The organism is Polyangium mundeleinium (assembly GCF_028369105.1).
Classification (GTDB): domain Bacteria; phylum Myxococcota_A; class Polyangia; order Polyangiales; family Polyangiaceae; genus Polyangium; species Polyangium mundeleinium.
Genome location: NZ_JAQNDO010000001.1, coordinates 11,647,014 through 11,704,684, shown reverse-complemented (window position 1 = coordinate 11,704,684; position 57,671 = coordinate 11,647,014). Strand labels below are relative to the sequence as shown.

Annotated in this window: 38 protein-coding genes and 2 tRNA genes (2 of these 40 cut by a window edge); 16 read left to right on the top strand and 24 right to left on the bottom strand. The window is 68.8% G+C overall.

All coding sequences use genetic code 11. The features are described from left to right. Positions 1-887: the 5' portion of a peptidyl-prolyl cis-trans isomerase gene (locus tag POL67_RS46115; protein ID WP_271927918.1), read on the bottom strand. It extends 145 nt beyond the left edge of the window; 887 of the gene's 1,032 nt are visible here — the first part of the coding sequence; it begins with the start codon at positions 885-887; its stop codon lies beyond the left edge, outside the window. A 53-nt stretch (positions 888-940) separates the two neighbouring features. After that, positions 941-2,215, bottom strand: coding sequence for a metallopeptidase family protein (locus tag POL67_RS46110; protein ID WP_271927916.1), 1,275 nt, complete (start codon positions 2,213-2,215; stop codon positions 941-943). Positions 2,216-2,362: 147 nt separating this feature from the next. On the opposite strand from POL67_RS46110, the gene POL67_RS46105 reads away from it, so the two are divergent. Beyond that, complete coding sequence (locus POL67_RS46105; RefSeq protein WP_271927914.1) at positions 2,363-4,288, top strand: hypothetical protein; 1,926 nt, start codon at positions 2,363-2,365, stop codon at positions 4,286-4,288. Between the two features lie 57 nt (positions 4,289-4,345). Here the strand turns inward: POL67_RS46105 and POL67_RS46100 are convergent, their stop codons facing one another. Then, on the bottom strand, positions 4,346-5,866 hold the full coding sequence (locus POL67_RS46100; RefSeq protein WP_271927911.1) for a tetratricopeptide repeat protein: 1,521 nt from the start codon (positions 5,864-5,866) through the stop codon (positions 4,346-4,348). Positions 5,867-6,163: 297 nt separating this feature from the next. On the opposite strand from POL67_RS46100, the gene POL67_RS46095 reads away from it, so the two are divergent. Both POL67_RS46095 and POL67_RS46090 read left to right on the top strand, forming a co-directional pair. Continuing rightward, positions 6,164-7,549 carry a sigma-54-dependent transcriptional regulator gene (locus POL67_RS46095; RefSeq protein ID WP_271927910.1) on the top strand — a complete coding sequence of 462 codons (1,386 nt, stop codon included), beginning with the start codon at positions 6,164-6,166 and terminating at the stop codon, positions 7,547-7,549. Positions 7,550-7,705: 156 nt separating this feature from the next. Beyond that, entirely contained in the window at positions 7,706-8,908 is a 1,203-nt protein-coding gene (locus POL67_RS46090; protein WP_271927907.1) for a hypothetical protein, read from the top strand. A 4-nt stretch (positions 8,909-8,912) separates the two neighbouring features. On the opposite strand, the gene POL67_RS46085 is transcribed toward POL67_RS46090, so the two are convergent. Beyond that, positions 8,913-10,142 (bottom strand): hypothetical protein, encoded by a 1,230-nt coding sequence (locus POL67_RS46085; RefSeq protein ID WP_271927904.1) that lies wholly within the window; start codon positions 10,140-10,142, stop codon positions 8,913-8,915. A 156-nt stretch (positions 10,143-10,298) separates the two neighbouring features. On the opposite strand from POL67_RS46085, the gene POL67_RS46080 reads away from it, so the two are divergent. Continuing rightward, positions 10,299-10,373 (top strand) — tRNA-Cys (locus POL67_RS46080). Positions 10,374-10,409: 36 nt separating this feature from the next. Here POL67_RS46080 and POL67_RS46075 read toward each other — a convergent pair. Next, a complete protein-coding gene (locus POL67_RS46075) occupies positions 10,410-11,183 on the bottom strand; it encodes a GAF domain-containing protein (RefSeq protein WP_271927902.1) in 774 nt (257 codons plus the stop codon). A gap of 109 nt (positions 11,184-11,292) precedes the next feature. Here POL67_RS46075 and cobA point away from each other — a divergent pair, with 109 nt between their 5' ends. After that, the gene (gene cobA, locus POL67_RS46070; protein WP_271927899.1) at positions 11,293-12,903 is read left to right on the top strand and encodes a uroporphyrinogen-III C-methyltransferase; all 1,611 of its coding nucleotides are present in this window, start codon (positions 11,293-11,295) and stop codon (positions 12,901-12,903) included. A 9-nt stretch (positions 12,904-12,912) separates the two neighbouring features. On the opposite strand, the gene nhaR is transcribed toward cobA, so the two are convergent. The 9 genes from nhaR to POL67_RS46025 form a co-directional block, all read right to left on the bottom strand. Beyond that, the gene (nhaR, locus tag POL67_RS46065; protein WP_271927896.1) at positions 12,913-13,812 is read right to left on the bottom strand and encodes a transcriptional activator NhaR; all 900 of its coding nucleotides are present in this window, start codon (positions 13,810-13,812) and stop codon (positions 12,913-12,915) included. An 82-nt stretch (positions 13,813-13,894) separates the two neighbouring features. Continuing rightward, the gene (locus tag POL67_RS46060; RefSeq protein WP_271927894.1) at positions 13,895-15,292 is read right to left on the bottom strand and encodes a CehA/McbA family metallohydrolase domain-containing protein; all 1,398 of its coding nucleotides are present in this window, start codon (positions 15,290-15,292) and stop codon (positions 13,895-13,897) included. Positions 15,293-15,328: 36 nt separating this feature from the next. Then, a complete protein-coding gene (gene folB, locus POL67_RS46055) occupies positions 15,329-15,706 on the bottom strand; it encodes a dihydroneopterin aldolase (protein ID WP_271927892.1) in 378 nt (125 codons plus the stop codon). Between the two features lie 120 nt (positions 15,707-15,826). Beyond that, positions 15,827-16,552: a Crp/Fnr family transcriptional regulator gene (locus POL67_RS46050; RefSeq protein ID WP_271927891.1), complete on the bottom strand. Its 726-nt coding sequence runs from the start codon at positions 16,550-16,552 to the stop codon at positions 15,827-15,829. 44 nt (positions 16,553-16,596) lie between these two features. Further along, complete coding sequence (locus POL67_RS46045; RefSeq protein WP_271927888.1) at positions 16,597-20,466, bottom strand: hypothetical protein; 3,870 nt, start codon at positions 20,464-20,466, stop codon at positions 16,597-16,599. 89 nt (positions 20,467-20,555) lie between these two features. Further along, complete coding sequence (locus POL67_RS46040) at positions 20,556-22,622, bottom strand: hypothetical protein (RefSeq protein ID WP_271927887.1); 2,067 nt, start codon at positions 22,620-22,622, stop codon at positions 20,556-20,558. Beyond that, positions 22,619-25,657, bottom strand: coding sequence for a preprotein translocase subunit SecA (gene secA, locus POL67_RS46035; RefSeq protein ID WP_271927886.1), 3,039 nt, complete (start codon positions 25,655-25,657; stop codon positions 22,619-22,621). Before secA ends, POL67_RS46040 begins: the two co-directional genes overlap by 4 nt. Before the next feature lie 312 nt (positions 25,658-25,969). Then, a tRNA-Leu gene (locus POL67_RS46030) sits at positions 25,970-26,054 on the bottom strand. A gap of 102 nt (positions 26,055-26,156) precedes the next feature. Further along, positions 26,157-27,554, bottom strand: coding sequence for a hypothetical protein (locus POL67_RS46025; RefSeq protein WP_271927884.1), 1,398 nt, complete (start codon positions 27,552-27,554; stop codon positions 26,157-26,159). A gap of 456 nt (positions 27,555-28,010) precedes the next feature. Here POL67_RS46025 and POL67_RS46020 point away from each other — a divergent pair, with 456 nt between their 5' ends. Next, positions 28,011-28,460 (top strand): response regulator, encoded by a 450-nt coding sequence (locus POL67_RS46020; RefSeq protein ID WP_136928944.1) that lies wholly within the window; start codon positions 28,011-28,013, stop codon positions 28,458-28,460. On the opposite strand, the gene POL67_RS46015 is transcribed toward POL67_RS46020, so the two are convergent. After that, positions 28,414-29,139 (bottom strand): Crp/Fnr family transcriptional regulator, encoded by a 726-nt coding sequence (locus tag POL67_RS46015; protein ID WP_271927880.1) that lies wholly within the window; start codon positions 29,137-29,139, stop codon positions 28,414-28,416. The two genes, POL67_RS46020 and POL67_RS46015, sit on opposite strands and share 47 nt — an antisense overlap. A 350-nt stretch (positions 29,140-29,489) precedes the next feature. Between POL67_RS46015 and rpoN the strand changes: the two genes are divergently transcribed. Beyond that, positions 29,490-31,022: an RNA polymerase factor sigma-54 gene (gene rpoN / locus POL67_RS46010; protein ID WP_271927877.1), complete on the top strand. Its 1,533-nt coding sequence runs from the start codon at positions 29,490-29,492 to the stop codon at positions 31,020-31,022. 14 nt (positions 31,023-31,036) lie between these two features. Next, positions 31,037-31,981 carry a hypothetical protein gene (locus POL67_RS46005; protein ID WP_271927875.1) on the top strand — a complete coding sequence of 315 codons (945 nt, stop codon included), beginning with the start codon at positions 31,037-31,039 and terminating at the stop codon, positions 31,979-31,981. A 43-nt stretch (positions 31,982-32,024) separates the two neighbouring features. Here POL67_RS46005 and POL67_RS46000 read toward each other — a convergent pair whose 3' ends face one another. Both POL67_RS46000 and POL67_RS45995 read right to left on the bottom strand, forming a co-directional pair. Next, complete coding sequence (locus tag POL67_RS46000; RefSeq protein WP_271927873.1) at positions 32,025-34,826, bottom strand: valine--tRNA ligase; 2,802 nt, start codon at positions 34,824-34,826, stop codon at positions 32,025-32,027. Positions 34,827-35,007: 181 nt separating this feature from the next. Continuing rightward, a complete protein-coding gene (locus POL67_RS45995; RefSeq protein WP_271927870.1) occupies positions 35,008-35,796 on the bottom strand; it encodes a response regulator in 789 nt (262 codons plus the stop codon). A 271-nt stretch (positions 35,797-36,067) separates the two neighbouring features. Here POL67_RS45995 and POL67_RS45990 point away from each other — a divergent pair, with 271 nt between their 5' ends. Beyond that, positions 36,068-37,111, top strand: coding sequence for an RluA family pseudouridine synthase (locus tag POL67_RS45990; protein ID WP_271927868.1), 1,044 nt, complete (start codon positions 36,068-36,070; stop codon positions 37,109-37,111). Here POL67_RS45990 and hrcA read toward each other — a convergent pair. Further along, a complete protein-coding gene (gene hrcA / locus POL67_RS45985; protein WP_271927866.1) occupies positions 37,103-38,152 on the bottom strand; it encodes a heat-inducible transcriptional repressor HrcA in 1,050 nt (349 codons plus the stop codon). The genes POL67_RS45990 and hrcA overlap by 9 nt on opposite strands. Positions 38,153-38,455: 303 nt before the next feature. Here hrcA and POL67_RS45980 point away from each other — a divergent pair, with 303 nt between their 5' ends. Further along, the gene (locus POL67_RS45980; protein ID WP_271927864.1) at positions 38,456-39,520 is read left to right on the top strand and encodes a hypothetical protein; all 1,065 of its coding nucleotides are present in this window, start codon (positions 38,456-38,458) and stop codon (positions 39,518-39,520) included. 57 nt (positions 39,521-39,577) lie between these two features. Here the strand turns inward: POL67_RS45980 and POL67_RS45975 are convergent, their stop codons facing one another. From POL67_RS45975 to POL67_RS45960, 4 genes are read right to left on the bottom strand one after another with little or no spacing between them, the layout of a single operon-like run. After that, positions 39,578-40,039, bottom strand: a complete 462-nt coding sequence (locus POL67_RS45975; RefSeq protein WP_308789582.1) for a transcriptional repressor — start codon at positions 40,037-40,039, stop codon at positions 39,578-39,580. A 59-nt stretch (positions 40,040-40,098) separates the two neighbouring features. Beyond that, positions 40,099-42,447, bottom strand: coding sequence for an HAD-IC family P-type ATPase (locus POL67_RS45970; protein ID WP_271927862.1), 2,349 nt, complete (start codon positions 42,445-42,447; stop codon positions 40,099-40,101). 9 nt (positions 42,448-42,456) lie between these two features. Further along, positions 42,457-43,419: an ornithine carbamoyltransferase gene (gene argF / locus POL67_RS45965; protein ID WP_271927860.1), complete on the bottom strand. Its 963-nt coding sequence runs from the start codon at positions 43,417-43,419 to the stop codon at positions 42,457-42,459. Beyond that, entirely contained in the window at positions 43,416-44,669 is a 1,254-nt protein-coding gene (locus POL67_RS45960) for an aspartate aminotransferase family protein (RefSeq protein ID WP_271927859.1), read from the bottom strand. Before POL67_RS45960 ends, argF begins: the two co-directional genes overlap by 4 nt. Before the next feature lie 130 nt (positions 44,670-44,799). Between POL67_RS45960 and grpE the strand changes: the two genes are divergently transcribed. From grpE to POL67_RS45945, 3 genes are all read left to right on the top strand, one after another. Beyond that, the gene (gene grpE / locus POL67_RS45955) at positions 44,800-45,405 is read left to right on the top strand and encodes a nucleotide exchange factor GrpE (protein WP_271927856.1); all 606 of its coding nucleotides are present in this window, start codon (positions 44,800-44,802) and stop codon (positions 45,403-45,405) included. A gap of 85 nt (positions 45,406-45,490) precedes the next feature. Then, complete coding sequence (gene dnaK / locus POL67_RS45950) at positions 45,491-47,338, top strand: molecular chaperone DnaK (RefSeq protein WP_271927853.1); 1,848 nt, start codon at positions 45,491-45,493, stop codon at positions 47,336-47,338. An 87-nt stretch (positions 47,339-47,425) separates the two neighbouring features. Continuing rightward, on the top strand, positions 47,426-51,343 hold the full coding sequence (locus POL67_RS45945) for a serine/threonine-protein kinase (RefSeq protein ID WP_271927850.1): 3,918 nt from the start codon (positions 47,426-47,428) through the stop codon (positions 51,341-51,343). An 18-nt stretch (positions 51,344-51,361) separates the two neighbouring features. On the opposite strand, the gene POL67_RS45940 is transcribed toward POL67_RS45945, so the two are convergent. Then, a complete protein-coding gene (locus POL67_RS45940) occupies positions 51,362-52,975 on the bottom strand; it encodes a thioredoxin-like domain-containing protein (RefSeq protein ID WP_271927847.1) in 1,614 nt (537 codons plus the stop codon). Positions 52,976-53,028: 53 nt separating this feature from the next. Next, complete coding sequence (gene dnaA / locus POL67_RS45935; protein ID WP_271927845.1) at positions 53,029-54,483, bottom strand: chromosomal replication initiator protein DnaA; 1,455 nt, start codon at positions 54,481-54,483, stop codon at positions 53,029-53,031. Positions 54,484-55,288: 805 nt separating this feature from the next. On the opposite strand from dnaA, the gene POL67_RS45930 reads away from it, so the two are divergent. The 3 genes from POL67_RS45930 to POL67_RS45920 all read left to right on the top strand — a co-directional run. After that, positions 55,289-56,344, top strand: a complete 1,056-nt coding sequence (locus POL67_RS45930) for a PorV/PorQ family protein (RefSeq protein WP_271927843.1) — start codon at positions 55,289-55,291, stop codon at positions 56,342-56,344. 91 nt (positions 56,345-56,435) lie between these two features. Beyond that, positions 56,436-57,038 (top strand): tRNA isopentenyl-2-thiomethyl-A-37 hydroxylase MiaE, encoded by a 603-nt coding sequence (gene miaE / locus POL67_RS45925; RefSeq protein ID WP_271927840.1) that lies wholly within the window; start codon positions 56,436-56,438, stop codon positions 57,036-57,038. Positions 57,039-57,042: 4 nt separating this feature from the next. Then, positions 57,043-57,671: the 5' end (the start) of a hypothetical protein gene (locus POL67_RS45920; RefSeq protein WP_271927837.1), read on the top strand. Its footprint extends 709 nt past the window's final position; only the first 629 of its 1,338 coding nucleotides appear in the window; the start codon lies at positions 57,043-57,045; its stop codon lies beyond the right edge, outside the window.

Sequence of the window (57,671 nt, the reverse complement as noted above, 5' to 3'; positions counted from 1 at the left end):
TCGCCGAGGTGCTTTTTGCGCAGCGCGGCCACGAGATCCTGGATCTTCTTCTGCGTGCGCTCGTGCATCAGGATCTGCTTGATCGAAGGCGCTTCGAGCTCGAGCGGGCGGTCGACCGCTTTGATGCTCTGGCGCCGCCAGATGACGGCCCATGAGGAACCTTCGGCGACGGGCTCTTGCACGAGCTCGCTGTCCTTCACGGCTTCGGCGGCTTTCACGAGCGCGACGTCGACCTTCACGTTCGGGTCTGTCGTCGTTCCATCGGGCGCCACGAGCCCGAGGTTGCCGCCGCGCATGCTCGTCGTCTTGTCGAGCGACAGATCCCGCGCGAGCTCGTTCCAGCGCTTCGGCGAGAGGTCGGCCTTCGCCTTCTGGATCACGTCGAGCGCCTGCTCGCGCGTCGCCACGAGGATGCGCCAGATCGCGACGCGCGACGGCGCATGGTACTTGTCGCGGTTCGCGTCGTAGTAGGCGCGTACCTCCTCGTCGGTCACAGCGCCCTGCGCGGCGACCTCGGCGCGGATCTGCGAGACGATTGCGTTGCGCAGCACGCTGCGGATGCGCTCGCCGACCTCGGGCAGATCGCGCATCTTCGCGGCCTCGGCGCCCTCGGCGTAGAGCGTCTCCTTGAGCACGGTCTCTTCGACGAACTTGCGGCGGATCTCGTCGTGCGTCTTGCCGAAGTAGCGGAGCTGGAACGGCGGGATCGCGGCGAGCTTTCGCTCGACCTCGCGCACCGTGATCGTTCGGACTCCCACCTTCGCGACGATCGCGTCGCCGTCGCTCGGCGCGGCCGCCTGGGCGAGCACGTACGAGCTCGTGGCCGTGGCGGCGACGAGCGCGATCGAGGAGGCGAGGATCGCGCGCAGGATCGAGGCAGAGCGCATGACGAGGGCCATTCTTGCCGGGCGGGGGCCGAGGTCAAGCCGGCTCGCTTCTTTCAGCGGCAAAACGTGAAATACGTGGCGACGAACGCGATCACGAAGAGCGGCCACGTCGTCCGCATGAACCCCGCGAGCTCCGACGCGAGGCCACGGCCCGCGCGGCGCGCGGCTTCACGCTTGCCGATCCTGCGGATCGCTTCCTTCTCAATCACCGCGTGTTCTTCCTCGTCGAGTGGGTCATCGCCGGCGAGGTGGTGCAGGTGGTGGGTGATCTCGTGGTCGATCGTCTCGTCGATCTCGGCGGCCACGTCGAAGGAACGATCGTGGCGGTGCTCGGCCTGGAATGTCCGGTAAAACAAGCGGATCTCGGGTGCCCGTAGGATGCCGAGCGTCGCGTCCGTGCCGCCGGGCGTGTAGCAGCCGAGCAGCGGCTCGCCGCCGTCGTCGCAGGCGGGCACGCCGTCATCGACGACGAGGTCGATGTTGCGCACGCCGCGCGCGCGGTAGATGCGATCGGCGGCGCTCGTCACCATCGCCTCGAACGCGTCGAGGTCCGGGAAGGCGCGGCGTGCCTTGCGGGGTTCGCCGACCTCGTAGGGGATTTCGCGCTGCCAGGGGACGTCGAGATCGTTTCGCGCGCCGCACACGGCGCAGCGGTGCACGGCGACGAGGCGCGCCGAATAATGTGCTTCGTAGAGGCAATCGGCGACGGCCTGGTAGGCCTCGTCCGGGGCCGCGGCGAGCGCCTTGGCGATCGCGGAGGCGCGGCGCTCGCGGCCGAGCGCGGTGATGCCCATGGCGACGACGAGCGCGGGCGTGATCCGGGTCGGCGCGGATTCGGCGCGGAAGAGCGGCAGGGCCTCCTCGACCGTACGCGCGGCGATCCGGATCGATCGGGCGAGCTCGGTGCCCACGCGGATCGCCGGGATCCCGTGGACCGCTTCGTGATCGAAGGGCGCGTCGAGCTCGGGGTCGTCGAGCTCTGCGTCGACGAACGGCGCGATCTCGAGCAGGTTCGAAGGCGCAACACGGAAAGCTTCGCCGCAGTTCTCGCAGGGCAGCTCCGCGGGCGCCTCGGCTTGCACGCCGGCGTGGACCAGGAGCGCGCGGAGCACGTGGAAGTCGCGCAAGGACAAACCGCGCACGTCGATCGGCGCGCCTGCGTCGGTCCGCGCGACGTCCTCGGCTTCGAGGATCTCGAGCGCCTCCATGCACCCGCCGGGGCGCACATCGGGCGTGCGTGCGCGTGCGGCAGCACGCCGGGCGGCCTCGTCGGAGAGGCGCGCCACGCGGCCAGAGGGCAGGTGCACGCGGGCGGAGAGGCGGGGCACGTCGAGGCGATGATGCCGGAGCGCGCCAGCGTCAACCCGTCGGATCGTGGGTGCGGGCCGATTGATTCGGCCGCCGTGCTCCCGTAAAGTCGATTCCTCCCCCAGCGCGTCTTCGGCGCGTATTGCTTTTCGCACAGGAGAATGGTCATGCCTCACGCGGATCGTCGGATTCGTCGCTCTCTAGGTTTGCTCGCCGTACTCGGCCTCTCCGCGGCGCCGCTCGCGTGCGGGTTCGACACGAATGGATCGCTCCCCGTGGAGACGGGCGGCGCAGCCGGCTCGGGGGGGACGGCGGGCGCAGGCGGGATGGGCGGCGCGGGGGCTTCGGGGGGAACGGGCGGCACGGGCGGCACGGGCGGCGAGCCGTGTACGCCGGGCGAGACGAGGACGTGTTATTCGGGGCCCGCCGGCACGGAGGGCATCGGCAACTGCAAAGCAGGCACGCAGTTCTGCGATGACGATGGTTCGGAGTTTGGCCCGTGCGAGGCTCAGGTCGTTCCTGCGGCAGCCGAAGATTGCAACGTGGCCGGGGACGAGGACTGCAATGGCGAAGCCGACGCGATGGATAAGGTATGTATTTGTGCGCCCGGAGCGGACGTCGAGTGCGACTTGCCGGATCTCGACGGTGCCTGCGCCGTTGGGCAGGGCACGTGCAGCGGCGATGGGAAGACCATCGAGGGCTGCATGCAGGTGACCTTTCCTGCGTTCGATGATTGCGCGACGGCGGCGGACGACGATTGCGACGGGATAGCCATTGCTATGTGCACGGGCGCGCTGGAGACGGGCGTCACGCCGGCCGGCAAGAACGCCGATCCGATGGACGACGCGATTTACGACGTGGCGCTCACGCCCGACGGTGGGTATGTGATTGCGGGCACGGTCGACGCGACGCTCAGCGGGGACCTGTTTGCCTTCGATGGGAACCAGGGTAGCGTCTACGTCGCGAAGATCGGTGCTGACGGAAACATCTCGTGGACGAAGACGTTTCCCGCGACGGAGGTCGGCCTCGCCCGTGGCGTCGCCGTGGACAGCGCGGGTCGTATCACCGTGGTCGGAGAATTCACCGGCACGATCAATTTCGGCGGGTCTGATCTGCAAAGCAATGGCATCGATCTCTTCATGTTCCAGCTCGACGGTGCGGGCGCGCATGTCTGGAGCAAGAAGTACGGCGCGGCGAATACACAATCCGCGCAGGACGTGGACGTCGACGCCGCGGGGAATCTTTTCGTCACGGGGTGGGTCACGGATGAATGGGTGAACCTCGGGGGCAACAATCTTGACCCCGACGCCGAAGACATTTTCTTGGCGAGCTATGATTCCACAGGCAATCACCGTTGGAGCAAGATCTTCGCCAGCAATAATAACGAGCGAGGACGGCGCCTCACGGTCACAAAGGACGGCAACGTCGCGATTTCGGGTGAAACGTATGGCACCGGCGTGAATCTCGGCGGCGGGCAGCTAAACGGCGGCGGCGATCGTGACTTCGTGGTCGCGATGTACAACGGGTCGAACGGCAATCACATCTGGAGCAAGCTGTTCGGTTCGTCTGGGGATCAATTCCACGGGAACATTGGCTCCGCGCCGAGCGGAAATATTCTCGTCACGGGACGTTTTACCGGCGCGCTCGAATTCGGTGGTGGCGCGTTGAACGCCGTGGGCGCGACCGACGTCTACGTGGCCGAGCTCGCCGCCGCGAACGGCAATCACGTGCGCAGCAAGCGATTCGGGATCACCGGAAACTCGCGTGGCGCTGGGATCGCCGCGGACGCTGCGGGGAACGTCCTCGTGACCGGGCATTTCGACAATGCGATCGATTTCGGCGCCGGGACGATCAATACCAGCAACGCAAGCGATGTCTTCGTCGTGAAACTCGCCGCATCGAATTGGGCGCCGCTCTGGACGAAGACGTTTGGCGGGAACAGCACGCAGACGGCCTGGGCCGTCGCCGTCGATGGCAAAGGCGACGTGATCGTGGGCGGCAGCTTCGAGCAACAGATCGTGTTCGGCGCCCCGCTCGGAACCATCCCGAGCAGCGGCGGCGCGGACCTCTTCGGCGTCCGGCTCTCGCCCTGACGAACCCCGCGGCGGTCGTTGGCTCCCTTGGAGCACCAACGATCGCCGCGCCCTCCGCTACGACCGGTACAAGCCGCTCGGCCGCTTCGCCGGCTTGCCCATCGCGATCCGGTGGAGCTCCCGCGCGGCGTCCTGGTGGCTCGGATCCAGGTCGAGCACGCGACGGAGGTCCTGCACCGCGCCCGGCTCGTCGCCGATCCGACGGCGCAGATAACCCCGGTAGAACAAGGCCTGCGCGTGGTCGTCGCGCGCTTCGAGCAGCGCGTCGAGCTCGGCCACGCGGGCACGGAGATCCGCGCCGCCGAGGAGCGAGCGGATCCACACAGCGAGCGCGGCATAGTCGGGCTGCGTAGGATCGACCTCACGCGCGAGCTGGCAAGCCGCGAGCGCGCCCGTGAGATCACGCTCCGCGATGCGCGATGTAGCGAGGCAGTAGAGCGCGTGCGCCGGGCGCGCGGCGTCCGGCTGGCCCTCGGGCGGCATGGGCACACTGGGCGCCTTGTCGCTTTCCGAGGAGGGCGTGTCGTTGATCTGCGGCTCTGCCGCCGCGGGTTTGGGGACAGCCGGTGGCGTGGGGTCCGTCTCGACGACCGCGGACGGCGGCGGCTCGCTCACGGCCTCCCTCGGCGGAGGCGTCTCGACGCGGCGCGCGGCGAGCGTGAACGCGCTCGGACGACCTCGCTTGCGTGGACGCGGCTGCACGCGCGTGCGTTCGCCGTCGCCCGCGAGATCCGGCGCCGCGGAGCCCATGCGGTGCGACGCTGCGCGCAGGCGGATCCGCGCGAGCGTCACGGGGCGCGTCGCGGCCGGCGGCGGCGCGGGCTGGATCTCCGCGCAGAGCGGCGTCGTGTCGAGGCCGAGGTCGAGCGAACGTGTGATGACGAGTGCGTAGACCATCCAGGCGAGCGTCTCTTCCGGCGCGAAGCCAGCGGCGAAGAGCTGCGCGAGCGGGAGCGGGTTTTCCCGGATCCGATCGAGGATCTCGCGCTCGTCGGGCGAAAGCGCGAACCGCTCGATCGCGGCCGCGGGATGGATGCGGATCGTGACGTCGTGCAGGCGCTCGATCGTCTCGGCCATCATCGACGAGGCCGCCGCATGCGCGCGCACGCCGGCCCAGAGGATCGCGAGCGGGTGCATCGTCGAGGCCGGGGCCGCGTCGTCGACGAGGTCGGTGCAGCCGTCGAAGTAGCTGTACGTCGTGTCCGCGCCGAGGCTGAAAAGGCGTGTCATCCGCGTCGTGAACTGACGCGCCGCCGTCTGCTCGAGCAGCTCGCGCTCGACGCAGCCGGCGAGCAAGAGCGCGTCCCCAAGCAGCCCGTGCATCGAGAGCGCGCCTTTCAGCGTGGCCTCGTCGAGCGCGCCTGCCTCGACGAGCATCTGCCCGAGGAGCGCATGCCCATCACCGGGGCGGACCTTCACGGGCGCGCCCGCTTCGAGGCGGATCGCATGCTCGACGCCCGAGGCCTCGCGCAGGAGAAGCGCGCCCGTGAGCTGCTTGTCCAGCACGTAGACGAGCAGGTGCGCAAAGGGCGTTCGCCCGAGATCGCCTTCTGCTGTCGGAAGGATCTCGGAAGGCATGGGGGCTCGAAGGTACCACGAAGCGACGAGCGTTCGTACACCGTTTGCCCGGGTGTGGGTGCCACGGAACTTTCCGCTGGGAAGCCGCCGGCGGGGGACAGGCGCGCAAGCGCGGCTTGGCCGACGTACAGGCCCACCGAACGGCGGCGGGCAGGGCGACGCGGGGGCCGCGCGCGGACGTGGTGCTTGGACTCACTTCGTTGCATTTCGTTACGGTTTCCGCTCGAACGGGTGCCGTGACGGGGGCCTCGGGTCGGGGGTTGTCCCCCCCGGCCGGACGGGTGCTAGGGTCTGCGAATGCCGCGCGGCCATGTGCTCGTCGTCGACGACGAGCCCTCCATCCTCACCACGCTCCAGAAGGCCCTCTCCCTCGAAGGCTATACGGTGGACGTCGCCGGCGGCGTGCGCATCGCCGAGGAGAAGCTCGCCAAGAAGAGCTACGACATCGCGCTCTTCGACGTCGCGCTCCCCGACGGCGACGGCGTCTCGCTCCTCGAGAAGGTCCGCGTCTCCGGCTCGGACCTGCCCATCGTGATGATGAGCGGCCACGCCTCGATCGACGCCGCCGTCCGCGCCACGCGGCTCGGCGCGCTCGACTTCCTGGAGAAGCCGCTCTCGACCGATCGGCTGCTGCTCGTGCTCGACAACACGCTCCGCCTCGTGCGGGCCGAGGCCGAAGCGCGCACGCTGCGCGCCCAGGTCGGGCAGCTCGGGGAGCTCATCGGCGAGAGCCGATCGATGATCGCGCTGCGTGAGCAGATCGCGCGGGCCGCGAAGGCGAGCGCGACGGTGCTCGTGACGGGCGAGCGCGGGACGGGCAAGGAGCTCGTGGCCCGCGCGATCCACATCGCCGGGAAACGCGCGAAGGGGCCGCTCGAAAAGATGAACTGCGCCGCCGTCCCGAGCGAGCTCATCGAGAGCGAGATGTTCGGGCACGAGGCCGGCGCGTTCACCGGCGCGACGAAACAACGGCGCGGGAAGTTCGAGCGCGCGAGCGGCGGCACGCTTTTCCTCGACGAGGTCGGCGACATGCCGATGCCGATGCAGGCGAAGCTGCTCCGCGTGCTGCAAGAGCGCGAAATCGAGCGCGTCGGCGGGCACGAGACGATCAAGGTCGACGTGCGCGTGGTGGCCGCGACGAACCGTGATCTCGAAGCCGCTTGCCAGAAGGGCGAGTTCCGCGCCGACCTCTACGATCGGCTCAACGTGGTGCCGCTCGCGCTCCCGCCGCTTCGCGCGCGCCGCGAGGACGTGCCCCTGCTCGCGCGGCATTTCCTGGGCCTCGCGATGGCCGCGAACGATCGGCCGGGCATGGTCCTGACCGAAGGCGCGGTCGAGCTGCTCACGGGCTACGGCTTCCCCGGCAACGTGCGCGAGCTTCGGAACCTGATCGAGCGGCTCGTGATCCTGACGCCCGACGCGAAGATCGACGCGGAGGACGTGCGGGTTTGTCTGGGCGGCGCCTCGGCCGGGACGCCGACGGGCCTGTTTCGCCCCGGCACGCCGTTCCGGGTGCTCGCCGAGGAGGCGGAGCGGCGGATCCTGGAGGAGGCGCTCGCGCACCACGGCGGGGCGATGGCGTCGACGGCGCGCGGCCTCGGCCTCGAGCGGAGCCACCTTTACAAGAAATGCAAGGCGCTCGGGCTGCGCGGCGACAAGGCGGAGGCCGAGGACGAAGGGTAGAGCATCGAAGGATTCGATGCTCGGAAGATCGCGAAGCGCGATCTTCCCTCGGGGGGTGAATCGACCGGGCTTTGCCCGGGCGAGAGGGGGACGCGAGGCGTCCACCTCGGGACAAACTTGGTCGTGGCGCACGAGGCCGCGGCGAGGAGCATAATCATGAAGTCGAAGACGTACGTTGCTTTGGTTCTTTCGGGTGCTTTGGGCCTCGGGCTCGGGGCGTGTCGCGCGACGGGCAACAATACGACCGGAATTGGCGGCGAAGGTGGTGAGGGCGGCGCGGGCGCGTCGGGCGGCGGCGGCGCGGGCGCATCGGGCGGCATGGGCACGGGCGGAATGACCACGACGAGCACGGGCGCGGCGGGCGGTTCGTCGTCGAGCGGCACGATGTGCATGCCGACGGGCGACGAGAACACCACGGCGGCGTGCAGCGACGGCGTCGACAACGATTGCGACGGCTTCAAGGATTGCAACGACTTCAACTGCGACAGCGTCGCGCCGTGCACGAAGATCCAGGAAGCGTCGAACCCGCTCTGCTCCGACGGGATCGACAATGACATGGACGGCAAAACCGACTGCCAGGAGACGGCGTGTCAGGCGCTCGCGTTCTGCAAGCGTGAATGGTCGAACGGCCGCTGTTCCGACGGGATCGACAACGACGGCGACGGCAAGAGCGACTGCATGGACACCGATTGCCAGGCCGAGGGCATCGTCGTCTGCACGGGCGACCAGCCGGCGAGCCCGATGCCGGCGCAGGCCGAGTGGCAGACGCTCGCGAACGACGAGTGCACGAACGGGCAAAACGAGGACGGCAACAACTTCATCGATTGCGCCGACAATGCCTGCCTCGTGAACCCGGACGTGACGGCGTGCAAGAACCTCGTCCGGGAGGATTCGAACATCTTCTGTTCGAACGGGCTCGACGACGACAAGGACGGGTTCTCCGATTGCGAGGACCCCGGCTGTCAGCGCGAGGGCATCATCGTGTGCAACGCGAACGTGCCCGCGAGCCCGATGCCGCCGGCGAACCAGTGGACGGCGCTGGCGAACGCGGAGTGCTCGAACGGCGCGACCGACGACGACAACAACTTCATCGATTGCGCGGATTTCGGTTGCTCGCTGAACCCCGACGTCACGATTTGCCCCGAGGCGAACGACGCCGAGTGCTCGGACAACGTCGACAACAACAACAACACGTTCGTCGATTGCGCTGACAACTCCTGCAGCCGCAAGTCGAGCATCACGGTCTGCCAGCACGAGCTCACGTTCGCCGAGTGCAGCGACGGCATCAGCAACGACGGCAACCCGTTCGTCGATTGTGACGATTTCGCGTGCGCCAACAGCGGCGCGTGCGTGAAGTGATTCGCTAAAAGTATCCGTGAATCGTGGTCGCGACGCTCTGGTCGAGGAACTTTCCGTAGCCCAGGGCGTCGTGCTGCGTCCAGTGCGCGTATTCCACGAGGAACTGCAGGTAGTCGTTCATGTTGTAGCCGAGGCCCGGCTGGTGCATGTACTCGGTGACGCCGACGTCGTGGAACCGCGCGGCGCTCAGGTTGTAGCGGGCCACGAATTTCCAGATGCGCGCCTCGCCGCCGACGAGGAGGTAGTCGTTTTTTGCCGAGGCGCGGCCAGGGACGGCGGGCGTCGTGGCGGTCGCCGGGACGGGCGGGATCGGCCATTCCGTGACGCTCTGGCCGAGTTGGCGTGAGGCCTCGCCCCACGCGCTCACCGGGCCCAGGTTGACCGTGTAATCGAGAGCGAACCGGAGCACATCCCGGTTTGTCCCGGCGAGCGCCGGGATGTCAGCCTGGAAGTATTGCCCCGACACACCCAGGAGGATCGACGTGTCCTTGTTCCAATGGTACGCCGGTTCGAGGCGGAGGACGGCGATGTTCCGGCGCCTGGCGCCGGGGATGCTGATCGTGTCGCGCCCGACGTACGATCCGTTCGTCCGGCCGTCGACGAGGAAGTATTGCGCGAAATAGCCGAGGCGCGGGCCCTTCTCCTTGCCCGCGGTGCCCTCGATCGAGATGCCGTAGTTCGGGTCGAGCTTGATGCCGTCGTAGAAATGGATGGGTCCGAAAAACGAGTTGTCCCAGAAGAGGCCGAAGCGGCTGTACGATTTGCCGACCTTCACCATGACCTTCGGGTGCTTGTAATAAAAATAGCCCTCTTCCAGCCAGGCCGGGCCTTCGTAAAACTCACGCATGCGGGTGTCGCGTGCGCTGGCGTTGAAGAAGAGGCCAAAATCGCCGATCGAGCCGTCGAAATTCAGGTGCGCGACGTGCATCCGGAGGAACGGCTTCTCCTCGGGAGGCTGGAAGGGCTGGTAGTAGAAGAGCCAGGCGCCGCCGTGGAGCTCGATCTTGAACAAGGGTTTTGAAGGCGGCGGCTCCTTCGGCGGTTTCGAGGCGTCCTTCGCCGGGTCCTTGGCCGGGGCGGCGTCCGAGGGCTTGGACCCGGACTCCGGCTTCTGCGCTGCGTCCGCTTCCCTCTGGACACGGCGTGGAGGCGTGGACGTGATGCCCTGCCCCAGGGCAAACGATGGCGCCGCGAGGAGGCAAGCGGCCCAAACCCATCCGACGATCGCACGCATGCCCGTTCTCCGCTCGCCCTCCACGGCCATCGTACCGGATCGCAGCGCGGCGCCGAAAATGTTTAGGGGGATGTGCTGAGGGTCACGTGAAAGGCGCCGTGCACGGACGCTTGACAGAGGGCGCGGGATGGGGCAAAAACGCGCCTCGCTGACCGCGGTGAGGTAGCCAAGCGGTTAGGCAACGGTTTGCAAAACCGTCATACGCGGGTTCGAATCCCGTCCTCACCTCCAGAAATCGCTTTGTTCGGCCGGGATTCTTCGGCCTGATCACCAGGCGTCGTGATCGGCGCGGTACGACAGGGCGTCGACGAGAGCCTCGACGACCGCGAGCTCACTCGCCCGGAGGCGCGGCGCCTTGCGGCCGAGCTCGATGGCCGCGGCGAGCCGGCCGCTCGCGAGCACCGGGACCATCCACGCCGCGTCACACGCGACGCCGAGGCTCAGGAGCCGATCCCGGACCGCCTGTCCCGCAGGGCCCGGCGCAGGCTCGGCCACGACCGTGTTGCCCTCCGCTGCCGCCGCGAGCGCCGGATCCACGAGGCTCGTCCGCTCGCCCACCATGTCCCGCGAAAAGGGTCCGTGGGCGTACAGGACGACCGCACCGTCGGGACGCACCACGTGCACGAGGCCGGCATCGGCCCCCGTGCGCACGACGGCCGCGTTGAACAGGAGGAGCAGCGCGTCGTCGAGGTCCGAAGCGCCCGCGAGGACGTCCTGCGGCATCACCTCGTCCGGAAAAACCGGCCGACCCGGCTGCGTGATGTCGTCACACCCGCCGCCCGGGATGGTCTCCGCGGGGCGAGGATGGTAGGGCGGCGTGGGCGCCGCGGAGTCGACCGAGATCACCGCGAGCTCCGACAGAGGTCGCCACACCTTCCACGCCTCGTGACGAACGTAGCTCCCCAGCGGCACCTTGCCCGCCTCGAGGCCACGCGCGATGAGCTCGATGCCGACAGGACCAACCGCCGTCGCCCCATCGGACACGTACCATCGATCGACGACGCCCGCGCTGGGTTCGGTGAGCAGCTTGATGGATCGCATACGTCAAAATCCCCTACGAGGAAGGGATGTGATGGGCGGAATCTAGGCCAATTGCGCATTGTGTCAAGGATATGGCAATCGGGTGAAGACGAAAGTACGCGCGGGGATCATGAAAAATCGGGCAGAAGGCGAAGAAGGCGGGGATTTGACGCGCTCCGCGGCACAGGCTGCCGCGCCGGGGACGGTGTACCTGGTGGGCGGGGGGCCCGGAGATCCGGGACTTTTGACCGAACGTGGGGCCGAGCTTCTTTCGAGCGCCGAGGTGGTGCTGCACGATGAGCTGATTCATCCGGCCCTGCTTTCGCGTGTGCGGCCCGACGCCGTCGTGATGGCCGTGGGGAAGCGTGGTGCGGATCGCGCCTCGAAGCAGGCGAAGCAGGACGCGATCGAGGCGGAGCTCGTGCGGCTCGGGCGCGCAGGGAAGAGCGTGGTGCGGCTGAAAGGCGGTGATCCGTACCTGTTCGGGCGAGGCTCGGAGGAGGCGGAGGCGCTGGCGCGGGCGGGCGTGCCGTTCGAGGTGGTGCCCGGCGTGTGCTCGCCGCTCGCCGCGACGGCGTATGCAGGGTTTTCCCTGACGCACCGGGACCTCGCGTCGAGCGTGACGCTCGTGAGCGGGACGATGCGATCGGGCGCGGGATACGACTGGTCCGAGCTCGCGAGCGTGAAAGGCACGATTTGTGTGCTGATGGGGATGCACAACCTGGAGGAGGTCGTCGCGGGGCTCCTGGGGCCTTCGCGGCGGGATCCCGGGACGTCGGCGGCGGTGATCCAGTGGGGGACGCGGGCCGAGCAGCGGGTCGTGACGGGGACGCTCGCGGAGATCGCGGAAAAGGCGCGCGCCGCAGGGCTCGGGAGCCCGGGGATCGTGCTCGTGGGGGCGGTGGCCGCGCGGCGGGAGGCGCTGCGCTGGTTCGATACACGTCCGCTGTTCGGGAAACGCGTGGCTTTGCTCCGGCCGCGAGGTCAAGCGCAATCTGCGGCGAAGCGGCTGCGGCAGCGAGGAGCCGAGCCCTACGTGTGGCCGGCGATCGAGATTGGGCCGCCGCCGGATCCGCCTTCGGTTTCGGGGCTCGTGCACGAGCTCGGCGCGTGGGACGTGGTGGCGTTCACCAGCGAGAATGGCGTGGAGCGGCTGTTTGCGGCGATCGCGGAGGCGGGCCTCGACGCGCGGGCCTTCGGGCGCGCGAAGGTGGCGGCGATCGGGACGGGGACGGCGGCGGCGCTGCTCGCCCGGGGGATTCGCGCCGACATCGTGCCCGCGGATTTTCGCGGCGAGGGATTGGCGGCCGCGATTCTGGCGGATGAGGAAATACGGAAACGTTTGTCGGAACAGAATATTGTACGCGTGGTGATCCCGCGCGCGCTCGTGGCGCGGGAGGCGTTGCCCGAGATGCTGCGGGCGGCGGGCTGCGAGGTGCGGGTCGTGCCGGTCTACGAGACGCGAAAGGCAGGACCCGAGCGGGCGGCGGAGCTCGTGCAGCAGTTTTCGACGAAATCGATCGACGTGGTGCTGCTTTCGGCGACGAGCACGGTGGAGGGGCTCGTATCGGCGCTCGGGGCGCAGGCAGGCGCGTTGCTTTCGGGCGTGACGGTCGCGAGCATTGGAGAGATCACGACGGAGAGCGCGCGGGCCCGGGGAATCGAGGTCGCCGTGACGGCGGAGACGAGCACGATGGAGGGGCTCGTGGAGGCGGTGGAGAGGTATTTTACGCGAAAATGACGGGCGGGTTCAGCCGAAGATGTGCTTGCGCGCGGCATTGGCGACCGCGCTCGTGGCGGGATTTTTGATTTTTCGCTCGCCGGTGATCGCGTAAAAGCGCTCCTTCACGGCGTCGGTGTGGCCGACGACGCGCAGGTCGTACTGATTCTGGATTTCCGCTTCGATCACCGAAGGCGCGACGAGCACGCCCGCGCCGGCCTGGCCAAAGACCTTGAGGAGCGCGCTGTCGTCGAACTCGCCCACGACACGAGGCCGGACCCTTTCGGACTCGAACCATTGTTCGAGCGAGCGGCGGAGCGTGGTGCCCTCGGCCGGCAAGAGGAATGGCGCGCCGTCGAGCAGGCCCGGGAAAGGCCGCCGCGTGTCGAGCACGACCGAGGGCGCGGCGAAGAAGCTGATCCCGCATTCGCCGAGCAAATGGCTGTAGGCCTTGATCTTCATGCCCGAGCCGAGCGGCGCGTCGGTGATCACCATGTCGAGGTTGTGGAGCGCGAGCTCGGCGAGCAGCCGCTCCGCCTTGTCCTCGCGACAAACCATCCGCACGGGCTCTTCGAGGCCGAGCGCCGGTTCGAGCAGGCGGTGTGCGATGAGTTTGGGCAGGACGTCGGCGATTCCCACCACGAACCGGAGCGGCCTGCCCGTCGGGCGGCCTTTGACGGTGTCGAGTAGCTCGCGGCCGAGGGAGAAGATGTCATCGGCATAACGAAAAACGACGCGCCCGACCTCGGTGAGGACGAGGTGGCGGCCGCTGCGGACGAAAAGCTTCTCCCCGAGGGCCTCTTCGAGGGCACGAATCTGCCCGCTGATCGTGGGCTGCGCGAGCCGTAGCTCGTGGCTCGCCCGCGCGATGCTCCCTTCTCGCGCGACGACCCAGAAATAAAGAAGGTGATGATAGTTGAGCCACTCCACAGTAGCGCAAGCATACCATCGTCTTTCCCGATGTCTCTCGCTCGATCCATCGGTTTTTCGGGCAACTGACCTCGCTTCGGCTTCAGGAAATTCGAATCGGATTGGCAAGGAGCCACAAGCGCTCGCGGATGTACCCCTCGCCGGTGTCGCCCACGTGCGGGCGGAGGTGCGTCGGCAGGATGCGGACCTCGACGCGGTACGCGCCGGCCGGCGCATTTTCGAGGCGAATCGTGTCGCCCTCGGCCGCGATCGTGGTCCCGGACGCGTCGATGTGGAGCAATCGCATGGAGATCGTCGGCGCGGTGACGCCAGGATCGATGTTATGGACCTTGGGAGCACGGGCTACGATTGTCGATCCGGCGGGAGCCTGCCCACCCATTTCAACGACGGCGCCGTTTGTCTCGGCATGGAAGTCGAAGCCGGCTGGCGCGCCGAGGATCTCGAACGCGACGTAGCTCCGGCCAGCGGCGAGGGCAGCCTTGACGGAGGTCGGGGTGATCGGGCCGTCGACGAGCGCAATGTTCGAGAACCACCGCATGAGGCGGCGGTAGCTGTCGCCACGCTCGCCGTCGCGCAGGACTCCGGGGAAGCTGTTCTCGTGGACGTCCGTGCCCGCGATGCCCGTGACGTTGCGCGTGGCGAGCAAGGCGTCCCAGCGCTGGCCGTAGATGGGTAGCTCCTCGAAGAAGCCGAGGAACGCGAGGTCGGGCTGCGGGCCTTCGTCGTCCTGGCGGGTGAACGGGAGGATGGAGGCGCCGCCGCCGTAGGCTTCGAGGCCGAGGTAGTCCTTGCGGATGTCCGGGTCGATGGCGGCGTGGACGTTGTAGACCTCGACGCCGTCGAAGGGCATCGAAGCGAGCCACTCGGGCGTGCGGGATTCGGTGTGTGCGACGAAGACGAGGGCGCCTGCGTCGTGCATCGCGTCGACGGTGGAGGCGTCTTCGCCTTCGTAGGTCGCGCGGCGCGTGGCCGGGTCGCCGGGCAGGTGGCGTTCGAGGCCAACGGACATGAAGGTGTTTTCGTTGCCCGCGGTGACGAGAACGCGGCGGCCGTCGCCGCATGCGACGTAGTTGCCGATGGGCGCGCCGTCCGCGCCGAGGACGGGTTCGTCGCCGGGCTGGATGAAGAGCAGCGAGGGGAACTCGGCGTCCGCCATGTGGGCGGCGTGGTCGGTGAGGAAGACGAAGTCCTCGGCAGCGTCGCACATGCCGCGGCGGAGGTTCGCAACGCAGTCGGTCCGCGGCACGCCGCTGTCGTCGAGGCCTTTGCCGTCGCAAGCGTCGTGCGAGTAGGGCGAGTGGCTGTGGATGATGCCGCGGGCCTGCGTGAAGCCACGCACGGGGCCAAGCGCGACGTCACTCGGCGTGGCGAGTTTGTCCCAGGCGCGGGGCGTGGGTTTGACGGCGGGGGTTACGTCCTCACCGGAGCAAGCGAGGGCGAGGAGGACGAACGGTGCCGCGAGGAGCGAGAGGCGAGGCATGGCCCATGATAGGCCGCTCGCTCGCCGGAGGGATGGCTACGCAGGCCGGTTCGCCGAGAGCTCGACGGAGACCGCGTCGACCGAGACCGACGTGGGGGGGCCGAACTTCTTGACCTGTACGGTCACGGCGATCGCGGGCGTGTCCGCGAGGATGCGCGTGATGAGCCGCTCGGCGAGAATTTCGAGCAGCTTGTACGAGGCGCGCGTGCCCTCGTCGACGACGAGGGTCGCGAGCTTGTCGTAGTTGAAGACCTTCGCGAGAGTGTCCGTCCGAGGCAGACTCGTGACGGGCAACGTGACCTCGACATGGACGACGAAGTCCTGCGGCAAGCCGCGTTCGGCCCGCGAGACACCATGGCGCGCGCGGAACCGGATCCCTTCGAGTCGAATCCGGTAGCTCTGAGCGATCGACATCGCGGTCGGGCGATAGCACGCCCGCGCGCAGCCGAGCACGCGAAAAGGACGCACGAGCGTGGTCGACGCGCGGGGCTTCGCTCGGACAAGCCGAGCGACGCCCCCGAACCACCGGACGGGTCAGCGGCGCTTCGCGAGCGCGTCGCGGTCGACCACGATGAGCCGTCGACCCGCCACGGCGAGCAAGCCGTCCTTGCGGAGCGCGCCGAGGGTGATGGTGACGGTCTCACGCGTGGAGCCGATCGACTGCGCGATCTCCAGGTGGGTGATCGGCGCAGAGATCAACGTGCCGCGTGTGTCGGGTACACCCCAGCGATCGACAGCGGCGAGGAGGAACTCGACGAGGCGGCCTTCCACGTTGCGGAAGAGCAACGACTCGATGCGATCCTCCGCGGCACGCTGGCGGTCGACGAGGAGGCCGAGGAGCGCCAAACCGAGCGCGGGATCGTCCCGTAGCCACGCGTGAATCGCGGCGACCGGGAAGCGGACGACCTCGCTCTCGTCGATGGCGATCGCGCTCTCGGTGTACGTCTGCGCGCCGGCGAGCGCGGCCTCGCCGAGGAGATCACCGCTGCCGCGGTAACCGAGGGGGACCGTCTGTCCGGACGGAAGTTTGCGCTCGAGCCGCGCTCGCCCGTGACCGAGGAGCGCGAGGGAGGTGACGTTGTCGTCCTGTTTCTGGATGGACATGCCGGCACGGACGACGTCGAGCTCGGCGACTTCGAGCGCGTTGTCGAACGTCGCACGAGCCACCTTCTCGAAGAGAGGGCAGAGCTTCAACGCACGGTTGATGCGTACCTTCGGCGCGTCCACCGAGGGGCGTCGGTTATCCTGGATCGTGACCATGATTCATGGTCCATATTACCAGGATTGGGCGTAACGCGAGATCGCTAACGTGGTCCGACTGAAATTACGATGTCGCGGTGCAACGCGGCCTCGGCTTCGCGGACGAAGCTCTGGAAGGTGCCATACGCATCGGGCTGCACGCGGCCAGCGGGGATGGTGATCGCGCGTTCGAAGACGAGGGTGTCGCGATCCACGCGGTCACTGACGGTCGCCGTGCGGCCTCCGTCCTGGGTGGAAGCTGCCGCGAGCTGGGTCGTGACACGGGCGCCCTCGGGCAGTTTCACGCGGAGTCGAACATTCGAAAAAACCGATGATTGTTCGGAGATGTAGAGCGGCGTCTCACGCGCGGGGAGGGCGGCGAAGGGCGAGAGGCGGAGCGCGAAGGGCGGCGAGATGACCATGTCGCCGGTGCGGACACGCGCGAAGTCGTTCATCTCGAGGTCCATGACGAGGACGAGGGGCGCGTCGAGATCCGTCGCGTTCTTGATGTCGAGCGAGCGCAGACGCGCGCCGGGCAAGGCCTGGCCGATGAGCTTGGTCTCGATGGCCTCGTCGCGTTGCGCGTCGGGCAGGCTCTCGAGGGCGCTGCGCAGCATGATGGCGAACTTGCCCTCGAAGCGTTGTTCGAGCTTGATCCCCGCCGATCCGTCGGCGCGGAGCTCGACGGTGCCCTCGTAGGTGACGCCGTCGCGCGAGCCCGTGAGCGGCGTATTTTCGCGCGGCGCGCCCTCCTTGAGCACGACGGCAGGCTGGCCACGCAAGGAGCTCGGGAGGTAGCCGAACGGCGCGAACTTGTCGCGCACGACCATCCAGCGCGCGCCACGCTCGGTGCCGAGGCGGACCGCGAGCGCGTTGAAGGACTCGGCCTCGCTGAGCGGGCCGTTCGAAGGTGGAGTGAGGCGATCACGCACCATGCCGAGCGAGGCGTCGATGCCGACGAGGCGGCAGAGGTAGAGGAAGGCCTCGGTGCGGTTGCCGCTCTTGCCGATGACGATGCGGCGTCCGTCATCCTCGCGGGACTGCTCGCGGCCCTGCTCGACGTTCGCGAGGACCCAGCGATAGATGCGCCGGGCCTGCTCGTCGACGGACGCCGGCTTGGCAGGTTTGTCCTCGGCGTCGGGCGCGGCGCCGGTGACGATGCTCTCGGCGATCCGCTTGAGGCGCGGGTCGCGCGGGACCTCGTCGCTCGTGGCGTCGACGAGGCGGTCGATGCGGTCTTCGAGGTTGATGCCCCAGCCGATGCGCACGTTCGGCAAGAACTCCTGCGTCGGCGCGCTGCCAGGCTCCTCGGGGAGCGCAGGGCTGCGATCGACGCGGAAGCGACGCTCGACGAACGCGCCGTTCTCCTTGAGGGTCGGCTTCGGGACGCTGCCGCCGATCTCGACGTCGAGCGGGCGGTTCTTGGGCGTGACGACGACATACTCGCTGATGAAGTAGGGGATCTTCTCCTCGCGGAAGAACCAGCGCGGGCCCTCGAAGCTGCGCCCGCCGCGGCCATCGCCGCGCAGCGTGTAGAGCGTCTCGGTCTCGATGTAGTCGCCCACTTCGAGGTGCGGCATGGTGACGGTGGGCTTGCCGTCGACGAACTCGGGTTCGAGGACACGGCCGTCTTTCTTGACGGTGCGAAGCTTGAGTACGAGGCCACGCGGCACGCGCTGCTCGGCGAGCTCCTCGATGGCCTCGCGCGACTGGATGCCGATGATCTCGTGCTCCAGCATGCGCGCCGATCCATCGGCGTGGACCCACAACGTGGCGTAGTCGAGGACGCGCGCCGCGGTGCCGGGCATGGTGACGCCCGACGCCTCGAACTGCGCGATGACCTTTTTGCCCTCGATGCGATACGGCGTGAGCTCGGTCGTGCCCTCGACGAGCTCGATGGCCTCGCGCAGCGCAGAGGGATCCGCGCCGGTCTGGATGGCCTCGACGAGCGCGCTGCGGAGGGCCGTCTTGTCGCCGCGGGCGAGGCGCGCGTCGGCGAGCGCGAGGCGCGCGGAGGCGTTCTCGGGGTCGCTCTTGACGGCGCGTTCGAGGGCGTCGATCGACTCGCGTTGCGCGCCGGCGCGGGTGAGGAGATCGGCGATCTTGATGGCGATGTCCGTCCGATCGCGGCGGGTTTTTCCGATGCGATCGAGCTCGCGGATCGCGCCGCCCCAGTCGCGTCGTTCGAGCGCGCGCTGGAGGGCGACCTCGGCGTCGGGGTCGAGGGCCTCGATGCGCTTGGCGATCTTGTCGGCCTCGGCGACGTCGCCGCGCTCGTCGTGGAGGCGAAGGAGCGCGAAGAGGGCCTCGGTGTCCTCGGAGAAGCGCGCGGCCGTGTCCTTGACGGTGCGCGCATGCTCGACGCTCCAGCCGATCTGCGCGTACATGCGGCCGAGCCCCTTCAAGATGTCCGGGACCTCGCGGAAACGATCGGCGAGCCTGGCGACCTTGGCCGCGGCCTCGGGCGCGCCGACCTTGTCGGCCTCGTCGAGCGCGAGCCAGAAGAGCGAGAGCCAGAGGTCCGGGTCCTTGGCGACGGCGCGCGCGCGGACGTCCTTCACGAGATCACGCGCGTCGTTCTGCGGGAAGATCGGGTCCTTCTCGATGAAGAGCGCCTGCGTGGAGAGCGCAGGTCCGGTGGCGCGCGAGGGATCTTTCACGAGCGGTTCGAGCAGCACGGAGGCGAGGTCGTCCTGCCCCTCGATGTGCGAGAGCCACGCGGCGAGGTAGCGCGCGATGGGATCGTTCGTGTCGCGGGGCGCCGGGCGCTGGGTGCGCGGCGCCGCGGGGACGCCGAGCGCGAGGAGGAACGGTTCGAGGACGTTGGGATCGGGCAGGACGAGCGGCGGTTCGAGGACGTACGGCGCCGTAGGATCGTCGGAGGTCTCGGCGCCGAGGGGCAAGCCGTTCGGCGCGAGGATGCGGATGCCGGTCTCGGCGCTGCCGATCCGCGCGAGGATGCGGTGGCGGCCCGCCGAGAGGCGGACACGCGCGCCGAAGCGAGGCCAGATGCCCCAGTCGCGCGGGTCGCGCGTGAGGACCTCGACGTCGTCGACGCGGATCGAGAACGCGCCCTGCACGGCGACGATGAGCTCACGCTCGGCCGGCAGTTCGAGGTAGGTCTCGGCGTAGAAGACGCCGCCGGCGACGGGCTCGGCACTGCGGATCTGGCAGCCGCGCCGCTCGGTGGCGAGGACACGCGGGCGATCCTGGCGGCGCGGATCGGCCGGGAAGAGGCGAGGCCAGGGGCCGGCGCGCTCGGCCTCGTAATGCATGCGGTGATCACTCGGGGCGAGGTGGCCGAAGGGACCGGCGATGCGCGCTTTCTTGGCGCAGCCGAAGCGATCGGCCGCGATCTCCGTCGGGCTCTTGTCCTTGCCCTCCGCGTCCTTGCGCAGGCCCTCGACGCTCCACCACTCAGCGAGGTCGCTGCGCGCGCGCCAGCCGATGTGGCCCGGCTGATCGATCGTGCGCAGGACCGTGTCCTTCGCGAGGTCCCAGATGCCGGGGACGCTGGAGCGCAGGCGGAGCAGGTGGCTCGCCGCGTACCAGCCGACGAGCGGCGCGTCGGGGTGATCGGTGGTGCGGGCGGCGCTCACAGCGTCGAGGTGGGCCAGGGCGGCCGCGCGGAAGCGTCCGTGGGTCTCGTCGTCGACCGCGCGCGCAAGCGAGGCGTAGAGGCCCTTATTCGAGGCCTTGTCGAGCTTGCCGCGCGCCTCGCGGGCACGCGCCGCGTCGCCGCCGGGGACGAGCAGCTCGCCGAGGAGCCACCGGCCGAGGACCTCTCCGTCCTGCGAGGCGCTCGCATCGGCGCGCATGGCCTCGATCGGATCAGCGGCCGTCTTGGGGACGGCCGATCCGCAGGCGCCGAGGGCCGCGACGAGCGTGGCGGCGGTTGCGATGCGAGCGATCGCGGCGATCAGGCGAGGACGCATGGCCGACGTGTTAGCGCGGCCAGGCAGGGGGGGCGAGCCGTCAGGGGACGGCGCCGTCGAGTTGGCGGGGGTTTGGGGCGCAGCTCCGTTTACGGAGCGGAATCCCCAATCGACAAATTCGAGATCTGGTGGAGCAGGACCGCCTGCTCGACCACGCCCGGCGCGACGTGCTCGCCCTCGGGCCCGACCGCTCGGCGCAGCGTCGCGAGCTCCTGGTGGGCCGCGAGCAGGGCTTGCTCCAGCTCGACCGCGACGGCCGCCGGTTCTCCCTCTCCGCGCTCGGCGGACGCGAGGGCGAGCTCGAGCTGCGCGATCCGCCACTCCGCAGCCTTGAGATCGGCCTCGGAGCGGGCCGCGCGGGCGGCGAGCGTGTCGAGCTGCGTCTTCATCGTCTCGGCGTCGTCGACGGGCGTTGCGTCGGCGGTCTCCACAGGAGCCGCTTCGACTGCTGATGCATGACCGACGAGCGGCGACGGGGGCACGGGCGCACCGTTCTGCGGTGTGGCCGCCGGAGGAGCGGCCTCGCCCGCAGGGGCCACGGCGGCGCCGCGGAGCGTTTCGAGCTCCTCGACGAGCTCCTTGCCCACCCGCAGGCCTTCGCGCAGCTCTGCTTCGAGCACCGTGATGCGAAGGCCGCGCGCCCGGAGCTGCGCTTCGAGCGCGTCGATCTCCGGCGCGAGCGACTCGCTCGCGGCGCGCTCGGCGAGGAGCGAGGCCGTTTGCTTTTCGAGCGTCTGCGTCTTCTCGGCCAGGTGAAGCCGCTCGGCCGTCGTGGCCGCGAGCGTCTCGGCGAGCTCGTCGGCGCGGCGCACGGAAGCTTGCCGCGTGGCCTCCGACCGTTCGAGCGCGGCTTCGAGCTGGGTGACGCGCGAGAGCAGGCCGGGATCCGGCTCCCGCGCGGCGGCTTCCTGAGCGGCGAGCCGGAGCTCGAGTTCGGCGACGCGAGCGCGCAGCCCGGCCCGATCGTTCGAGAGTTCCTCGAGGCCCACGCCTGCCGCGCTGAGCTCGCCTTCGAGCTCCAGGGCCCGCGAGCGTGTCGCGGAGAGCTCGGCCGTGAGCTGATCGATGCGCTCCTTCGCGCCCGGGATCTCCGGCCGGCCGCGGGCGAGCCCGAGCTCCACCTCGGCCTTCGTGCGGGACTTCTTCTCGTCGTCGAGCTGCTTCGCGAGCTTGGTCGCGCGGTCGCGCTGGCGGCGCAGCTCCTCGTCGAGGTCGCGGATCTGGTGCGTCAGCCGCTCGGCGCGCACGTGCGTGTCGCCCGCGCGTGTGTCCACGTCGCGCAGCCGTTCGAGCTTTGCTTCGAGCTCGACCACGCGCGCCGCGGTCGCCAAGGCGGCAGCCGCGCGCTCCTCGGCGGACTTTTCGTCCGTGCGCCTTCGCTCGTCGTGCGCGGCGAGCGCGGCTTCAAGCTCCTTCACGCGGCCGGTATCTGCGGCCTTCCCGCCCGCCGTCCCGATCGCGTCGCGCACCTCGGACAGCGAGAGCTCCACGACCACGAACGCGTCGACGGAGACCTTGCGTTCGCTGGCGATCGCGATGAAGTGCTCGGGCTCCTCGGTCGCCTTGAGCAACGACGTGTCGACGCTGACCTCGAGATCCGGACCGGCGGCGAAGTCCGCCACCGTGTACCCGACGAACGGCGCTTGCCCGAGCATGCGCACGACGGGGAACTGGAGCGAGACGAGGTCGTAGAGCGCGTAATACCCGGGCGGCGACGTGTCCTTGCCGCGGGGCGCGGGGAGCGCGAGCAGCCGTCGTGACGCGTCTGGGTTGGGCGAGGCGATCACGGCGATGCCGGCCGTGCCGACGAGCTTTCGTGCTCTGCGGAGCACGTCGGACGGGTCGGCGAAGATCGACAGGTCCGGCAGAACGACCACGTCGAAGGCCCCGTCGCGCACGCCGAGGTCCCCTGCGAGCACTGCGTGCATCACGTGCCGGTCGCGATCCTGCGCGGTGCGCGCGAAGGCCTCGGCCGCGCGCGCTGCATCGGGATCGTAGGCGTGGACGAGCCTCGCGCCGCGCTCGACGAGCTTCTCGGCGAGCTCCAGGGTCGCGTCACCGAGCACGGCGACGCGACGCGCGCGGACGAGGCGCTCGAGGTAGGCCCCGAGCACCATCGACGGGTGGACCGGCCTTTGTGACGCAGCGGTGCTCATACCGACGCTTCGTCCTCCAGCTCGGAGCCGTGGCACTGCATGAAGGGCTTCCCGCTACCGCAGGGGCACTCCTGCTCGGCCGCGACGATCGGCTCTTGCGGGGGCGGCTCTTCGGAGGCGCCGGGCGGCAGCTCCTCCTCGTGGTGGGCCACGGCGTGGTCGAGCTGCTCCTGGTGGCGTGCGAGGTCTCGCTCCTCGATCGCCTGCTCCTCCTCCTCGCGACGCACCTTCATCGCGAAGACCTTGGTCATCACGTTCGACTGCACGCGCGCGACCATGGTCACGAAGAGGTTGTAGCCTTCCTTCTTGTACTCCTGCTTCGGGTCCTTCTGGCCGTAGCCGCGCAGGCCGATGCCGTCGCGCAGATGGTCCATGTCGGTCAGGTGATCGACCCAGGACTTGTCGAGCTCTTCCAGGTACACGTGCCGGAAGATCCGCAGGAGCAGCTCCGTCCCGATCTCCTTCTCGCGGGCCTCGAAGGCCTTCTCGCCGCGGTTGAAGAGGTCCTCGGCGAGGGCCTGCTGCTCGGCGTGCTCGGCGATGTCGTCGGGCAGCTCGATCCCGAAGTGCTCGCGGAAGCCCTGGAAGATCCCGCCCCAGTCCCAGTCCTCCGGCGGCTTGCGGGGCGGGCAGTTCTCCTCGACCATCGCGCCGATGATGCGGTCCATCAGGTCGAGGAAGCGCTCGCGTTGCTCGGTGAGCGCGCGCGGGACGATGTCGACGCACTCGTCGTAGATCTCGACGCCCGCGTCCTCGCGACCCTCGAAGTCGATCTTCACGCCGTAGCGCGTGTAGAGCTCCTTCTGCAGATTGTCGGCCTCGACGAACTTCTCGACCTTCTCGAAGTCCTTGCGCGTCAGCGTGCGCGGGTTGCCGTCCTTGTCGCGCGGCGAGATCGGGTCGGCCGCGAACATGCCGAGCAGGTAGCCGACGTCGGGCACCACGTCCTCGACGAGCCGCTTGAGCGGCTTGATCGCGCGCTTCTCGCCCGTCGCCTTGCCCTCCTCGTCGACGATGTCGGGCGAGTAGCGCCCGACGAGCAGCTGCTGACGGATGTCGTAGATCGTCTTGCGCTGCGCATTCATCACGTCGTCGTACTCGAGCAGGTTCTTGCGGATGTCGAAGTTGCGCTCTTCGACCTTCTTCTGCGCGTTCTCGACGCTCTTCGTGACCCAGGGGTGCTCGATGGGCTCGTCGTCGGGCATGCCCATCTTCTCCATGAGGTTCTTCACGCGGTCGCCCGCGAAGATCCGCATGAGGTCGTCCTCGAGCGACAGGTAGAAGCGCGACAAACCGGGGTCGCCCTGGCGGCCGGCGCGGCCGCGGAGCTGGTTGTCGATGCGCCGCGACTCATGTCGCTCCGTGCCGATGATGAAGAGCCCGCCGGCCTCGCGCACCTCGGCGCCTTCGGCCTCGCACTCCTTGCGGATCTGATCGGTGAGCTCCTCGAAGGCCTCGGGCTCGGCCTCGGGCAGGCGGTTCTGCTCCTTGAAGCGCAGCTTCGCGAGCATCTCGGGGTTGCCGCCGAGGAGGATGTCGGTGCCGCGGCCGGCCATGTTCGTGCTGACCGTGATCGCGCCTTTGCGACCCGCCTGCGCGACGACGTACGCCTCGTTCTCGTGCTGCTTCGCGTTCAGCACGCTGTGCTTGATCCCCTTCTTCGAGAGGATCTTCGCGATCGCGGCGCTCTTCTCGACGCTCGTCGTGCCGACCAGGATCGGCTGGCCCTTCTCGTTCTTCTCGATGATCTCTTTGACGACGGCGGTGAACTTCTCGCGCTCGGTCTTGTAGACGACGTCCTCTTCGTCCTTGCGGATGATGTTCTTGTTCGTCGGGATGATGATGACGTCGAGCTTGTACGTGCTGTGGAACTCCGAGGCCTCGGTGTCCGCCGTACCCGTCATGCCGGAGAGCTTCTTGTAGATGCGGAAGAGGTTCTGGAACGTGATCGTCGCCATCGTGCGGCTCTCCTCCTGGATCCGCACGTTCTCCTTGGCTTCGACGGCCTGGTGCAGGCCGTCCGACCACCTGCGGCCTGCGAGCACGCGGCCGGTGAACTCGTCGACGATGAGGACCTTGCCGTCCTTGACCAGGTAGTTGACGTCGCGCTTGTAGAGCGAGTGCGCGCGCAGGCACTGGTTCAGGATGTGCAGCGTCTCCAGGTTGACCGGGTCGTAGAGGTTCTTGCTCTTCAGGACCCCGATCGCTTCGAGCAGCTTCTCGGCGAGCTCCACGCCATCGTCAGTGAGGGTGACGGAGTGGCCCTTCTCGTCGACGTTGTAGTGCTCCTCGTTGCGGAGGCGCGGGATGATGTCGTTGATGACGCGGTACTTGTCGCTCGACCGTTCGCCCTGGCCGCTGATGATGAGCGGCGTGCGGGCCTCGTCGATGAGGATCGAGTCGACCTCGTCGACGATCGCGTAGTTCAGCGGGCGCTGGTGGTAGTCGAGCGCCGAGAACTTCATGTTGTCGCGGAGGTAGTCGAAGCCGAACTCGTTGTTCTGGCCGTAGGTGATGTCGCAGCGGTAGGCGTTCCGCTTGTCGGCGTCGTTCTGCTGGTTGACGACGACGCCCGTGCTCAGGCCGAGGGCGCTGTAGAGCTTACCCATCCACTCGGCGTCGCGCTTGGCGAGGTAGTCGTTCACGGTGATGACGTGGACGCCTTTGCCTTCGAGCGCGTTGAGGTAGCAGGGCAGGGTGGCGACGAGCGTCTTGCCTTCGCCGGTGCGCATCTCGGCAATCGAGCCCTGGTGGAGCACCATGCCGCCGATGAGCTGCACGTCGTAGTGCCGCATGCGCAGCACGCGCCGGGAGGCTTCGCGGCAGACGGCGAAGGCTGGGATGAGGATGTCGTCGAGCTTCGCGCCGTTGTCGAGCTTGGTCTTGAACTCGGCCGTCTTGGCCTGGAGCTCGGCGTCCGAGAGCTTTTTCAGGTCCTTCTCGAGGGCCCCGATGGCCTCGACCTTCGGTCGCATGCGGCGGACGGCACGGTCGTGCGAGGTGCCGAAGATCTTCTTCATCGCCCAGGTGAGCATCGTCTTTCGCTTTCGCCTTGGCTCCGGGGCTCGTCGTCCCGGTCGGATCGTGCGGTGCGTGGGGGTGGCGCGGAGCCTGCCGAACGTAGTCCCTACGGCAAGCGGGCGCAAATCCCTCGCGGGAGGGGGTCCCGCGGGGTAGGGCCTGAACACGCCCCCCCAAGATGGGGCCTGAACACGTACCGGTTCGAGGCGCTTCCCGCAACGGAGCGAAGCGGAGGGGAGCGTGCGAAGGGGTGGGGGGCCGCGGAAGGCCCGGCGATTTTCCGTATCGCGAAAAATCGCTTCAGGGTCGACCGGAGCCCCCCTGGGTGGTGCACGAGGAGGGAGTCGAACCCTCAATCCTTGCGGCGCCGGAACCTAAACCCGGTGCGTATGCCAGTTCCGCCACTCGTGCGCGGGGACCGGCACTCTAGCAGCATGTGGCCGAACTGCGCATTCTTCCGGCGAACGGCGGGATTTTCAGGTTCAGGGCGCCACGCAGAGGCGTGGAAAGGCGTCAGCGGGCGATGAACACGCCGCGCAGGTCTTCGGTCTGGGCGATCGGCGTGTCGTCTTTGATCGACGTCGCGCGGAACTGGTAGATCATGCCCGGGATCAGCGCTTCGCCGCCGTACGCGACGCTGACCGTCTTCGAGCCGCTCACGCTCGGCACCGCCAGGTCTTCCCATACCTTCACGCCGAACGCGTCGAACACGCGCACCTCGTACCTGTCCTCGCTCGAGTCGTCGGCCCAGACGAACGTCGGCGTGCCCGTCACCTCTTCGAGCCCGTCCTTGCCGGGCGACTCGGTGGCGAGCGAGCCCGTCACCTTGAAGCTTTCCGCGAGCGTGATGTTCTGGCCGGCGACCTCGATGTGGACGATCTGCGTCCCGCCGATGGACGTGTCCGGGTCCCGGACGAGCCCGTCGTTCTCGAAGGCCGCGAGCACGACGTACTTCCCGTCGGGCACGCCCTTGAACAGGAAGTCACCCGTCACGCCACCCGCGCGCAGCCCCTTCGGCACCTCGCCGCGGGCCACATCCTCGACGAACGTGTCCTCCAGCGCGAGCACCACGCTCGTCGTGCTGAAGCCGTTGCTGTTCACGATCGAGAGCTTCCCCGAGATTTCCGCCGTCGCCGCGCTCGTGATGTGCAGCTCGACGTTGCCCGTCTCCTTGCCCGCCTCGACGGCCACCGTCTTCGGGCTGATTTGCAGGCCTGCGGCATAGGCCCTCACGTCCACGCTCGTGCTCACCGGCACGTTGAACACGACGAAGTTCCCGTCGAAATCGACGATGCCCGTCGACCCGCCGGCGACCACCAGCGCCCCCGCGGGCACCAGGTCGACGCCTTCGTCCGCCACCACGTGGCCTGCGATCGACCCGAGCCCGGACGCGTTTTGCAGCGGCACGAGCGCGATGTCTGTCGATGCGTTTTGCACCACGGGCGGGCTGCCCGTGGCCGTGTCCACGTCGATCGGCAGCGCGATGCGCGGGGCCACCGGGAACGTCTGGTAGCTCGACGCGTCCGCGCGCAGGGTCAGCTTCGCGGGCAGGGGCTTGCCTTCCCCATTGCGTTTCGCCGGAACGTGCAGCGTGTACGTCCCGTCTGCGGCTGAAATGGCGACCGGCGAGACGGCCGCGTCGTTCGCGTCGCGGGCCACGATCCTCGCCCCCTGGACAGGTTTGTCGTCGAGGGCGTTCACGACCTTTCCTTTGAACGCCACGGGCGAAAAGCAGGCCGGCTCTCCTCCTTCGACCTCCTCGCATACGAGCCCGGTCCCGCAGCCGCTCTGCGCCTGGACAGAGCAGCTTTTGTTCTCGTTGTTCGACCGCTCATCGTCACCGCAGCCCACGAGCGCGGCCGTTGCAAGGGAAAGCGTGGCAATCGTCATTACGCGAAGCGAATGCATCATCGGGCCTCCAAGGAAACCTGGGCCGGAAGGACCGACCCGGCGGACCCGCGTACTGCACGATTCGATCCATGACGTCGAGGACGTGCAAGTGCTTGAAATCAGGTTGGATCTTGGAGTTTTGGAAGAACGTGCCGGGCGCCCTTGGTTGCTCCATCTGGTCGAACGCGTTTCCACGTCCAGACCGCTCGTTGATGGGAAGAAACCGCGCACGACTTCTGCGCTGCAATGTCCTCGGGCGACGATTCCCCGTGTTTGGTCACCGATTTGCGCGCAAGGAGCCTCACGCAAGCCCCCTTCAGGCACAGAGCGTAATCGTACGGAAAGGAACCAGGCAGCCGCAGGGGCGCTGTTTGAACCTGGGATCTTCGGGCGCGTCGACGAACGCTGGTAAGCTCAGAAACCAATTCGCCGACGCCGAACCGTGACGGCACGCGCGCTGCAAGGTGCCGCGGCGCCATGCTCAACGTACCGACGATCCTGCTCTTGGATGAAGAACAACTGATGCGTGAGGCCACCGCGCTCTTGCTCACGAATCGCGGCGCGAAGGTGACGAAGACGGCGACGCTCGACGAGGCGCTCGCGGAGCTCGGGCACCGGACGTACGACGTCGCGGTCATCGATCTCTCGAACTCTTCGCCGAAGTGTGTGGAGATCCTGCAGCGGATGCGCTCGCACGGAAACGTGCCGCACCGGGTGATCGTCACGACGAGCCAGCCCTTGCCCCGGCACGAGTCCGCCGACCTCACGGACGTGATCGTCAAGCCCTATCCGTTCGAGCGGCTCCTCGACGCGGTCTTCGGCGCGCGTTCGTCGCGGCGGGCCGCTCCGCGCTCGGGCATCTTCCCGCTCGTGCGTCGCATCACTGCGTCTCGCCGTACCGCACAAGCGCGTCGCGGTCGAGTATGACGATCCGGCGCCTGTCGAGCTCGATGAGCTTGGCACGGCGCAACTTGCCGAGCTCGAGCGTGACCGTCTCACGCGTCGAGCCGATGAGGCTCGCGAGATCGGCGTGGGTGAAAGGCGCAGAGAGGGCGATGCCGCGGAGGTGGGGTTCGCCCCAGCGGTCGAGCCCGTCGAGGAGGAGCTCGACGAGCCGCGCGCGGACGCTCCGCAAGAGGAGAGACGCGAGCCGGTCTTCCGCGGCGCGTTGCCCTTCGAGCAGCGCCCGCGCCACGGCGGCTTGCAAGACGGTGTCCGTGGTCGTGAGCCGGCGCACGAGAGTTGCCGGGATCACGAAGGCCTCGGCCTCGTCGGCGACGATGGCGTGCTCCGGAGCGACGTTGCCCGTGAGCGCGGCCTCTCCGACGAGGTCGCCTGGGCCCCGATGACCGACCGGGAAGACGTGCCCGCTGCCGGCGCGCTCGAGCTTCACGCGGCCCTTGCCGAGGAGGAACAGGGCTTGGGCGGGCTCGCCTTGCTGGGCGAGGCGTTGGCGGCGGGCGAGGCGCTCGACCTTCCCCACGTCGAGCAAGGCACGGCGTGTGGGCTCGGGGAGGCCGCGGAGGCCGGAGCGCTCGAGGATTTCGAGGGCGCGGGCGTTCGGTCTGGTTGTCGTGGTTTGTGTCTCGCCTTCCTGCAAACCCATGGCACCCCCCTGTCCGACAGCTCGTCGCGTGAGCTGGGCTGCTCGTACAACATCATGGGCCGGGCCTCACGTCCATCCCTGACTGAGGGACTCATCAGGATTTTCCCGAGTCGTGAGGGAGCTTCTCCAGTGATTGTGTTTTAAAACACCGTGTGGCAAGGCTTGTCGCGGTCCTGAGGATGCGCAATTTTTGAACCAGGAGTTGTCGACGAGTTAAAGCAAGACTCGGGCCGAGACCGGTTTCGGTGCTAGGGTGGGATGCGGTACCGGGCACGTTGTCGGCCCGAACCTCGCCCGACGCCGGCGGCGGCGCGGGGACCCCAGGGTGTTCGACCAGGTAGGAGCTCTCGATGGGCATGGAGATGAAGCTCCAGTTCAAGCTGTCCCAGCAGCTGGTGATGACACCGCAGCTGGTGCAGGCGATCCGGCTGCTACAGCTGTCGCGCCTTGAACTGGTAGAGGAAATCCGCAAGGAGCTCGACGGCAACCCGTTGCTCGCCGACGACTCGGGCGAATCGGTGTCCGCGAAGTCGCGGGACACCTCGGGTGCGACGAACCGGGAGGGGCAGGACGTCGACGGTCGGTCGAACCTGAGCCTCGAGCGGTCGGGTTCGGAGCACTCCGACACCGATCTCGCGATGCGAGACACCGAAAAACGGGTGAAGGAGGTCGACTGGGAGCAGTTCCTCGAGAACCGCCAGCTCCAGCAGGCGATGCCCTCGCAGCGCGGGGGGTTCGAGGAGCTGCCGCCGATCGAGCAGAACCTGACCCGGAACCTGAGCCTGCAAGAGCACCTGCTCTGGCAGCTCCAGATGAGCGACTTCGTCGAGAATGAGTGTCGTTTCGCCGAGCTCATCATCGGCAACCTCGACGAGCGCGGCTACCTCGACATGTCGGGCGGGGAGAACCCGGACGGGACGAAGCGGCCCGACCTGACGCTCGACGACCTCGCCAACGAGGCGGACCTCAACCCGGAAGACGCGCCGGAGGTGCTCGCCATGCTCCAGCGCTTCGACCCGGTGGGCGTCGCGGCGCGGGACCTCTCGGAGTGTCTACGCATCCAGGCGGAGGTGCTCGGCTACGACGCGGTCGAGATGGCCATCATCAAGGACCACCTCCACAACGTCGAGCGGCGCAACTTCCCAGCGATCGCCAAGGCGCTGAAAATTCCGCTCGAAGAGGTCTACGAGGCGGTCCAGGAGATCCAGAAGCTCGAGAGCGTCCCGGCGCGGAACTTCGCCGAGGTGGACGACAAGTCGATCGCCATCACGCCCGACGTCTACGTCATCAAGGACGGCGACCTGTGGGTCGTGACGGACAACGACAAGGGTCTGCAGCGGCTCTTCATCAACGAGGGCCTCGCGCAGCGGATGCTGAAGGACCCGAAGGCGAAGGAGTTCATCAGCGAGAAGCTCCGCTCCGCGCAGTGGCTGATCCGGGCCATCGAGCAGCGGCGGCGGACGATCATCCGGGTGACCGAGTGCATCGTCGAGAAGCAAAAAGACTTCCTCGAACGAGGCGTGGCCTACCTGAAGCCGATGATCCTGCGCGACGTGGCCGAGAGCGTGGGCATGCACGAATCGACGATTTCGCGCGTGACCTCGAACAAGTACGTGCACACGCCGCAGGGGCTCTTCGAGCTGAAGTACTTCTTCAACTCGTCGATCCACCGCGTCGCGGACGAGGACATCGCCTCGGAGAGCGTGAAGCAGGCGATCAAGAAGATCATCGCGGCGGAGGACAAGTCGAACCCGCTGAGTGATCAGGCGATCGTGAAGATCCTCGAGGATCAGGACGGCATCCGCATCGCGCGGAGAACCGTCGCGAAGTACCGGGAGATGCTCGGAATTCTGTCGTCCTCGAAGCGCAAGAAGATGTTCTGAGCACGCCCTCCTCCATGAGCGTCGAAAAACGCACCGCCGAACTCCTCTTCGCGAGGTTTTTCCAGTCGTACTACCCGAAGGACGTCCGGTTCGACCTGGTGAAGGCCCGAACCGAGGACGCAAACCCTGCCGGGAACCCGACGATCCTCGGGCAAATCGAGGCGATCGCCGAGACGTTCGCGCACCTCGCGCCGAAGGTCCTCGGCGCGCCGGACCTCGTGCTCGACTATTCGGACGCGTCGGTGCATCGGCTCGGCGCGAAGCTTTCGCGCGAGAAGCGGGATGCCTGGCTCGAACCCCAGGGGAAAGGAGAGCCTCCGTTTGTCGTGCAGTTCGTGACGCACGGCGCGCTCTACGTGGGCGCGTGCGTCGTGAAGAACCACGGAGGCGTGTGGCAGGTGCGGCGGCCGCTGTGGGAGTCGCTCGTGCGGCTCACGTCACGCGCGGGGACGGGGGATCTGTCGATCTTCGGGTGGTGGCTGAAGGCGCTCTCCGACGACGAGATCGATCACCCGCGGCTCGCCGATCGGTACCGAACACACGTGGAGGTGCCGACGTTCGACGCGGATGCGCTGCCCGTGATCGCTCCTCCGGACCGGCGAATGCCAAGGCTCGCGAAGGTGCGGTACGACCTGCTTTACAAGCACCTGCGCGCGCACCTGCCGGAGCTTCGTGATGTGGGCGAGGACTTCCCGTCAGCGGAGCGCTTCACGGAGCTCGGCTTCAAGTGGCTGGATTTCGTGTGGCTCGGCGGCGGGCGGATGCTGCTCCTGCACGGGCCGACCCCCGAGGGCGTGCACCTGTTCTGGCTCGACGCAAAGGGGTTCGTGAAGAGCGCGTTCTACCCGGCAGACGCGTTCCCGGCGCACGTGGTGGAGACGGACGGGGACAAACTACGGGTGATCGTGAGCATCCAGGGGCAGATGCAGGTGCACGAGATGCTTTGGTGGGGGGCGTGAACGCGAGGGCCCTCTTCCGTGTGGAAGCGGGCCCTTCGTCGTTTCAACCGAGCTCGGCTGCGAGGCTCTTCGCCTCCTCCAGCGCCACGCGCTTCTTCTTCAGCTCGTCGAGCTGACTCCGCGACTCGGCCACGACCTCGGGCGGCGCCTTCTCCGCGAAGCTCGGAAGCGAGAGCTTCTTCTCCAGCGCGGCGATGTCCTTCTCCGTCTTCTTGATCTCGCGCTCGATCCGCGCCGCTTCCTTCGCGCCCTCGACGAGGCCGCGCAGGTCGACGAGCACGTCGACACCCGCCGCCACGCTCATCACCGCGCCCTTCGGACGCGCCGCGCCGCGTGCCTCGATCCCCGGCTCCGCTGCGGTCTTCACGAGCGTCTTGATCGCGCGCGCCTCGGCCCGCAGCAGCGACAACGTGGCTTCACCTTCCGTGCGGAGCAAGAGCGGCACCTCGGCGCCCGGGTGCACCTCGTGCTCGCTGCGGATCGTTCGCGCGGCGGAGATCACGGACATCACAATGCCCATCTCGCGCTCGGCGTCCTCATCCCGCGGGGCGGTGCCCGACTCCGGATACGCGGCGAGCGCGATCGACTTCGGCGCGCCCCCCGGCCGCGGGAGACGCTGCCACAGCTCCTCCGTGATGTACGGGATGAACGGGTGCAGCGCGCGGATCGACGCCTCGATCACGTACGCGAGGACGTCCTTCGTCTCGTTCTGCTCCGGCCCCGGCACAGCGCCCGCGCTCGGGTTCAGCACGGGCTTCGTGAGCTCCAGGTACCAGTCGCAGAGCTCGCCCCAGAAGAAGTGGTAGAGCGCGAGCGCAGCGTCATCCAAGCGGAACTCGTCGAGCCCGCGCTTCGTGGTCTCGAGCGCGGCGCCGAGCCGCGAGAGGATCCAGCGGTTCGTCAGCGTCGTGGCCTTCGGCGGCTCGCGTCCGACGCGCGCGCCTTCGAGGTACGGCAGCGAGTACCGAACCGCGTTCCAGATCTTGTTGCAGAAGTGCCGGTTGCCCTCGATCTTCTTCGGCGAGAGCGGGATGCGCCGCGCTTGCGGAGAGTACGTGCTCAGCGTGAAGCGCAGCGCGTCGGCGCCGTACGCGGAGAAGCCCGCGCCCATCTGCGAGGCCGAGGGGTAGGCCTTCTTGAACTTCTTCAGCGACTCCTCGCGCGGCGCGCCGGGCAGCGTCTTCTCCACGACCGCGTCGAACGCCGCGCCGTGCACGAGGTCGAGCGGATCGATCACGTTGCCCTTCACTTTGCTCATCTTGTCGCCGGTCTCGTCGACGACCATCCCGTGCAAGAGGATGCGCTTGAACGGCGGCACGCCCATGAAGTGGATGCCCATCATCATCATGCGCGCGACCCAGAAGAACAGGATGTCGTAGCCAGTCTCGAGGTCACTCGCCGGGTAGAACTTGCGGAGCATGTCCGTGTCGTTCGGCCAGCCGAGCGTGGAGAACGGCCAGAGCCCGCTCGAGAACCACGTGTCGAGCACGTCCTCGTCCTGGCGCAGTTTGTCGCCGCCGCACTTCTCACACGCAGCGGGATCCTCGCGCGTGACCATCATGTGGCCACAAGCGTCGCAGTAGAACGCCGGGATCCGATGGCCCCACCAGAGCTGGCGCGAGATGCACCAGTCGAGGATGTTCGTCATCCAGTGCTCGTAGGTCTTCGTCCAGTCCTCGGGGATGATCTTCGTGTGGCCGTGACGAACCGCGGCGAGCGCCGGGCCCGCGAGCGGCTTCATCTTCACGAACCACTGCGTCGAGATCATCGGCTCGACGATCGAGCCGTTGCGCTCGCTGCGCGGCAGGACGAGCGTGTGGTTCTTCGAGCCACGCACGAGGCCCTTCTCGTCGAGCGCCTTCTTGACGGCCTTGCGCGCGGCGAAGCGCTCCATGCCCGCGAACGGCCCCGCCTCGGCGTTGAGCGTGCCGTCCTTGTTCATGATGGAGATCATCTCCAGCTTGTGGCGCTTGCCCGTCTCGTGATCGTTGAAGTCGTGCGCGGGCGTGACCTTCACGGCGCCCGTGCCGAACTTGGGATCGACGAGGATCGCGTCCGTGATGATCGGGACCTTCCGGTCGAGGAACGGGTGCTGCAAGAACTTGCCGTGCAGGTGCTTGTACCGAGGATCGTCGGGGTGCACCGCGACCGCGGTGTCGCCGAGCATCGTCTCGGGGCGCGTCGTCGCGACGACGAGCTCGCCTTCACCGCCGGCGATCGGATACGCGAACTCGAAGAGCTCGCCGTTCGACTCCTCGTTCTCGACCTCGAGGTTCGAGAGCACGGTCTGCGCTTCGCAGTCCCAGTGCACGAGGCGTGTGTCGCGGTAGATGAGCTCCTGCTCGAAGAGACGGACGAACGCCTCGCGCACGGCGCGCGACATGTCGGCATCCATCGTGAACTTGCTGCGCGGCCAGTCGGCGCTCGCGCCGAGCTCGCGCTGCTGGAGCGCGATGCGGCCGCCGCTTTCGGCCTTCCACTGCCAGACGCGTTCGATGAACGCCTCGCGGCCGAGGTCGTGGCGGCTCTTGCTCTCGCGGCGGAGCTGACGCTCGACGACGGTCTGCGTGGCGATGCCCGCGTGATCGATGCCGGGCTGCCAGAGCGTGTTGAACCCGCGCATGCGATGCCAGCGGGTGAGGACGTCCTCGAGCGTGACGAAGAGCGCGTGCCCCATGTGCAGCGACCCCGTGACGTTCGGGGGCGGCATGGGCAGGACGTACACGGGTCGCGTATCCGCCGGATCGGGGTTGGCGGCGAAGACGTTGTGCTCGACCCAGTAGGCGTACCAGCGGGGTTCGACGTCCTTCGGCTCGTAAGCTTTTGCGAGTTCGGCAGTGCTCATCGGGGGCAGGCACATTGCCACACCGCGGCAACATGCACGAGGCCCCGACGATCAGACGCGTCGCAGGACAACGTCAGAGACAGCGGCTGAGGATGCCGCCTAGCCGCCTAGAAGAACCCGGGGGGTTTGGGGGGTTCTCGGACCCCCCATCGTGACAAAACGAGGACCCCCCACCTCCCCATCACTTCGTCAAGCGCGCGATCTCTTCCTTGATGAGCGTCTCGGCGAGGACGGGGACGACCTCCCACACGACACGCTCGATGACCTCGCGCGAGAGCGCGAGCACGCCTTCGATCTGCGTGGGCGTCAGGCCCATCTCTTCGAGGCGCGCGCTCAGCTGACCACCGTTCACGGCGGCGGCGACGGCGGGTTTGGCCGAGACGTCCGTCTTCGCAAGCGCGGGCTCGGGCTTCGCGGCGGCGGCGGGCGCGCCCGGGAGGCCGGCGTTCACGCCGCCCGGGTTGTAGAGCATCGTCTTCGCGCGCTGGGGCGGCGCGGCCGCAGCGGCGGTGGGCACGGTCGCAGCGGGTTTGGCGGCGGCCGCGGGGACCGGGGTCGGCGCGGCGACCGGCGCGGCGGCGGCCTTCGGGGCTTCGGCCGGCTTCGCGGGCGAAGCCAGCATCTTCTTGACCTTGTCGATCATCGCCGTGCTGTCGTACGGCTTGTCGATGTGGTCGTCGGCCTGGGCCGCGGAGCCCTTGGCCTGATCGTAGGGGTTTTGCTTGGACGACAGGATGAGAACCTGGGTCGCGGGCGAAGCCTGCTTGATCGCCTTGCAGAGGTCGTAACCGCTCTTGCCCTCGAGCGTGACGTCCGCGATCACGAGGGAAGGTTTCTCGGTTTTGAGCTTCTCCAGGGCCGCGTCGTGCCCATTGACCGCGACGCAGCGAAACTCGGGACCCGCAAACGTGATCTCGAGGACCTTGCGCATGGTCACGCTGTCGTCGACGGCGAGGATGGTGCTGGCCACGGAACGGTCTCCTCTGGGGTAAAGCGCCGCTAGGGCTGTCTTTCGCGCTATCTTCGGTCTCGCGCGCGCAGCGTGTCAACAAGCCGGATGATTTTCCCGCCGCGGGCGCTCATGCGGCGTTCGATGTCGAGCGCCCACGATCGAGCGTTGCTCTGAAGAGCGGGCCGAGCATAGCGCAGTCGAGGCCCGCGAGGAAAAATCGAGCGGCATATTCATGCGCGGTACGTCATCGTGCGCGCACGGTTGGTCCGCCTCCCCGCTGATTTCCTGCATGTCCCCGCGTCTTCCGCCTCGTACACGCCCCCGCGCCGCCCCGCGTGGTTCCCCTCGCACGCCGCCCCCCGCCGGTCAGCCCGCGAGCGCGCTCGGTTCGCCCGACGCGACCTGGGTCGTCCCGCCCGACCTCGGCGGTCGCCCGCTCGACGGGGTCGTCCGGACGCTCGCCGGAGTCTCCTGGTCCGACGCCCGAAGGCTCATCGAGACCGGCAAGATCGCGATCGACGGGACACAGATCCTCGATTCGACCCGGAAAACGCGAGCCGGCGCGGAGATCACGCGGCACCCGCGCGCGCCTTCGCCGAAGGTCGCGCGCCTCGCGGAGATCGGCGAGGAGCTCGTGGTGCACATGGATCCGGCCGTCGTCGTGGTGCGAAAGCCCGCGGGGATCTCGACGATCCCGTTCGGCGATGAGTCACCCGCCGAGCGCGAGAAAACGCTCGACGCGCTCGTGCGCGATCTGCTCGCGCGCCGCGACAAGATCCGCGGACGCGCGCCGCTCGGCGTGGTGCACAGGCTCGACAAGGCGACGAGCGGGCTGCTCGTCTTCACGCGGACACTCGCGGCGAAGAAGCACCTCTCGCAGCAGTTCCGCGAGCACTCGGTGCGTCGTGTCTACTTGGCGATCGTGCACGGCGAGATCGGGAAGCGGACGTTCCGATCAAGGCTCATCGCGGATCGCGGTGACGGGCTGCGAGGCTCGCTCGAAGAAGGCGAGCGTCGCGGGGAAGGGCAGCTCGCCGTGACGCACGTCGAGCCGCTCGAACGGCTGCGGGGCGCGACGCTGATCGCGTGCCGGCTCGAAACGGGACGAACGCATCAGATCCGCATCCACCTCTCCGAGGCGGGACATCCGATCGTCGGGGAGAACGTGTACGTGCGTGGCTACGCGGGCACGCGCATCGACGCGCCGCGGCTCATGCTGCACGCGACGGAGCTCGGCTTCATCCACCCGCAGACGGGCGACGAGGTCTTTTTTGAAGAACCCGCGCCCGAAGATTTTCAGCGCGTGCTCGAGCGACTGCGCGCGTTAGGATGATCCGCGCCTTCCGCCGAGCGCCTCGCTCATCGCGGTGGCCGTCGCGTCCACGAGGGGCATGACCTTCGCGTAGTCCATGCGCGTCGGGCCGAGCACGCCGACCGTGCCGGCGACGCGGCCATGCTCGGTGTACGGCGCGACGACGAGGCTGAGGTCTCCTTCGCCGAGCTCGCCGGCCTCGCTGCCGACGAACACCGTCACCGCGCCCGCGGCGATCACCTTGTCGAGGAGCGTCAGCAGATCCTCCCGCTCGGTGAGTGTGCGCAGCAGCTTCTTGAGACGCGACGCGTCGGTGTACTCGGGCAGGTCGATGAGCTTGCCCTGGCCCTCGATGACGACATCGCCGCTGCGGCGGTTCACGTCGGCGGTGGCGCGGCTGCCGAGCTCGAAGGCGCGACGACGCAGGGCGTCGAGCGCGATGCGTTCGTCGGCGAGGCGGCGCGCGAAGAGGTCGCGCGCTTCGCCGAGCGAGCGGCCTTCGATGACGTCGGCGAGCAGGTTGTGGATGCGCGTGAGCTCCGGCTCGGCAGGGACCTCTTCGATCTGGATGAAGCGGTTCTCGACGCTGCCGTCGGAGAAGACGAGTACGGCGAGGAGCTGACCGGGGCGCGTGGGGATGAAGCGGAGCTGCGAGAGCGCGCGGAGCTCGGTGCGCGGCGAGGCGATGACCGCGGCCGTGCCGGAGAGCTCGGACAGGTACCGCCCGGCCTCGCGCATCGGGTCTGTCGCGACCGCATAGATCTCGGCGAAACGTTTGCCGAGCTTGGCCTGCTCCTCGGGGCTGTAGGCGCGCGCCTGGACGAGCGTGTCGATGAAGAGGCGCAGCGCGCGGTCCGTGGGGACGCGGCCCGCGGAGGTATGCGGCTGCTTCAGGTACCCGGCCTCTTCGAGATCGGCGAGCACATTGCGGACGGAGGCTGCCGAGAGATCGAGGCCATACTTACGCGCGAGCGTGCGACTTCCCACCGCGGCGCCTGTCGAGATGAACTCGGTGACGACGGCGAGCAGGATTTTGCGAGAGCGGTTCGTCAGGTCACTCATGATCGCATCCGTCCCTACGAGTCGCCCGGGGCCGTCGTTTTCCTCCCCTGTGCTAGCTTGCTTCGCTTTTTGTAGGCCCGTTGGATGGGGGCGTCAAATCCGACCGACGAATCCCGGGCAAATTCTCCAAGGGACTCCAAAGTGCCGGATTCGTGCCCTGTTCTTAGGGAGGGCGCCTTTCGGATCGTCCAAGAAGGGTCTTCTCTCGCCTTCATCCACCTTCAACGGAGCGCGCTCTGGATCCCGGCTTCCTGGTGCAGGTTCCAGGACACGCTCGCCCGCTCTGTCGCTATGGTAATCCGCGTGCTGCGATCCCGTCGCAAGTCGTCCGCCCGACCGGCGGGCGCGTTCTTGGTCCTGCTCGTGCTCGCGCTCTCCTTCGCCGTGGCCGGCTGCCCTTGCGCCGGCACCGTGGTGAACGCGAACCCGCAGCTCCGTTGGTGGCTCTTCTCGAACTTCGGCGCGAGTCGGATCTGCCCGGAGATGCTGAAGGTCGGCGTGCCCTTGAAGACCGACTCGGCCTCGCCGGCCATGGGCCGCTTCTTCCCGATGACGTGCAACTACACCGTCGATGACGCGCGTCAGACGGTGGCTGTCACGTTTGCAGGGACGGGCTACGGCTACATGCAGCCGGCGAAGCGCGTCGGCTTCTCCACGTCGGCGACGATCGAGCTTCGGCCGGACTTCGCCATCTCCGACGAAGACATCTACGTGTGGGGCCGGCTGAACCGCATCATCTCGGGGCCCGACTTCCGCGTCGGATACATCGAGAACACCGCGTTCAACGTGGCCTCGAACATTCCGCCGTTCGGCACGCTGACGAACTTCTTCGGCAACCAGGTGATCACCGGCGAGCTCACGCGCGGCTTCACCGTCGTGGCGAACGAGGACCGCGGCAACGAGTTCGCGCTCGGGATCCTCACGCCGCCGAACAAGCCGATCAAGCCGTTCAAGGTGCAAGACGACGAGCGCTTCACGTTCGCGAACGAGACCGTCGACGTCCACGGCAACGCGCGTGACTTCCTCGGCCCCTTCGAGGTCGGCTCGGGGCAAGCGCTCTACCTGACGATGAGCGTGCAAGGGCCGACGGTCGACGTGATGATCGTCAGCAAGATGGTCGGGGATCCGTGGCGCGAGGGCTACCAGACGGGGCAGCCGCTCGGGGTAGCGCCGGGGCCCGTGCTCGGCGGCGCGCCGCTCGCGCCAGGGCCGGCGCAGACGCGGAAGTTCAGCCTCGCGCCGGGGCTCTACTACGTCGTGCTCGACAACACGCAGTACGCAGGCCTCGTGGCGCCGCCAGTGCAGGTATTGAACCCGCTCTACGATCCGATCGCGCGCGTCAGTTACGTCGCGCAGGTCGGCGAGTAAAACCCCGCCGCGTTCACGTCGAGGGCCCCTCTCCCGCGCAGGAGAGGGGCTCGCGCCTCAAGACACCTTTTTCTGACAGTCGGCGCAGGTGCCGTACATCTCGTGCTTGTGCGAGGTGACCTGAAAGCCGTAGCTACGCGCGACCTCGTCCTGGAGCGCTTCGATGCGCGGCTCCTCGAACTCGACGATCGTGCCGCACGAGATGCAAATCAGGTGATCGTGGTGCGCCTTTGCGTCGTCGGCGAGCTCGTAGCGGCTGAGGCCATCGCCGAAGCGACGCTCGGAGGCCACGCCGCACTCGGCGAGGAGCTTGAGCGTGCGGTAGACGGTCGCGTAGCCGATGCCTTTGTCGTGCACGCGGACCTCGGTGAGCAGGTCCTCGATCGTCATGTGCGACGCACCCTCGAAGAACGTGTCGACGATGAGCCGCCGCTGCGCCGTCGAGCGCAGGCCCTTTTTGGCCATGTACGCCTGGAGTCGAGCCCGCAAGCGATCCACGGCGGCCCGGTCCAGGGTCACGGCTTCCTCCCTCACGCTCGCGACCATGGTGTCATTTATCCCGTCCAGGTTTCCGTGCGTCAAGGGTCGCTTGGGCCGTTTTCCCACGTGTGTCCTCGCGTCGGTCCAGACTCTCGCACGCGATCGAGCGCTCGCACGTGCAAAACCGCCATCGCCCCTCCGAGCAGCGAGGCAAGCGGCGCGTAGGCCGGCGGAAGCACGCCAAACGCCACCGCGATCGCCCCGACGAGCGCAGGCAGGACGGCAATCGCGAGGCCCACGCGTGCTTCGAGGCGCGCGCGGTGCGCGATGGCGAGCGCGAGCGCCGCGTCGCGTACGTCGTCCGAGGCCAGCGCAACGGAAAGATCGCCCGGCGACGAGCCGGCCGCGCCAAGCGCGACCGCGACGTCCGCCGCGCCAAGCGCCCCCTCGTCGACGCTCGGATGACCCAGGACCGCGACGGACATGCCCGCGTCGATGAGCCTTCGAACCTCGGCCCCACGTTCGGTCGGCAAGACCTCGGGGCGAATGTGATCGACGTCGAGCGAGTGGCCGATGGCCTCGCACGTCTCGCGCGCGTCACCCGACATGATCACGGGTTCGATCTGTGCGTCGAGCAGGTGCTGCACCGCAGCACGCGCGCCGGGGCGCAGGCCGTCCTGCAAGCCGAGGATGCCGACGAGGCGCGCGCCGACCGCGACGAGGACGACGGTGCGGCCGAGGGCTTCGAGCTCGGCGATGCGTTGCTCGGCCGCGGCGATGGAGATGCGGTTCGCGAGGAGGAGCGCGCGGCTGCCGACGCATAGGTCCTCGCCCGAGCTCGTGACGGCCGTGACGCCGAGGCCGGGGACATGATGCGCGTTGCGCACGCCGTCGGGGCGCACCGAGCGGGTCACGGCGGCGCGCACGATTGCTGTGGCGATCGGGTGCTCTTCGCCGCGCTCGGCGCCAGCCGCGAGCGAGAGGACGTCGAGCGGTTCGAGCTTGCCGCCTGGAGCTTCGAGCTCCGCGAGCTCGGGTTCACCGAGGAGGAGCGTGCCGCGCGCGCAGAAGACGGCGACGTTGACGCGCGCCGCGCGGTCCCACGCGCCCTCGCTCTTGTAGGCGATGCCGCGGCGCTGCGCGTGCAAGATGCCGCGCGCGACGTGCACGCCGGCGACGCCCGCGATGAGCGTGGTCGCGAGCGCGGCGTGGGACGCGACCGCGGTCATCGCGATCTCGACGTAGGTACGGCCGCCGGCGATGAAGGCCGAGAGCGCGCCGGTCACGAGCGCGGCGAGCGACCAGCGCTCGGCGAGGGCCCGTGAGGCGCGCGCGATGGGCGCGAGGGCGTCGGCGCGGCGGCGTGGATCGATGAGGACACGCGCGAACGCGCGGTCGTTGCCGGCGAAGGTGCAGGTGCCGCGGAGCCGGCCGCGCACGACCTTCGCGCCCGCGACGACAGGCTCGCCCGCGCGTCTGCGCATGGGCGTGGTCGCGCCGAGCCAAGGCAGGACGAAGACCTCGCCCGAGCCGACGACGAGATCGACGGGGACGACCTCGCCCGGCTCGACGAGGACCTGCTCCCCGGGGCAGAGGTCGAAGACTTTGTTCTTCGCGATCTCGCCGGGAGAGCCGTCGTCGGGCGCGCGCCTGCCAGGGACGGCGAGCGATTGCGCGACGAAGGCGCGTTCGGCGAGGGAGGCGTGCCGCGCGCCTTCGAGCAACCACGCGCCGACGGCCGTCGCCGTGACGATGATGCCCGCAAGTGAAGCTGCCTCGGCGCCGAGCGAAGGAGCGGCGCGGAGCGCAGCGCCGATGGCAAGGACGAGCGAGAGGATCGAGGGCGCGAGGATCGGCGCAGGGTGCGGATCGGAGGGCTCGCGCGGGGTCGTGGCGGCGCGTCCGACGAGCATGCCGGCGCCGACGGACGCGAGCACGATGCGGGCGCCGATGACGAGGGTCGCGTCGCCGGCGAGGCCGAGCGCGACGGCGAGCGTGCCGGCGATCGTGGCGATGACGAGCAGGAGCGCGCCGATGTCACGCGGCTCGGGCACGTCGATGCGGGACGGCTCCTCGGTGAGGATGGTGTGCGCGATGGGCTCGACGAGGGTTCGATCGTCGAAGGGAGCGGGCGGCTCGGGGAGCGCGGCGTCGCTCGAAGCGGGCGCGTGGAAGGGGATGATGGGCGCGTCGTGGTTGCCGCGCGAGGGCTCGGGCTCGGCGCCGGATCGGCGGGGCGCGAAGAGGGAGAGCGGGACCCGCGCGGGGCGCGTGTTTTCGGCTTCGCCGGGGGGCTCGCCGAGGAAACACGCGCGGCAGGCGTGACGATCGCAGAAGAAGTGGAACTTGCTGTCGAAGATCCCGACGTGGCCGGCGCGCAGCGGATCAAGCAGCTTGCCGCACCCCGAGCACGGCACAGGATCGGCGACGGGTCCGAGTGCTCGCAACGCCGAGCCTCAGCCTGCCGCGCCGCCGCGGCCGACAGCGAACGGCGGCGGGCCGAAGCCGGGCCCGAGCGCGGCCCATTCGAGCAGCGCCTTGCTCGTGTGCAGCCGCGACTCGACGGCGTCCCACACGAAGCTCCGCGGGCCTTCGAGCACATCGGCGTCGATCTCCTCGCCACGATGTGCGGGCAAGCAGTGCAGCACCACGACCTCGGGCGAGGCGAGCGAGACGAGCTCCTGCGTGATCCGGTACGGCGAGAGCGCGCCGATGCGGTAGTCGCGCTCGGCCTCTTGCCCCATGCTGACCCATACGTCCGTGAGCAGGACATCGGCGTCCTTCGCGGCCTCTTGTGCGTCGGTCGTGATCGTGATGCGACCGCCGCGGGCGCGCGCTTCCTCGACCTCGGGCAAGGGCGGAGCGAAGGCGGGCGGCGTCGCGAGCGTCATGTCGAGCTTGAGCAGGCCCGCGGCCTCGATCCACGAGCGCGCCACGTTGCTCGCGTCGCCGACCCAGCAGATGCGCAGGCCTTCGAGCCGACCGCGTGCCTCGCGCGTCGTGTGAAGATCGGCGAGGACCTGCATCGGGTGCGCGTCGTCGGTGAGCGCGTTCAACACGGGCGCGCGGCAGGCGCGGGCCATGGCTTCGAAGCGCGCCGTGGTGTTCGTGCGGTACGTGACGGCGGAGACCATGCGGCCGAGCACGCGTGCGGTGTCCTCGGTGGGCTCACCGCGACTCATCTGTGTGGAGTCGGGCGTGACGATGAGCGGGTGGCCGCCGAGCTCGAAGGTCGCGACCTCGAGCGAGAGCCGCGTGCGGGTCGAGGGCTTGTCGAAGAGGAGGGCGATGGCGTGGCCGGAGAGCGGCCGCGGGTGGTCGGTCTTGCCGCGCATGCGGGCGTAGAAGGCCGAACGATCCAGCATGGCGACGATGCCGTCGTCCCCGAGGTCTGCGAGTCGCAAAAGATCACGCTTCACGGCTTCATCTCCAGGAGCGCACGGCTCGTGATGGTGAGGGCTTCGTCGATCTCGGCCTCGCGCACGACGAGCGGAGGCGTGTAGCGGAGCGTGCTCGCGCCGGCGACCGTGAGGAGCAGGCCGTGGGCGCGGGCGCGGCCGAGGATGGCGCGCGTGTCGACGCCTTGCGCGAGCGTGAGGCCTTGCAAGAGGCCGCGGCCGCGTTGTCCGACGCAGAGCGTGGGGTGCTCCTTCACGAGCGCCGCGAGGCCCTCGGCGAGGCGCTGGCCCTTGGTGACGGCGCCTTCGATGAGCTTCTCCTCGTCGAGGACGGCGAGCACGGTGCGCGCGGCCCGCGACGCGAGCGGGTTTCCGCCGAACGTCGAGCCGTGCGTGCCTGGCGAGAGCACGCCGTTCAGGCGCTCTTTGATGAGGAGCGCGCCGATCGGAAATCCGCCACCGAGACCCTTGGCGAGCGCGATCACGTCGCCTTCGACGCCGTCGTGCTGCGCGCCGAGGAAAGCGCCCGTGCGGCCGATGCCGGTCTGCACTTCGTCGAGGCAGAGCAGCGCGCCGTGCTCGTCGCAGAGGCTACGCAGGCCGGGGAGGAAGCCTTTCGGGGGCGGGATCACGCCGCCTTCGCCCTGCACGGGCTCGACGAAGATCGCCGCGACGTCCGGGCCCATGGCGGCCTTCACGGCGTCGAGATCCCCGTAGGGCACGTGCGTCACGCCGGCGAGCGGCGGGCCGAACCCTTCGCGGTATTTCGGCGTCCCGGTGAGCGCGACAGCGCCCATCGTGCGGCCGTGGAAGGCGTTGTCGAAGGCGATGATGCGGTAGCGATCGGGCTCGCCTTTCGTGAAGAACCAGCGGCGCGCGAGCTTGAGCATCGCCTCGTTCGCCTCGGCGCCCGAGTTGCAGAAGAAGGCGCGGTCCATGCCGCTCCTCTTGCAAAGCTCGTCGGCGAGGCGCGCGTTCTCGGCGTTGTAGAAGTAGTTCGAGACGTGCATCAGCCGCGCGGCCTGCTCGGCGATCGCGGCGACGAGGCGCGGGTGCGCGTGGCCGAGCGAGCAGACCGCGACACCGGCGCAGAAGTCGAGGTAACGACGGCCCTCGGTGTCCCAGACCTCGGAGCCCTTGCCTCGATCGAGGACGAACGGGGCCTGGCGGTAATTGCCCACGAGCCTGCGCTCGGCGAGGGGAAGGAGGTCTTCGGGTTCGAGCAGCTCGGCGATGGGGCTCTCGGCTCCGTAGGCGGGGGCGAGGGTCATGCGAGGCGATCTACGCCGGTCGCCCCGCCGGGGCAAATGCCACGCGCCCTCGCGGCGTGGCTCGCTCGGGTCGCCAGGTGGGGGGCGCCCGTTGCCAGTCGATCTTTGGAGGTTATAGTGGCCGGCACCCATGTCCGAAGCCGAGTCCACGACGAAGTCCGCCCAGGATCCGAACGCTCAAAACGGCGAAGCGACGAACGGCGAGCAGCCGTCGGCCGCGGCGGAGCCCTCGGCTCCTCCGACGCCCACGGTGGAGCAGCGCCTCGCGGACGCCCTGGCCGAGGCCGCACGGACGCGTGATCAGCTCCTCCGCACCGCGGCCGATTTCGACAATTTCCGCAAGCGCTCGCGGCGTGAGGTCGACGACGCCCAGCGGCGGGGCCGGGAGACCACCGTGAAGGAGCTCCTTCCCGTCTTCGACAATTTCGAGCGTGCGCTCGTGCACGCCGAGGGCTCCGCCGACGGCAAGGCCGTGGCCGAGGGCCTGCGGATGGTGCTGAAGCAGTTCCTCGACACGCTGGAGAAGATGGGGATCCAGCGCGTCGTTGCGGTCGGCCAGCCCTTCGATCCCGCGCAACACGAGGCCATCCAGCACCTCGAATCGCCCGAGCATCCGGCCGGCGTGGTCCTGTACGAAGTGCAGCCCGGCTATCGCATGGGGGACTACCTCGTCCGTCCGGCGATGGTCGTCGTCTCGAAGGGCCCGCCCGGCGGCAGCGCGGCCGCGGCGAGCTGATCTCCCGCGGACGCCACGCAAAACCCGGCGGCGTGGTCCACCGAGGACCATCGTTCGCCGCGTCTTTGATATCCTCGCCCTCGCCATGGGAAGGATCGTCGGCATCGACCTCGGGACCACCAACTCGTGCGTGGCCGTCGTCGACGTGGCGTCGGCTTCGTCGGCGAACGACGTCAAGGTGATCCCCAACGCCGAGGGCGCGCGGACGACGCCTTCGGTCGTCGCGATCGTCGCGAGCGGCGAGCGGCTCGTCGGGCAGGTAGCCCGAAGGCAAGCCGTGACGAACCCGCAGAGCACGGTCTACGCGGTCAAACGCTTGATGGGGCGCAAGCTCGACACGCCCGACGTCGAGCGGGCGATCTCGCTCGTGCCGTACCCGATCGTACGCGCGCCGAACGGCGACGCGTGGGTCGATCTGCGCGGCAAGGCGCATTCGCCGCCCGAGGTCAGCTCGATGATCCTCGCGCAAATGAAGGAGACCGCCGAGCGGTTCCTCGGCGAGCCGGTCACCGAGGCGGTGATCACGGTCCCCGCGTACTTCGACGACGCGCAGCGGCAGGCGACGAAAGACGCGGGCAAGATCGCGGGCCTCGAAGTGCGCCGCATCATCAACGAGCCCACGGCGGCGGCGCTCGCGTACGGGCTCGACAAGAAGGCCACGGGCGCCGAGACGATCGTGGTCTACGACCTCGGCGGCGGCACGTTCGACATCTCGATCCTCGAAATCAGCGGCGGCGTCTTCAACGTGAAGGCGACGGGCGGCGACACGCACCTCGGCGGCGAGGACTTCGACGGGCGGCTGATGGACATGCTCGTCGGCGAGTTCCAGCTCGAATTCGGCGTGGATCTGCGCGCGGACCGGATGGCGATGCAGCGCTTGAAGGAGGCCGCCGAGAAGGCGAAGCACGAGCTCAGCTCCTCACTGGAGACGCAGCTCAACCTGCCCTTCATCGCGGTCGGACCGGACGGCGCGCCGCTGCACCTCGAACGATCGATGCAGCGCAACGAGCTCGAGATGCTCACGCAGGACCTCGTGGAGCGCACGATCGAGGTCTCGCGCGACGTCATGCGGGACGCGCAACTCACGCCAAGCGGGATCCAGACCGTGGTGCTCGTCGGGGGCATGACGCGGATGCCGGCGGTGCAGGCGGCCGTGAAGGAGCTCTTCGGCAAGGAACCGTGCAAGGGCGTGAACCCGGACGAGGTCGTGGCCGTGGGCGCGGCGCTCCAGGCGGCCGCGCTCTCCGGTCAGGCCGACGAGATCCTCCTGCTCGACGTCACGCCGCTCTCGCTCGGCGTGGAGACGGGCGGCGGCATCATGACCAGGCTCATCCCGCGCAACACCACGATCCCCACCTCGCGCGGCGAGATCTTCACGACGAGCCTCGATCGGCAGACGTTCGTGCCGATCCACGTCTTGCAGGGCGAGCGCGAGATGGCCGCCGACAACCAGAGCCTCGCGCGCTTCGAGCTCTCGGGCATCCCGCCTGCGCCGCGCGGTGTGCCGAAGATCCAGGTCGTCTTCCACATCGACGAGGATGGGATCGTCCACGTCGAGGCCACGGATCTCGGCACGAAGCGCGCGCAGAAGGTGCGCGTCACGCCGACGAGCGGGCTTCTGCCATCGCAGGTCGAGCGGCTCGTCGACGAGGCCGAAAAATTCCGCGAGGAAGATACGAAGCGGCGTGATCGGGCCGAGCTCAAGAACCAGTCCGAGACGCTGCTCTACACGACCGAGCAGGCCCTCGAGGCGTACGCCGAGCTCGTCGACGAGGCCACGCTCTCCGGCGTGCGCGAGGGCTGCGTGATCCTGCGCAAGCTGCTCGACGAGGACGCGTCGAGCAGCGATCTGCGGGGCGCATACGGCAAGCTCGAAGCCGCCGCCTTCCGCCTCTCGGAGGCGATCTACGGCGACAGCACCGGCACCGCGTGAGCGCGGATTTCGGCTTGGTTTGGGGTCCCCGGACACGAGCGAGGTGGTAGGATTCGTTCCCGCCGCGGGCATGCTCGGGGGGCGAACTTGGAGAGACAGTTCGGGCGTTACGTGCTCCTCGAGCGGCTCGGCGCCGGGGGGATGGCCGAAGTCTGGAAGGCGAAGAGCTTCGGCGCCTTGGGCTTCGAGAAGACGCTCGCGCTGAAGCGCATTCTGCCGGAGCTCGCGCGCGAGCCCGAGCTGCTCGAGATGTTCGTGCACGAGGCGAAGCTCTCGGTGCGCCTCTCGCACGCGAACATCGTGCAGGTCTTCGATCTCGGCTTCGTCGAGCAGGAGGGCGAGCCGCCGGGTTACTACATCGCGATGGAGTACGTCGCGGGGCTCGATCTCGCGACGCTGCTCGCGCGGTTTCGCCGGACGAAGACGCGGCTGCCGTTCGGCATGGCCGTGTTCGTCGCGGCTGAGGTGGCGAAGGCGCTCGATCACGCGCACCGAAGGCGCGACGAGCAAGGCAAGCCGCTCGGCATCGTGCACCGCGACGTCTCGCCGCAGAACATCCTCGTGTCCTGGGAAGGCGAGGTGAAGGTCACGGACTTCGGCATCGCGAAGGCCAAAGGCTTCATGCGCGAGGACGAGCATGCGGGCGAATCCGTGCTGCGCGTCCGCGGAAAACTCTCGTACATGAGCCCGGAGCAGTCGCTCGCGCAGCCGCTCGACGGCAGGAGTGATCTGTTCTCGCTCGGCACGGTGCTCTACGAGCTCGTCGCCGGGACGAACCCATTCGCCGGCGCGGGCGACGCCGAGACGCTCCGGCGCGTGCGCGCGGCCGAGGCGCCTCCACTCGAGCTCGCTCGGTCCGACGTACCACGAGAGCTCGCGGCGATCGTGCGGCGCCTGCTCACGCGGCGACCTGAGGAGCGCGTGGCCGACGCGGGCCGGCTACACGAGCAGCTCCTCGGATACTTTTACGCGACGGGTGATCGTTTTGGTTCAAACGATCTCGCCGAGCTCGTCGCGCCGTTCCACGACGATGCGCGGAAGGGACCCGAGATCGAGGCAGGCTCGGTGCTCGGGGATCCGCAAGGCACAGAGCAGGAGCGGACGCCGGTCGAGGTGCCGACGACGTCGGCGTCGTTGAAGGTCGCGGCAGAGAACGTCGCGACGGCGAATTTTTTTGAGCCCGTGGGCGAGCGGCGTGAGGGGACGGTGCTCGTGGTCGCGGGGACGTGCCGCATTCCGGCGCTGCCGTTCGATGTGGAGGGCGCGCGCGAGGTGATCACGCGGTATGGCGGGGTGATCCTGGAGCAGGAGCCCTCGCAGGTCGTGGCGCTCTTCGGGCTGGAAGACGCGGACGGTCGCGACACGGAGGCGGCCGTGCGTGCTGCGCTGGTGATCCTTCGTGCTCAAAAGGGTCGGGGGGCATCGGCGGGCGTTCACGTGGGGCGCGTACTCGTGGATGCGCGCGGTGTGCCGATCGTCGACGCGCGGCTCGGGACGCTGGTCACGCAGGCGCAGGGGCTCGCGCGCGCGGTCGCGGAGCAGGTCGCAGCCTCCCACCCGGCGGCGCGGATCGTGCGCGGGGCGTTTGGCTTCGACGAGCTGCCGGACGGCGCGGGCTCGGTGCCGGAGGGCGGGCGCGTGATCACCTCGGCGCGCCCGCCGATCGGGACGAGCGGCAAGTTCGTCGGGAGGCAGGAGGAGCTGCGCCGCATCGGCGAGATCCTCGCGGCCGCGACGCGCAAGCGCGCGCAGGTGATCACGATCCTCGGCGAGAAGGGCATCGGCAAGACGCGGCTCTGCGCCGAGATCGAGCGACGGCTCGGGCGCGGCAACTGGTCGGTCGGGTTTTACGCAGCGAGCTGCCCGCCGAGCGGCGCCGAGCTCCCGTGGAGCGGGCTGCAGGCGATGTTGCAGGTGCTCTGCGGCGTGCAGGAAGGCGACGGCGAGCAGGCGATTCTCGCGACCTTGCCGCGGCTCCGCGCGCTCGGCCTGCAAGAGGAGGAGTCGTCGGCGGTGCTGCGCCAGCTCGGCGCGCGGATCGGCGATCGGCCCTCGCGCCACGTCGGCGGGATGGGCACGGCGCTGCGCGCGGCGTTCACGCGCATGGTGCACAAGCTCTGCGAGGATCGGATCCACTGCTTCGCGTGGGACGACGCGCAGGCGATGGATGCGGCGACGGCAGAGGCGATCGCGAGCGTGGCGAGCCGCAACGAGGGCGCGGCGTCGGCCATCCGCGCGGTGTTCCTGCTCGCGACACGCACGGCGCCGCCGAGCGTGCTTTTGCCGCTCGCGCGTCACCACGTGGTCGCGCTCGGTCCGCTCGGCGGCGAGGAGAGCGAACGCCTCGTGGCCGAGCGAATCGGCGTGCGCGCGGCGCCTCGTGAGCTCGCCGCGTTCTGCCGCGAGCGCGCCGCGGGGCATCCGCTCTTCATCGAGGAGCTCTTGAAGGAGCTCGTGGACGCGCGCGCCGTGGAGGTCGAGGACGGCCGCGTCCGCCTGCGGCTCGACGGCGCGCGCGCGGTGCCGCGAGCGCTGCGCACGCTCATGGAGGCGCGCGTGAGCCGCCTGCCGCAGCGCGAGCGTGGGGCGCTGAACGCCGCGGCGATCCTCGGCGATCCGGTGCACACGCAGGTGCTCGCGGCGCTGCTCGGCGAGAGTTTTTCCGTCGTCGATCGAGGGATCGGCGAGCTCGTCGCGCGAGGCTTCTTGCGCTCGGCCGGCCCCGCGGAAGTGAGCTTCCCGTCGCCGATGCACGGCGAGATCGTCCTCGACACGATCCCGCACGAGGCGCGGCGTGATCTACACGGCAAGGCAGCCGATGCGTACCGCGCCGTGTTCGGCGACGAGGTCGCCGAGGCGCACGGCGAGCGCGTCGGGACCCACCTCTACCATGCGGGCGATCGCGACCGCGCTGCCACGTTTTACGCACGCGCGGCTTCACATCGCGTGCGCCTCTGCCAGCTCGAACCCGGCATCCGCCTGCTGCTCCGCGCGATCGACCTCGCCGATCTCGATCGTCGCCCCGCGACCGAGATCGCGAGCTGGCTGCGCGAGCTCTGCTCCGCGGTCCTGCCCGTGCGCGCGGCGCCTTCGCTGGAGGATCTTTCCGCGCGGGCGCTGCGTCGGATCGATGCGGCGGGCACGCTCGAGCAGCGCGTCGCCGCCCGGGTCGATGTCGCGCGCGCACTCGGCGCCGTGAACCGCTTCGATCGGGCGTACGTCGAGATCGACCTCGCGTTCAAGCTCGCCGCGCAGAACGAAGAGCTCCAGCGTCGCGCGCTCGTCGCCGAGATCGATCTCGGCGCGCGCAGTGGTGATTTCGCCCGCGCGGCGCGCGCCGCCGATCGGCTCGAAGCCATGGGGCCGGCCGAGGATCCGCGCACGCTCCTCGCCATCGCTCACGTACGCGCCGCGACCGGCGTCGCTGCAGCGGCGCTGCTCGCGATCGATCGCGCCGAGGCGAAGAGCCCGAGCGGTGATCCCACGCTCGCGAGCGAGCGCGAGAAGGAGCGCGTGCTCGTGTACGCCTTCATGCGCGATTTTCGCGCTGCGTCTGAGGCCTCGGCGCGCGCGGTCGAGCTCGCCCGTGCCGCGGGGCTGCGCGCCGAGATGGCTGCGTCCTTGCACAACCTCGGCGACACCACGCGGCGCCTCGGCGACTTTCCGCGCGCCTACGCCACGCTCACCGAGTCGCTGCAAATCGCCGAGGAGGCGGGCTACGAGCGCATCGCATCGCTCAACCGCGTCCACCTCGCGTACCTCGACGGGCAGAGCGGCAAGCCGGGAGCCGAGGTGCGGATCCGCGAGCTCGTGAAGTACGCCGAGGCGCGCGGCTACCACGCCGATGCGCTCGAAGGCCGCTCGCTTCTGGCCTCGCTCCTCGCCGAGCACGGCGCGCGGGACGAGGCGAGGCGCGAGCTCGAGCTCGTGCTTCGGATGGCCGACGCCTATGGCAACGGCTTCATCGCCGACGACGCGCGCGAGGCGCTCGCAAAGCTCGGTTAGCTCGACGGCTCCGACGTTTCACGGCGCCTTGGGAGGCGTGAGGCCCGCGAAGGCCACGGGCGCGGCCTCGCCGCTGCCGGTGATCGCGCGCCGCACGATGCGGCTCTTGTTCGTGTCGGCGATGACGAGGTCCTTGCCCGCGACCGTGATCCCGGCCGGCTCGGCGAGGCCCGTGAGCACCGTGCGCGTCGTACCCTTCGCCGGGTCCACGCGCTTGACCTTGCCGTTGTACGAATCGGCGACCCACAACGCGCCTTGTCCGTACGTCATGCCGATCGGGTGCTGCAGCCGCGCCTTTGCGGCCTCGCCGTCGACGTCGCCGAACACGAAGAGGTCGACACCGATCACGGTGCGCACAGCGGCCGTCGCGAAGTCGATCGCGCGGACGCTCGAGGTTTCGCTGTCGAGCACGAAGAGGCTCTTGTCGTCGGTGGCGAGCGCGCTCGGCTGGGCGAACGCGGCGGCCTGGGCCGGCCCGTCCTCGCGCGCCTCGCGCCCGCTGCCCGCGTAGAGGCGCACCGTGCCCATTTTCGGATCGAAGACCGCGATCTGATGCGAGCCGGCGAGCGCGACGTAGATCGATCCTTTGTGGTGCAACAGATCCCACGGCGAGCGCAGCGGGGCCGTTCGCCCGGTGTGCTCCTGCAAGCCGAGCGGCTCGGCGCCGAGCTCGCCCGTGCCGGCGACCGTGGTGACCTGCCGCGTGTTGCGATCGATCTTGCGGATCAGGTGGTTACCCGTATCGGCGACGTAGAGATCGGCGCCGACCTCCGTGAGCCCCTGCGGACGCTGGAACGTCGCGCGCTCCGCAGCTCCGTCCGTCGCGCCCGCTTCGCCCGATCCGAATACGGCTTCCACTGTGCCCGCGGCGTTCGTCAGCACGATGCGGTGATGGCCCGTGTCGGAGATGGCGAGGCCACCGTTCTGCAGCGCGAGCACCTTGCCCGGATATCGCAAGACGCCCGCCGGACCGCGATCGGGCCGCAGCCCTTCGATCGGCGCCTTTGCGAGCACGTTCGAGGACCGCCCTTCGGCGAGCGCCTCTTCGACCGCGCCGCTGAGGTCGGCTGGATCCGGCTCGCCTGAGCCCACCCACGCGAGCCTTCCTTCCGCGTCGATCAGCGCGACCGTGGGCCACGCGCGCACGCCCCACGCGTCCCAGATCGTCATGTTCGCGTCGACGGCGACGGGGTGGAGGATCTCCAGATCACGCAGCGTGTCGCGCAGGCGCGCCGCGTTTTTCTCTTCGTCGAACTTGGGCGAATGCACGCCCACGACGAGCACGGGCTCTTTCGCAAAACGCCGCTCGATCGCGGCCAGCGTGGAGAGCGTGTGCAGGCAGTTGATGCAGCAGCTCGTCCAGAAGTCGACCACCACCACGTGACCACGCAGCGCGTCGCGACGCAGCGGCCGATCCACGTTCAGCCACGCCGTCGCGCCGTTCCATTCTGGGATCGAAGGCCGATCGCCCAGCGGCAGGAGCAAGCTCTCCTTGGGCGCGCTCGTCTCCTTCGGAGCCGCGTCGAGGACAGGCAACGCGATCTTCGGAGCGGGCGTCGTGACGGGCGCAGGGGGAGGGGAGGCGCAGGCGCTCGTGGCAACGAGCAGCGCAAGGGGCGTGATCCAGCGCATGGCCCCAGTCTACGCGCGGGGGGCTGTCGGGGATGCGGTGTCCCGCCGGACGCTCAGGAATCGCCGGCGAGCTTGCGCTCCAGGGCTTCGAGGTGGGCGCGGACCTGCGGGTCGGTGTCGCGCTGGGCCTCGATCTTCCGGACGGCGCTCATGACGGTCGTGTGGTCGCGGTTGCCGAATGCACGGCCGATCTCGGGGAACGAGACCTTGAGCCGCTGCTTGCACAGGTACATCGCCACGTGCCGCGCGAAGGCGATGCTCTTGTGGCGGTCCTTGGAGGTCAAATCGATCGAGCGAAGGTGGAAATGGTGGCAGACCGCGCGCTGGATGTCCTCGACGCTCATGATCTGCGCGCGGGGCGTGGCGGCCGTGATCTCGGCGCGGGCGAAGGCGAGATCCACGGGGCGGCCCGTGAGCGAGGACTTGGCGGCGAGGCGGATCAGGGTGCCTTCGAGCTCGCGCACGTTCGAGCGGATCACCTGGGCAAGGTAGAGCGCGACGTCGTCGGGCAGGACGATGCCCTCGAGCGCGGCCTTGTTGCGCACGATCGCCACGCGCGTCTCGAGCTCGGGCGCCTGGATGTCGGCGACGAGGCCCCATGAGAAGCGCGAGACGAGCCGCTCCTCCATGCGCTCGAGGTTCTGCGGGTACTTGTCGCTCGTCACGACGATCTGCCGATCGAGGCCGTGGAGCGCGTTGAACGTGTGGAAGAACTCTTCCTGCGTCTGCTCGCGGCCGGCGAGGAACTGGATGTCGTCGACGAGGAGCAGGTCGCAGTGGACGCGGTACTTCGCGCGGAAGTCGTCCATCCGGTGGTGCTGGATGGCCGTGATGAAGTCGTTCGTGAAGCGCTCGGCGGAGACGTAGATGATGCGGGCGCCCGGGCGCTCGTCGAGGACGCGGTGCGCGATCGCGTGGACGAGGTGGGTCTTGCCGAGCCCGGTGCCGCCGCAGATGAAGAGCGGGTTGTACCGCCTGCCGCCGCCGCCCGCGGCCGCGATCGCAGCCGCGTGGGCGAGCTGGTTCGAGGGGCCGACGACGAACGTCGCGAAGGTGTGCTTCGGGTTCAGATCATCGGGCAGGGCGGGCCTGCGTAGCGGTGTCGGCGCGGACGCCGGGGCGCGCGGCTCGGCGGCGACGGGCGCGCTCGGGGATGCGGGCGCGGCCGGCGGATTCGTCGAGCTACGCACGACGAGGGAGCGGGGGCGCACGGGCGGCATCTGCGGGACGTTCGCGATGGGAGCCTCGAGGTGCTGGTCGATGGTCCAGGCGACCTGGACGCTCCAGCCGGTGAGCTCACGGATCTTGTCGGTGATCGTGGGTAGGAAATTGGTCTTGACCCACTCGAGAACGAACTCGTTCTGCACCCGGAGCGAGAGGACCCCGTCCGTGAGGTCGTCGAACTGCACGCCGCCGAACCACTGATCGAACGTCGCAGGGGAAAGCCCGCGCGTATGCTCGATCGCCCGTTCGAAAATCGCTCGCGATTCGTCTCTCGAAGTGGTCATTCCAGCCCAGAAATCGCTGCGAATACAGTGCCGTGGCGATCCTCGTGCAGGATCGCCCCCAAGTTTTCCACAACCCGCATCAGCGATTCGTCTCGCTATCGTGCGGAATCAATGCGGGAAGTTCGAAGCCCGTGATGAATTCCCCGCGTTATCCACAAGATATCCACAGCATGCCGAGGGGAACGCATGCTGTGGGCGCGAAGGGCACGATCAGGGGCCGGCAGCCCGGCGACACCTCGGGGCTCGCCCGGCTCGGGGATGGGGGTCGGCCCGCGTGGGCGACCCGCCCATTTCCAGGGGGGCTGTTCGAGCTTCGCGCAATGGTTCATCACGGAACGCGAAAACGACAATACAGGATCAAGCCTCCCCTGCGTAAGCCCTTGGGAGGCTTCCTTCACGATCGTCAGGAAAAATCCGAGTCCCGACGGGCCCCCCACAGGGGCCGCGGCGAAGACGAACCGGAGGTAGCACCGGGGATGGGCGGGCGTCCATCCCCAACGAAAACAAATACCCCAACCACATGATTTTACGGCAGTTTTTCCGGGTTCGACGATCCAACGCGTAGCGCCGTTCGCGCTCCGCCGGGCGTCATGTTGCGGCGAGGGCCGAAACCATGGCGTCCGGAGGAGGCGCGTCCTCGGACGCCCGAGAGAGGCGGGCATTGGCAGATGCGTCCGTCCGTCAAGAGGGAAGATTGTCCATGATTTCCGGCGTTTGCCCGCGACGGCTGCGACCGGTTCCGCCGCCTTTTCGCGCGTGGCCCGAGAAGTTGCCCTGGGCCTCGATATGTGGCTAAGGCCCCCTCATGCGTCCGGTGAGCAGAGCAGGCACCACCGCGGTCCTGTCCGCGCTGGTGGTCGGATCGTCGGCTTCGATCGTGCACGCGCAGGAAATCGCCCTCGCCCCACAGCTCGCCTACTCCTACGGGGAGAACGAGACGGCGCGGAGCCTCGCCATGGCCGGCGCGACGCGCGCCGTCGGCAACGGCACGACGGCGATCTTCTCGAACCCCGCGAACATGGCGCTCACGCGCCTCTATCACATCGAGGCGATCGGGCAGTTCACGCCCGAGGTGACACGCGCCATCGGCGGCGGTGCCATCGTCGACTCGATCACGTCGTCGACCCGCATCGCCGGCGGCCTCGCGTTCATGGGCGGCATCATCGATCCCGACGGCGTCGATCGCGGCTTCATCGACGCGCGCGCGGCCGCCGCGTACCCCGTCGGTGATCGTGTCTTCCTCGGGATCGGCGGTCGCTACCTGCGCATGATCCAGGACGGCTTCGGTCCGCTCGATGACGCAGCAGCGGCGCGTTACAGCTCCGTGTCGGGCGGGCTCGTCGACGCAGCAGGCAAGCGCATGCCGTCGGTCGATACGCTGACCTTCGACGCTGGGGTCACCATCAAGATCACGCAGTCGGTTCACCTCGGCGTCGCCGGGCAGAACCTCACGCACCCGGGCCATGGGCTCCTGCCCACCACGATCGGCGCTGCGCTCGGCTACGGATCGGAGAGCCTCACGCTCGAGGTCGACGGCGTCGCCGATCTCGATTCGTGGAACAAGACGACGGCGCGCGTCATGGCAGGCGGCGAGTACCTCGCGGGCGACCATTACCCGATCCGCCTCGGCTACCGCTTCGATCAAGGCGCAGGCGTCCATCAGCTCTCCGGCGGCTTCGGCTACATCGGCCAGGAGATCGCCGCTGAGGTCTCCGTCCGTCGGACGCTCTCGACCACGATCAACAGCACGATGATTGCCATCGGCCTGACGTATCACCTCGAGTCGAGCGGCCTGACGCGCAACCGGGTGAGCGGCGAAGGGACGGCGAGCGAAGCGGCGAGCGGCGAAGGGGAGAAGTAACCCGAAGCGCCCCGACGCGCGGGCGCATCCCGGACGGAAGGACGCCTGCCGCGTCTTGCGCCCGGAGTCGTCGTGCCATAGTTCGGGCCTCGTGCTCTGCCTGACCCGACCGACCGATCCCGCCTGGGCGACCTTGGCCCTCGCAGACCTCGCCACCCTGCTCCGGGATCACGCGCACTGCGAGATGAAGGCGGCGTCGAACGCGCTGTCGCTGGCGGCGCGCTGGCCCGAGCGGACGGAGGTGGCGCGCGCGCTCGTCGAGCTCGCCGAAGAGGAGCTGCGTCATTTCCGGGGCGTGCTCGACGAGCTCACCCGCCGGGGTCTCACACTCGGCAAGCCCGAGGTCGACGTCTACGCAGCCGAGCTGCGCAAGGCGATCGGCGTCGGTCGCAAGGGCGCGCCGGAGGATCCGCTCGTCGATCGGCTGCTCGTCGGCGCCGTGATCGAGGCGCGCTCGTGCGAGCGGTTTCGTCTCCTCTGCGAGGCCTTGCGGTCGCGCGGCGACGAGCCCGAGCTGCTCGCGTTCTACGAGGAGCTCTTCGCTTGCGAGGCGCGGCATTACCGAACGTTCGTCGACCTCGCGACGAGCGTGAAGGCGGATCCTGCCGCCGTGCGCGCGCGCCTCGAAGAGATCGCGCGGGCCGAGGGGAGGCTCGTCGAGGTGCTCGGCAAAGAGCCCACTGTGCACGGGTGACGCCATGGATCTGCCTCCGCATGAGATCGATCGTCTGATCGCGCGCGCCACGGGCGAGCTCCGCCAGAAGGAGCGCGCCTTCCGTGTCGAGGGACCCGCCGCGCGTGGCAACGTGCTCGAAGTCTTCCGCGCGGTGAGCACACGCTCGATGTGGATCGAGCTCGGTGAGCGGGGCGCGAAGGATCCGATCCTCGCCGCCGCGCACGCGCACGTCGCAGCGCTCACGATCACACGCGTCACCTGGGTCGAGCGCGTGCGCCTCGCCGAGGCGTGGCACGCGCCCACGATCGAGATCGAAGGTCCCGCGCCCGAGGGCGTGAGCCCGCGCGTCACGCTCGCACGTCTGCTCGACGAGACTGTCCCCGCGCGGCGCCACGTCCTCGCCGATGCGCTCACGCGTGGCGCGGGCGATCTCTCCGACGCCGCGCTCGTTCATGAGGAGCGCCGCGCCGAGGCGTTCCGCCGCCTCGGGATCGAAGACGTCGATGCCCTCGAGATCCCCGTGAAGCCCGCGGCCTCACTCGCGCGGATCGCCGAGCGCCTGCTCGACGTGACGGCCGAGCTCATGCCGAAGCGCGCGCTGCGCTGGGACGACGCGCTCGCCGTGATGCTCGCGCGTGACGCCGGCGAGGG

What these genes read in the sequence shown, in the direction of transcription:
- POL67_RS46040 (WP_271927887.1), bottom strand. Translation starts at nt 22,622, where the DNA reads ATGAGCACCGCTGCGTCACAAAGGCCGGTCCACCCGTCGATGGTGCTC.
- dnaK (WP_271927853.1), top strand. Translation starts at nt 45,491, where the DNA reads ATGGGAAGGATCGTCGGCATCGACCTCGGGACCACCAACTCGTGCGTG.
- POL67_RS45930 (WP_271927843.1), top strand. Translation starts at nt 55,289, where the DNA reads ATGCGTCCGGTGAGCAGAGCAGGCACCACCGCGGTCCTGTCCGCGCTG.
- POL67_RS46105 (WP_271927914.1), top strand. Translation starts at nt 2,363, where the DNA reads ATGCCTCACGCGGATCGTCGGATTCGTCGCTCTCTAGGTTTGCTCGCC.
- folB (WP_271927892.1), bottom strand. Translation starts at nt 15,706, where the DNA reads ATGTCGATCGCTCAGAGCTACCGGATTCGACTCGAAGGGATCCGGTTC.
- POL67_RS46095 (WP_271927910.1), top strand. Translation starts at nt 6,164, where the DNA reads ATGCCGCGCGGCCATGTGCTCGTCGTCGACGACGAGCCCTCCATCCTC.
- POL67_RS46025 (WP_271927884.1), bottom strand. Translation starts at nt 27,554, where the DNA reads ATGATGCATTCGCTTCGCGTAATGACGATTGCCACGCTTTCCCTTGCA.
- POL67_RS46100 (WP_271927911.1), bottom strand. Translation starts at nt 5,866, where the DNA reads ATGCCTTCCGAGATCCTTCCGACAGCAGAAGGCGATCTCGGGCGAACG.
- POL67_RS45990 (WP_271927868.1), top strand. Translation starts at nt 36,068, where the DNA reads ATGTCCCCGCGTCTTCCGCCTCGTACACGCCCCCGCGCCGCCCCGCGT.
- rpoN (WP_271927877.1), top strand. Translation starts at nt 29,490, where the DNA reads ATGGGCATGGAGATGAAGCTCCAGTTCAAGCTGTCCCAGCAGCTGGTG.
- cobA (WP_271927899.1), top strand. Translation starts at nt 11,293, where the DNA reads ATGAAAAATCGGGCAGAAGGCGAAGAAGGCGGGGATTTGACGCGCTCC.
- grpE (WP_271927856.1), top strand. Translation starts at nt 44,800, where the DNA reads ATGTCCGAAGCCGAGTCCACGACGAAGTCCGCCCAGGATCCGAACGCT.
- POL67_RS46005 (WP_271927875.1), top strand. Translation starts at nt 31,037, where the DNA reads ATGAGCGTCGAAAAACGCACCGCCGAACTCCTCTTCGCGAGGTTTTTC.
- POL67_RS46075 (WP_271927902.1), bottom strand. Translation starts at nt 11,183, where the DNA reads ATGCGATCCATCAAGCTGCTCACCGAACCCAGCGCGGGCGTCGTCGAT.
- POL67_RS45960 (WP_271927859.1), bottom strand. Translation starts at nt 44,669, where the DNA reads ATGACCCTCGCCCCCGCCTACGGAGCCGAGAGCCCCATCGCCGAGCTG.
- POL67_RS46000 (WP_271927873.1), bottom strand. Translation starts at nt 34,826, where the DNA reads ATGAGCACTGCCGAACTCGCAAAAGCTTACGAGCCGAAGGACGTCGAA.
- POL67_RS46050 (WP_271927891.1), bottom strand. Translation starts at nt 16,552, where the DNA reads ATGGTCACGATCCAGGATAACCGACGCCCCTCGGTGGACGCGCCGAAG.
- POL67_RS46045 (WP_271927888.1), bottom strand. Translation starts at nt 20,466, where the DNA reads ATGCGTCCTCGCCTGATCGCCGCGATCGCTCGCATCGCAACCGCCGCC.
- dnaA (WP_271927845.1), bottom strand. Translation starts at nt 54,483, where the DNA reads ATGACCACTTCGAGAGACGAATCGCGAGCGATTTTCGAACGGGCGATC.
- POL67_RS45940 (WP_271927847.1), bottom strand. Translation starts at nt 52,975, where the DNA reads ATGCGCTGGATCACGCCCCTTGCGCTGCTCGTTGCCACGAGCGCCTGC.
- POL67_RS46020 (WP_136928944.1), top strand. Translation starts at nt 28,011, where the DNA reads ATGCTCAACGTACCGACGATCCTGCTCTTGGATGAAGAACAACTGATG.
- POL67_RS46090 (WP_271927907.1), top strand. Translation starts at nt 7,706, where the DNA reads ATGAAGTCGAAGACGTACGTTGCTTTGGTTCTTTCGGGTGCTTTGGGC.
- POL67_RS46060 (WP_271927894.1), bottom strand. Translation starts at nt 15,292, where the DNA reads ATGCCTCGCCTCTCGCTCCTCGCGGCACCGTTCGTCCTCCTCGCCCTC.
- hrcA (WP_271927866.1), bottom strand. Translation starts at nt 38,152, where the DNA reads ATGAGTGACCTGACGAACCGCTCTCGCAAAATCCTGCTCGCCGTCGTC.
- POL67_RS46015 (WP_271927880.1), bottom strand. Translation starts at nt 29,139, where the DNA reads ATGGGTTTGCAGGAAGGCGAGACACAAACCACGACAACCAGACCGAAC.
- POL67_RS46085 (WP_271927904.1), bottom strand. Translation starts at nt 10,142, where the DNA reads ATGCGTGCGATCGTCGGATGGGTTTGGGCCGCTTGCCTCCTCGCGGCG.
- secA (WP_271927886.1), bottom strand. Translation starts at nt 25,657, where the DNA reads ATGCTCACCTGGGCGATGAAGAAGATCTTCGGCACCTCGCACGACCGT.